This is a genomic window from Companilactobacillus nantensis DSM 16982, from assembly GCF_001435815.1.
GTDB lineage: Bacteria > Bacillota > Bacilli > Lactobacillales > Lactobacillaceae > Companilactobacillus > Companilactobacillus nantensis.
The window spans coordinates 1-57,671 of sequence record NZ_AZFV01000016.1; the positions used below are offsets into that span (position 1 = coordinate 1).

49 protein-coding genes (1 of these 49 running past the window's edge) are annotated in these 57,671 nt (G+C 36.2%); 11 read left to right on the plus strand and 38 right to left on the minus strand.

Translation table 11 applies throughout. The features are described from left to right. Positions 1-439 precede the first annotated feature (439 nt). From FD31_RS07895 to FD31_RS07905, 3 genes are all read left to right on the plus strand, one after another. Positions 440-1,651 carry an MFS transporter gene (locus tag FD31_RS07895; protein WP_057892229.1) on the plus strand — a complete coding sequence of 404 codons (1,212 nt, stop codon included), beginning with the start codon at positions 440-442 and terminating at the stop codon, positions 1,649-1,651. A gap of 173 nt (positions 1,652-1,824) precedes the next feature. Further along, the gene (locus tag FD31_RS07900) at positions 1,825-2,259 is read left to right on the plus strand and encodes a MarR family winged helix-turn-helix transcriptional regulator (protein ID WP_057892230.1); all 435 of its coding nucleotides are present in this window, start codon (positions 1,825-1,827) and stop codon (positions 2,257-2,259) included. Between the two features lie 8 nt (positions 2,260-2,267). Continuing rightward, positions 2,268-2,702 (plus strand): GNAT family N-acetyltransferase, encoded by a 435-nt coding sequence (locus FD31_RS07905; RefSeq protein ID WP_057892231.1) that lies wholly within the window; start codon positions 2,268-2,270, stop codon positions 2,700-2,702. Here the strand turns inward: FD31_RS07905 and FD31_RS07910 are convergent. From FD31_RS07910 to rpsN, 16 genes are all read right to left on the minus strand, one after another. After that, positions 2,699-3,187, minus strand: coding sequence for an NUDIX hydrolase (locus FD31_RS07910; protein WP_057892232.1), 489 nt, complete (start codon positions 3,185-3,187; stop codon positions 2,699-2,701). The two genes, FD31_RS07905 and FD31_RS07910, sit on opposite strands and share 4 nt — an antisense overlap. Before the next feature lie 115 nt (positions 3,188-3,302). Continuing rightward, on the minus strand, positions 3,303-4,088 hold the full coding sequence (locus FD31_RS07915; protein ID WP_057892290.1) for a hypothetical protein: 786 nt from the start codon (positions 4,086-4,088) through the stop codon (positions 3,303-3,305). A 29-nt stretch (positions 4,089-4,117) separates the two neighbouring features. After that, positions 4,118-5,242: an AI-2E family transporter gene (locus tag FD31_RS07920; RefSeq protein WP_057892233.1), complete on the minus strand. Its 1,125-nt coding sequence runs from the start codon at positions 5,240-5,242 to the stop codon at positions 4,118-4,120. 443 nt (positions 5,243-5,685) lie between these two features. Then, entirely contained in the window at positions 5,686-6,549 is an 864-nt protein-coding gene (locus FD31_RS07925) for a helix-turn-helix domain-containing protein (protein WP_057892234.1), read from the minus strand. Between the two features lie 223 nt (positions 6,550-6,772). After that, positions 6,773-7,678, minus strand: coding sequence for a glycine betaine ABC transporter substrate-binding protein (locus FD31_RS07930; protein ID WP_057892235.1), 906 nt, complete (start codon positions 7,676-7,678; stop codon positions 6,773-6,775). A 10-nt stretch (positions 7,679-7,688) separates the two neighbouring features. Continuing rightward, positions 7,689-8,552, minus strand: coding sequence for an ABC transporter permease (locus tag FD31_RS07935; protein WP_186811247.1), 864 nt, complete (start codon positions 8,550-8,552; stop codon positions 7,689-7,691). Then, complete coding sequence (locus FD31_RS07940) at positions 8,545-9,756, minus strand: quaternary amine ABC transporter ATP-binding protein (protein WP_057892237.1); 1,212 nt, start codon at positions 9,754-9,756, stop codon at positions 8,545-8,547. Before FD31_RS07940 ends, FD31_RS07935 begins: the two co-directional genes overlap by 8 nt. 449 nt (positions 9,757-10,205) lie before the next feature. Further along, positions 10,206-11,174 carry an electron transfer flavoprotein subunit alpha/FixB family protein gene (locus tag FD31_RS07945; protein ID WP_057892238.1) on the minus strand — a complete coding sequence of 323 codons (969 nt, stop codon included), beginning with the start codon at positions 11,172-11,174 and terminating at the stop codon, positions 10,206-10,208. A gap of 1 nt (position 11,175) precedes the next feature. After that, positions 11,176-11,973, minus strand: coding sequence for an electron transfer flavoprotein subunit beta/FixA family protein (locus tag FD31_RS07950; RefSeq protein ID WP_057892239.1), 798 nt, complete (start codon positions 11,971-11,973; stop codon positions 11,176-11,178). 10 nt (positions 11,974-11,983) lie between these two features. Next, positions 11,984-13,108 carry an acyl-CoA dehydrogenase family protein gene (locus tag FD31_RS07955; protein ID WP_057892240.1) on the minus strand — a complete coding sequence of 375 codons (1,125 nt, stop codon included), beginning with the start codon at positions 13,106-13,108 and terminating at the stop codon, positions 11,984-11,986. A 458-nt stretch (positions 13,109-13,566) separates the two neighbouring features. Next, complete coding sequence (gene dltD, locus FD31_RS07960) at positions 13,567-14,835, minus strand: D-alanyl-lipoteichoic acid biosynthesis protein DltD (RefSeq protein WP_057892241.1); 1,269 nt, start codon at positions 14,833-14,835, stop codon at positions 13,567-13,569. Positions 14,836-14,838: 3 nt separating this feature from the next. Then, positions 14,839-15,078 carry a D-alanine--poly(phosphoribitol) ligase subunit DltC gene (dltC, locus tag FD31_RS07965; protein ID WP_057892242.1) on the minus strand — a complete coding sequence of 80 codons (240 nt, stop codon included), beginning with the start codon at positions 15,076-15,078 and terminating at the stop codon, positions 14,839-14,841. An 11-nt stretch (positions 15,079-15,089) separates the two neighbouring features. Then, the gene (dltB, locus tag FD31_RS07970; RefSeq protein WP_057892243.1) at positions 15,090-16,301 is read right to left on the minus strand and encodes a D-alanyl-lipoteichoic acid biosynthesis protein DltB; all 1,212 of its coding nucleotides are present in this window, start codon (positions 16,299-16,301) and stop codon (positions 15,090-15,092) included. After that, the gene (gene dltA, locus FD31_RS07975) at positions 16,294-17,814 is read right to left on the minus strand and encodes a D-alanine--poly(phosphoribitol) ligase subunit DltA (RefSeq protein WP_057892244.1); all 1,521 of its coding nucleotides are present in this window, start codon (positions 17,812-17,814) and stop codon (positions 16,294-16,296) included. Before dltA ends, dltB begins: the two co-directional genes overlap by 8 nt. 20 nt (positions 17,815-17,834) lie before the next feature. Further along, the gene (locus FD31_RS07980; protein ID WP_057892245.1) at positions 17,835-17,984 is read right to left on the minus strand and encodes a teichoic acid D-Ala incorporation-associated protein DltX; all 150 of its coding nucleotides are present in this window, start codon (positions 17,982-17,984) and stop codon (positions 17,835-17,837) included. Between the two features lie 963 nt (positions 17,985-18,947). Beyond that, positions 18,948-19,217, minus strand: coding sequence for a 30S ribosomal protein S14 (gene rpsN, locus FD31_RS07985; RefSeq protein ID WP_057892246.1), 270 nt, complete (start codon positions 19,215-19,217; stop codon positions 18,948-18,950). Between the two features lie 392 nt (positions 19,218-19,609). Here rpsN and FD31_RS07990 point away from each other — a divergent pair, with 392 nt between their 5' ends. From FD31_RS07990 to FD31_RS08000, 3 genes are all read left to right on the plus strand, one after another. After that, positions 19,610-20,467, plus strand: coding sequence for a WxL domain-containing protein (locus FD31_RS07990; protein ID WP_057892247.1), 858 nt, complete (start codon positions 19,610-19,612; stop codon positions 20,465-20,467). A 150-nt stretch (positions 20,468-20,617) separates the two neighbouring features. Further along, positions 20,618-21,694: a GDSL-type esterase/lipase family protein gene (locus tag FD31_RS07995; protein WP_057892248.1), complete on the plus strand. Its 1,077-nt coding sequence runs from the start codon at positions 20,618-20,620 to the stop codon at positions 21,692-21,694. Positions 21,695-21,839: 145 nt separating this feature from the next. Next, the gene (locus FD31_RS08000; RefSeq protein WP_057892249.1) at positions 21,840-22,562 is read left to right on the plus strand and encodes a GntR family transcriptional regulator; all 723 of its coding nucleotides are present in this window, start codon (positions 21,840-21,842) and stop codon (positions 22,560-22,562) included. 374 nt (positions 22,563-22,936) lie between these two features. Here the strand turns inward: FD31_RS08000 and FD31_RS08005 are convergent, their stop codons facing one another. The 5 genes from FD31_RS08005 to FD31_RS08025 form a co-directional block, all read right to left on the minus strand. Then, the gene (locus tag FD31_RS08005) at positions 22,937-23,668 is read right to left on the minus strand and encodes a GntR family transcriptional regulator (RefSeq protein ID WP_057892250.1); all 732 of its coding nucleotides are present in this window, start codon (positions 23,666-23,668) and stop codon (positions 22,937-22,939) included. Between the two features lie 73 nt (positions 23,669-23,741). Further along, positions 23,742-25,391: an alpha,alpha-phosphotrehalase gene (locus tag FD31_RS08010; RefSeq protein ID WP_057892251.1), complete on the minus strand. Its 1,650-nt coding sequence runs from the start codon at positions 25,389-25,391 to the stop codon at positions 23,742-23,744. A gap of 588 nt (positions 25,392-25,979) precedes the next feature. Beyond that, positions 25,980-27,713 (minus strand): ABC transporter ATP-binding protein, encoded by a 1,734-nt coding sequence (locus FD31_RS08015; protein WP_057892252.1) that lies wholly within the window; start codon positions 27,711-27,713, stop codon positions 25,980-25,982. After that, positions 27,710-29,476 (minus strand): ABC transporter ATP-binding protein, encoded by a 1,767-nt coding sequence (locus FD31_RS08020; protein ID WP_057892253.1) that lies wholly within the window; start codon positions 29,474-29,476, stop codon positions 27,710-27,712. The genes FD31_RS08015 and FD31_RS08020 overlap by 4 nt, the downstream gene beginning before the upstream one ends. A gap of 242 nt (positions 29,477-29,718) precedes the next feature. Then, entirely contained in the window at positions 29,719-30,180 is a 462-nt protein-coding gene (locus FD31_RS08025; protein ID WP_057892254.1) for a MarR family winged helix-turn-helix transcriptional regulator, read from the minus strand. A 144-nt stretch (positions 30,181-30,324) separates the two neighbouring features. Between FD31_RS08025 and FD31_RS08030 the strand changes: the two genes are divergently transcribed. Continuing rightward, positions 30,325-30,867: a GNAT family N-acetyltransferase gene (locus FD31_RS08030; protein WP_057892255.1), complete on the plus strand. Its 543-nt coding sequence runs from the start codon at positions 30,325-30,327 to the stop codon at positions 30,865-30,867. Positions 30,868-31,156: 289 nt separating this feature from the next. Here the strand turns inward: FD31_RS08030 and FD31_RS08035 are convergent, their stop codons facing one another. Beyond that, complete coding sequence (locus FD31_RS08035) at positions 31,157-31,840, minus strand: GTP pyrophosphokinase (RefSeq protein ID WP_057892256.1); 684 nt, start codon at positions 31,838-31,840, stop codon at positions 31,157-31,159. An 84-nt stretch (positions 31,841-31,924) separates the two neighbouring features. Next, positions 31,925-33,157: a cytosine deaminase gene (gene codA, locus FD31_RS08040; RefSeq protein WP_057892257.1), complete on the minus strand. Its 1,233-nt coding sequence runs from the start codon at positions 33,155-33,157 to the stop codon at positions 31,925-31,927. A gap of 209 nt (positions 33,158-33,366) precedes the next feature. Here codA and FD31_RS08045 point away from each other — a divergent pair, with 209 nt between their 5' ends. After that, the gene (locus tag FD31_RS08045; RefSeq protein ID WP_057892258.1) at positions 33,367-34,716 is read left to right on the plus strand and encodes a cytosine permease; all 1,350 of its coding nucleotides are present in this window, start codon (positions 33,367-33,369) and stop codon (positions 34,714-34,716) included. Positions 34,717-35,028: 312 nt separating this feature from the next. Here the strand turns inward: FD31_RS08045 and FD31_RS08050 are convergent, their stop codons facing one another. Next, the gene (locus FD31_RS08050; RefSeq protein WP_057892259.1) at positions 35,029-36,453 is read right to left on the minus strand and encodes an MFS transporter; all 1,425 of its coding nucleotides are present in this window, start codon (positions 36,451-36,453) and stop codon (positions 35,029-35,031) included. A 70-nt stretch (positions 36,454-36,523) separates the two neighbouring features. Between FD31_RS08050 and FD31_RS08055 the strand changes: the two genes are divergently transcribed. Next, positions 36,524-37,060, plus strand: coding sequence for a PadR family transcriptional regulator (locus tag FD31_RS08055; protein ID WP_057892260.1), 537 nt, complete (start codon positions 36,524-36,526; stop codon positions 37,058-37,060). Between the two features lie 94 nt (positions 37,061-37,154). Here FD31_RS08055 and FD31_RS08060 read toward each other — a convergent pair whose 3' ends face one another. From FD31_RS08060 to FD31_RS08070, 3 genes are all read right to left on the minus strand, one after another. After that, positions 37,155-38,003, minus strand: coding sequence for a DegV family protein (locus FD31_RS08060; RefSeq protein ID WP_057892261.1), 849 nt, complete (start codon positions 38,001-38,003; stop codon positions 37,155-37,157). Between the two features lie 5 nt (positions 38,004-38,008). Then, on the minus strand, positions 38,009-38,542 hold the full coding sequence (locus FD31_RS08065; protein ID WP_057892262.1) for a DUF1836 domain-containing protein: 534 nt from the start codon (positions 38,540-38,542) through the stop codon (positions 38,009-38,011). A 122-nt stretch (positions 38,543-38,664) separates the two neighbouring features. Continuing rightward, a complete protein-coding gene (locus FD31_RS08070; protein ID WP_057892263.1) occupies positions 38,665-40,293 on the minus strand; it encodes an APC family permease in 1,629 nt (542 codons plus the stop codon). Between the two features lie 748 nt (positions 40,294-41,041). On the opposite strand from FD31_RS08070, the gene FD31_RS08075 reads away from it, so the two are divergent. Beyond that, entirely contained in the window at positions 41,042-41,602 is a 561-nt protein-coding gene (locus tag FD31_RS08075) for a M15 family metallopeptidase (protein ID WP_057892264.1), read from the plus strand. 287 nt (positions 41,603-41,889) lie between these two features. On the opposite strand, the gene FD31_RS08080 is transcribed toward FD31_RS08075, so the two are convergent. The 8 genes from FD31_RS08080 to FD31_RS08115 form a co-directional block, all read right to left on the minus strand. Next, a complete protein-coding gene (locus tag FD31_RS08080) occupies positions 41,890-43,512 on the minus strand; it encodes an APC family permease (protein ID WP_057892265.1) in 1,623 nt (540 codons plus the stop codon). Positions 43,513-43,949: 437 nt separating this feature from the next. Next, positions 43,950-44,558: an NAD(P)H-binding protein gene (locus tag FD31_RS08085; protein ID WP_057892266.1), complete on the minus strand. Its 609-nt coding sequence runs from the start codon at positions 44,556-44,558 to the stop codon at positions 43,950-43,952. 31 nt (positions 44,559-44,589) lie between these two features. Further along, on the minus strand, positions 44,590-45,510 hold the full coding sequence (locus FD31_RS08090) for an aldo/keto reductase (protein ID WP_057892267.1): 921 nt from the start codon (positions 45,508-45,510) through the stop codon (positions 44,590-44,592). Positions 45,511-45,627: 117 nt separating this feature from the next. Beyond that, positions 45,628-46,737 (minus strand): DMT family transporter, encoded by a 1,110-nt coding sequence (locus tag FD31_RS08095; RefSeq protein ID WP_057892268.1) that lies wholly within the window; start codon positions 46,735-46,737, stop codon positions 45,628-45,630. 571 nt (positions 46,738-47,308) lie between these two features. Next, positions 47,309-49,195 carry an LTA synthase family protein gene (locus FD31_RS08100; protein WP_057892269.1) on the minus strand — a complete coding sequence of 629 codons (1,887 nt, stop codon included), beginning with the start codon at positions 49,193-49,195 and terminating at the stop codon, positions 47,309-47,311. 137 nt (positions 49,196-49,332) lie between these two features. Then, positions 49,333-51,216: an LTA synthase family protein gene (locus tag FD31_RS08105; protein WP_162258544.1), complete on the minus strand. Its 1,884-nt coding sequence runs from the start codon at positions 51,214-51,216 to the stop codon at positions 49,333-49,335. A 119-nt stretch (positions 51,217-51,335) separates the two neighbouring features. Beyond that, the gene (locus tag FD31_RS08110) at positions 51,336-51,917 is read right to left on the minus strand and encodes an NAD(P)H-dependent oxidoreductase (RefSeq protein WP_057892271.1); all 582 of its coding nucleotides are present in this window, start codon (positions 51,915-51,917) and stop codon (positions 51,336-51,338) included. A gap of 316 nt (positions 51,918-52,233) precedes the next feature. Then, complete coding sequence (locus FD31_RS08115) at positions 52,234-53,085, minus strand: YitT family protein (protein WP_057892272.1); 852 nt, start codon at positions 53,083-53,085, stop codon at positions 52,234-52,236. Positions 53,086-53,471: 386 nt separating this feature from the next. On the opposite strand from FD31_RS08115, the gene FD31_RS08120 reads away from it, so the two are divergent. Then, positions 53,472-54,335 (plus strand): NAD(P)-dependent oxidoreductase, encoded by an 864-nt coding sequence (locus tag FD31_RS08120; protein WP_057892273.1) that lies wholly within the window; start codon positions 53,472-53,474, stop codon positions 54,333-54,335. 134 nt (positions 54,336-54,469) lie between these two features. Here FD31_RS08120 and FD31_RS08125 read toward each other — a convergent pair whose 3' ends face one another. The 3 genes in view from FD31_RS08125 to FD31_RS08135 are tightly spaced (each overlapping or abutting the next) and all read right to left on the minus strand, a layout consistent with a single transcriptional unit that may run on beyond the window. Continuing rightward, the gene (locus FD31_RS08125) at positions 54,470-55,390 is read right to left on the minus strand and encodes a sce7725 family protein (RefSeq protein ID WP_147007323.1); all 921 of its coding nucleotides are present in this window, start codon (positions 55,388-55,390) and stop codon (positions 54,470-54,472) included. Beyond that, positions 55,387-56,103, minus strand: coding sequence for a hypothetical protein (locus tag FD31_RS08130; RefSeq protein WP_057892274.1), 717 nt, complete (start codon positions 56,101-56,103; stop codon positions 55,387-55,389). The genes FD31_RS08125 and FD31_RS08130 overlap by 4 nt, the downstream gene beginning before the upstream one ends. After that, positions 56,100-57,671, minus strand: the 3' portion of a protein-coding gene (locus FD31_RS08135) for an ATP-dependent DNA helicase (RefSeq protein WP_057892275.1). The gene runs 798 nt beyond the window's last position; the window shows 1,572 of its 2,370 coding nt (coding positions 799-2,370); its start codon lies off the right edge, out of view; it ends in the stop codon at positions 56,100-56,102. Before FD31_RS08135 ends, FD31_RS08130 begins: the two co-directional genes overlap by 4 nt.

Below are 57,671 nucleotides of genomic sequence, written 5' to 3' on the forward strand. Positions count from 1 at the left end.
CCTTCCGGCTAGTTTATTAGTTTCTTTTTATATTTTGAATTGTAAGAGTAACACTATACAATGCAGTCTTTTTGCTGGAATTTTTCGGTTGGAATATTATAGTTTATCCGTAGTGCTAGTTGATTTGTTAACAACAATTTTAAATAACATTCTTGGCATAACTTAATATATATCATTCATTTCGCAGAATTTGAATTTATAAAAAGACTTTAGTCGGAAGAATCGAGAAATAGTTACTGTAGACGGCAGTTCCCATTACCGCAACATAATAAATAAAAATAAACACAGCTACTCCAAATCCATGCCAGTAGCTGTGTTTTGCTGTTTTACAATTACTTTTTCCTAATAGTCATCCTTGTGGGAACAAATTTCCTGTGCTATTATACACACAAGCAAAATTAAATGACGTCAGTGAGCGTCTATTTTGGAGGGAATAGAAATGAAAATAGTATCAAAACCGAACCAGCTCGATAGCTACCAAGCTAAAGTGGTTGTTTCCACAGCTTCAGGATTTGGATTGGAAAACATGGACGTAATGTTTTTGTCTTTCGCACTTTCATCCATCATCGCTGATTTTCATCTTAGTGGAACACAGGCGGGACTTATCTCGACCATCACAAATATTGGTATGTTATTAGGTGGTATTTTTTTTGGAATTTTAGCCGATAAAATCGGTCGTGTTAAAACTTTTAGTCACACAATCTTTATCTTTGCTTTCGCAACCGCAGCTATGTACTTCGCCAATAACCTAACAATGGTTTATCTCTTCCGTTTCATCGCAGGTATCGGAGCTGGTGGTGAGTATGGAATCGGTATGACTGTCCTAGCTGAAAGTTTTTCAAAGAAAAAGCTAGGTCGCGTTTCATCTTGGGTCGGTATGGCTGGTCAAATTGGTGCCATCTTCGCTGCCCTTTTAGCCGCTTTGATTTTACCAAAGCTCGGTTGGCACGCACTGTTCTTATTCGGTGTCATCCCCGTAGTTATTACATTCTTTGCCAGAAGACATCTGCGTGAAAGTACTACATTTACTAATTCCTCCAAAGAAACTAAAGGTAACGTTAAACAACTTTTCGCAACACCTAAAATTGCTTATCAAACAATTGCTTTAATGATTATGGCTATCGTACAAATCGCCGGTTACTTCGGTCTAATGAACTGGCTTCCAACTATCATGCAAAAACAACTCAACTTAACTGTCGGTTCATCAACTTGGATGATTGCAACAATTCTTGGAATGTGTGCCGGTATGTTAACCTTCGGCTGGATTCTCGATACATTGGGACCTCGCTTAGCATTCGGTATCTTCTTAACTGCTTCAGCCATTGGAGTTTACGTCTTAACACTACCAAGTAATGTCTGGTCATTAATTGTTGTCGGTGCTATCGTTGGTTACTTCTCAAACGGTATGTTTGCTGGTTATGGTGCTATCGTCAGTCGCCTTTATCCAACCGAAGTCAGAGCCACAGCTAACAACGTCATTATGAATGTTGGTCGCTGTGTCGGCGGATTCTCAAGTTTGGTTATTGGCTACCTGCTTGATAACTACAACATTATGACAGTGATGGTTTTCATCTCAACACTTTACATCATCAGCTTGATCGTCATGCTAACAATTACTAATCTAAAAGCTTCAAATTATAAAAATATTTAGATTCTAAACAAATAGAGCAAGTAATCCCGATGGGATTACTTGCTCTATTTGTTTTTAGTAGAAAAGATATGTTTTATTCCATACCTTCCAAAGTATTATTTTTTAAAAGTAGTGGACAAAGTCCACTATAATGCTATAATAATTTTCATCAACTCATTAGGAGGTTACTCACATTGCTCAATCAATCCGAAATATCCGCTATTAGAAACTTTAACCGTGATTACACCAAACTACTGGGAATTATGAATAAAAAGGTCCTCAATACACCTTTGAGTTGGACTGAAGGACGCGTTTTATTAGAAATATCATTCAATAACGACAAGACTCCCATCGAAGTGGCGACTAATTTGGAACTTGATAAAAGTTATACCAGTCGCATTCTTAAACGTTTCGAAAAAAATGACTTAATCAGCAAGTCCCCGTCAGATACCGATTCACGGTCAGTTGAATTAAGTCTAACTGCCGATGGTCAAAAGCTTGTTAAAGAATTAGATGATCGTTCCAACCAGCAAATTAAAGACTTATTAACTGATTTATCAACAGCCGAGCAAAAACAGTTCTACCAAGCAATGGCGACACTCGACAATTTACTATTTACTAGAAAGTAGGCACCAATATGTGGGAAACAAAAATTTTTTCAGAATTATCTACTAAAGAACTTTATGAAATTCTTTATCTTAGAACCAAAATTTTCGTTGTAGACCAAGAACGAGTTTATCAAGAAGTTGATCAAAACGACTTGGATGCCATTCATGTTTTTAATATGGTTGATGGCAAAGTTGCCGCCTATGCTCGAATTTTTCCTCAGGGCAACAACGTCACCTTTGGACGTGTCGTCACCGATCCAAAATACCGTGGTCAAGGTTTCGGCAAGCAATTGATGGAACACATTATGCAAGTCATTCATCAAAATTTTGCTCAAAAAGAAATTGAGATTGAAGCTCAAGTTCAAGTTCAGGGCTTTTATCAAAAATTTGCCTTCGAAAGTCAAGGTCAACCATTCCTATTCAACCACACACCGCATATAAAAATGACCCATCCAGCAGTCTAGATGAGTACATTCCAGTGGGAATACTTCGAATCAGCAGTGATAAATTTCTTCATCAAAACGTATTCCTTAGCTTTCAAAACTAAAGGTGAACTATTTTCTAAATTCAAATCTTCTACATCGATCCATTGCGAACCGGTGGAATCTTGTCCGACAAACTGTGATACTTTAATTTTAGGAGTTCCCGAGTAATCATCGATTGAATAAAAAACGCAGACATGATTATTCCACGTAAAATGTTGGTAATTCCATGGATATGAAAAACTAATCGTTCCTAGTTGCTTAGCATCCAGAACTTTTAAACCAGTCTCCTCCCGAACTTCACGTGCGACCGCCTGATGTAACGACTCGCCCTCATCCAAACTACCGCCAGGTAAATCATAACGATTAATATATGGACCACCATTTTTATTAATTACTAGCAATTTATTATTGGCAGCAATTACACCATAAACTCCAAAAGCAAAATGAACTTTTTTCTGACTCATAATAAACACCTCGTACACAATTTTAGACTACAACAAAAGCCCTTGGGAATGCAATCCCAAAGGCTTTTTCTATCGAAAATGTGCCAAAAATAGCTCTGGTCAAATTTATCTATTATTAAATCAATCCTAAAATTTTAATTACACCCATCGACAAGACAATGCTGATAATGGCATGGAACATGAACAAGACCGAAAAGGCAATAAAGTAAACTGAGCCACTGATTATGGCTGTTCTTAAATTGAAAACGTAAAAAATTGAGCCTAAAACTAACAACGTCACGACCCAAGGCAATATCCCTTTATTAACCGTCATAAAATCGTTACGACTCAAATCATAACCTGTACTAGCAATCATAATCGTCAACACGATATAGAGTGCAATCATCCCGAATGAAGCATTAGCAAAACTTGATTTCAAATTATCTAACACCGAATCAAATATCATACTGGCCGATAGTGTCGTATTTACATTCAAACTTTGCGTCAATGAAGTGATACTAAACTGAGCATTCAGTAAAAACTTTTGCAGTAAAAACAATGCCAACGAACACATATAGTATGGTGCCAAGCCGATGAAAAAATTTCCTAGCATCTGATAAACATTGCGGTCATTCCAACGATGATCGACCGACCCTAAGGCTCCTGATTGCCGATAATTTAAGTTTAGTAATTGTACATTAGTCACTTTATGACCAAATAAATAAGCAAAAATAGCGTGACCTAATTCATGAATGATTACGCCTAAGCCACCAACGACCAACTGACTGTTATTACCCAAATTGTTAACTAACGTGACTTTTGACAAATGCCCGAGCCATGATGTTATTAATGACGTCAAATAAGGCACTAATGTAAAAATTGCCACGAACGTTATCACAAATCCAAAATAATTATTCCACACACTCATCGCTCCTCGTGTAATTTCGTCAATTATACCGTAGGTTGATTTTCCAAACGTCGATTTGCTTCATTCTTAAACAATTGATAAATTGTTGCAGCAACTGGTACACCTAAAAGCATACCAACAATACCGCCTAAGCCCCCGCCAACAGTGATAGCAGCTAGTACCCAAATACCTGGCAGACCAATTGATGTTCCAACAACACGTGGGTAAATCAAGTTACTTTCCAATTGTTGCAAAACTATGATGAAGATAACGAATAACACAGCTTGGAGTGGTGAATCGACTGCAATCAACAGGAACCCAACAGCACCACCTGCCCAAGCACCAAAAATTGGTACTAAGGACGTAATACCTACAAAAGCTCCGACTGGCAAAGCATATGGAAATCTGAAGAGCAACATCCCTAAAGCACAAAGAGTTCCTAAGATAATTGCTTCAGTAACTTGTCCGACGATGAAACTACTAAACATTTTATTGGTAATATCAAAAACATATTGAATTTTCTTCCGATGATTTTCTTTAATAAAAGCTCGTCCGGCTTTTTTAACTTGAGCAGTCAATTTCTCTTTAGTTGCCAAAATATAGATGGCAAATGTGAAAGCCAAAATTAAATTAAACAAACCTTTAGCCACACCTGTCACGATTTTAAAAGTAGAACCAAACAAACCACTGACACCGGATGTGAGAAACTTCATTACTTTAGCTTGAACTGACGTCCAATTGATATCAATGGCCTTTAATTGATCAGGTACAGCCGAATGACTATTAACTTTTTCCGCAAAATTAGAAATATCAGTCACAAACGCTGGAATTGACTTGAAGAAATCAGTTAACGCACTAATAAATTGTGGCAAGACAAGTCGAAAAACACCTGTCATTGCTAAAATAACCAGTACTAACGTAATTAAAATAACAATGCCACGCCGACTATTTTGAAGCCATTTCTTTTTAGTATTTGGAAAGAAATGTTTTTCAAGTCGAATCACTAAAATATTCAAAGCATATGCTAAAACTCCACCCAAAATTAGTGGCATTACAATGCTAAATAGATTTAAGAAAATACTGTATATTTGGGCTGGATAGATTAATAACGCGATTATTAATACAGTAATTGAACCATATTTAAAAATATTTTTCCGTGTCAGTTCCATAGTTGTCCCCCTCAAATTCTTTCTAAATAATATATCATAATACTGCCGTCTCCGGAGATGAGAGTATTCACCTGCTATGTGGACCGACATGAGCCAAGGTCTTCAAACACGCCCGGTGCTGTAAGGACTAAATATTACAAATACAAAAAAATCCAGACATTTCTTCAACGAAATTTATCTGGATTTCTTATTCAAATTATTTTTCTATAATAACATGTTGCTCTGGTTAATTTATAGCCACGAATTTCCATGAATAAACTAGCCGGAAGAAACAAGAAATTAGGTCACTGTGCAGGTGGCGTTAGGTATTTATCCCTTACACCACGGGACGAGTTTTGAAACTCGCGTATTTTACGAGGTTCAAAATCGAGATTCGCGACCGCTCTCTGGCTCGAATCGGTTCCCATAGCGACCTAATTTTCTTGTTTCTGGAGGCGGACCCACTACATCTTGTTGCTGGCCACCCACCGCTTTATAACCTCAATCTCTTTTTCATTCTGATTAAATTCAGAAAAGACCAAAGCCTTGTTCATTAAACCGCGAACTTTTTTATTGTTGCCATTTACGCGACTCTCATTCATTGCTAATTGTGCATAAATTCGCGCAATATAATACGTCACGTGGTTTTCGGCACAAATTTTGACACCATAATTTAACAGTGCATTAGCGGTCTCTAAATCATTGCGTTCTGAGTAATATAAAGCACAGTAGAAAATAATATTGATATAACGCCAAATTTTTGAAACATCATCAATCGACATCGTATAAATATCATTAAAGACTTTGCTGAAATAATATTCACTCTTACTGTCATCACCTTGCTTGGCATAAACCATTCCCATACCAACAAAGGATAAGAAACTAAAAATGGTTTCCCCATGAGCATCTAATTCTGACAAAATCCGATTGAAATCAAACACAGCATCAAACAAATCACCATCGTCTAAAACGTTCAGATAACCCTTCAAATAGTAATACTGCATCAAGGCATCCTTATCTTGCTCTAAGTCACTTGGATCAATTGCTTTAATGATTTTCCATGAGTCCTCATACTCCTGAATAATTAGATTGAATTCCGCTTTATTCATTTGTTTGATGACTTTTTGACTCTTACTATCGGTCACACCAATAATACTGTCTAATGACAGACCTAGTCGATTACATAACTGAATTAAGATTTTTAGTGATGGTATCTTACCGTTATTTTCAAATTTACTCAAAGTTGCTTGTGTACAAATTCCATTACTCAACTCTTTTTGAGATAGTCCTAACTCTTTTCTTTTATCAATAAACGTCTGTATATCCACGCCATCGCCCCTATATAAAAATTTTATATATTGTTTGAATTTAATTATATACCCTACCTTATGTCATGTCATTGTTCTCAAAGAGCCTGAGGACAATTCGTATTATATATAAATACGATTCTATATGATATATAAAATAGAAAGCTTTCGAAATATTCCAAATATACATAAAATGGAATATTTTAACAAAAAAAACCGGAATTTCTTCCGATTTTTAATCATGTTACTTATTTTTTAAATCTTCAATAGAATTAATATTCGTCATGTACTTGGGCACTGCGAGTCCCACCTTGGCACCCTCTAAGTTTGGTCCCAAATCATCAAATCTGCCCTTATAATCCTTATAGAACAGTCCTGATGTCTTTGGCAACCATGCACTAACTTGAGCGTCAGCGGCACCAGTAGCAATCGAAGCCCAAACTGGTTGAATCTCCATAGCTTGGATAGTTACTTTATAACCTTGATTTCTCAAAACTTGAGCAATCACGTTCGTTGAAGCAATTTCGGAATCCCAAGATACATAAGTCATCTTTAAGGATTGACCGTGGACCTTCTTAACACCTTTAGTCCATTCATTGACCAATTTAGGATTAGCCTTGATCCACTGCTTAGCAGCCTTCTCAGGGTCCATCCCTTCATTGACATTCAACATAACTTTTGACATTTGTGCTGGCGTCCAGTGGAAACGGTCCAAAATCGTATAAGCTTCTGGCTTATCGGTTTTTAAACCTTTACGAACAACGGTATTGATATGTTCTGCCTTACCAAAGACATTTTTCGGATCTTTCAAAAACTTAATTGGATATTTAGTAAACATCCAATGTGGTTGCCAACCAGTAACAACAATTGGACGTTTATCTTGAATTGCCTTGTCCAAAGTACTTGTCATGGCAGCAGTTGAACTGGTTTGTAATTGCCAGTTATCTTTTTCCAACCCATAAGACTTCAAAGCCGTTTGAGTTGATGACATGATTCCGGCACCAGCGTCGATACCAGTAATCGTGTAGTTGATCTGTGGTCCCAATTTTTCTTTACTGTTGTAAGAAGCAGTTTGGGAGCTGCAGGCAGAAATAATTGGGATAATTAGTAAAGCTAGTAAGAAAAGTTTAATAAACTTTTGTTTCTTCAAATAATCCCTCCTAATGTTTTCTGTGTGATCTAGTTAATGATTGTGTTAAACGATCCAAAATGATAGCTAAGATAACGATAGCTAAACCAGCAGCAAATCCATTACCGGCATCATTTCGACCAACGGCAAAGTAAACTTTTGTTCCCAAGCCCATAGCACCAATCATTGAGGCGATAACAACCATTGATAATGAAAGCATCATACTTTGATTGACACCGGCCATCAAACTAGTTTTAGCAATTGGTAGTTCAACCTTGAATAACTTTTGCCATTCAGTTGAACCAAACGAATCAGCTGCTTCAATCAATTCATTAGGTACTTCACGAATACCCATATTAGTCATTCGAACTGTTGGAGGCATTGCAAAAATAACTGACGCAACGATACCAGGAACCATTCCGATACCAAACAAGGCAACGGCTGGAATCAAATAAACGAACGCTGGCATTGTCTGCATGAAGTCCAAAATCGGTTTCAAGATAACTTCGGCGGTATGACTCTTAGCCATCAAAATTCCCAATGGAATACCGATAACTAAAGCAATCAAACTAGCTGTTAAAACTAAGGTTAATGTCTGCGTCATATCACGCCAAAAATCTAAGTTCCAAATCATTAATAATCCAAGGAATTCAAAAATCAATAATCCCCAGTTTTGTTGATCACGATTGACATAATAAGTTAAAGCTAAAACTAACACGATAAATAACCAAATCGGAATTAAATCAAAGACCCATTGAAAGGCATTGTTGATTGAGCCAATAAAATTAGTTATAGCATTGAAAAAGCCTGTAAATTGAACTAACCAGTCGACAAAGTTGTCGATCCAGTGAGCTAATGGAAGTTGTGGAATACTACTAAAAATTAAACTATTCAAAATTGCTCACCTCATTTCCGGCTAAAGCACCAAGTACGGCACCACGCACGATAATTCCCAATAATTGCTTCTTATCATTGATAACGGCAAATGGAATCCCTGTTTGTGAAATATCATCCATCAAGTCAGAGATTGGTGTATCTTCTGAAGTCGTCGGAACTTTCGTTTGGACGATTGATGTTAAATCGCCATTCTTTTCCCGAACTAATTTAATCACATCGTTAGCATCGACGATTCCGAGTAAGTTACGACGGCTATCAACTACATAAGCAGTTGAAACTTCAGTATCCTTCATCATCTTCAAGGCTAAACGTGGACCAGCTTTTTCAATATTAACGATAGTTGGACGAATCATAACGTTACCCGCAGTAAGAACCTTACTACGATCAACATTTTCAATAAATTCTTCAACGTATTCGTTAGCTGGGTGAGTCAAAATATCTTCTGGAGTACCAGTTTGAATTACCTTGGCATCCTTCATAATCATAATACGATCACCAATTTTTAAGGCTTCGTTCAAATCATGACTAATAAAGACGATGGTCTTGTGTAATCTTTCTTGAATATCCAATAACTGATCTTGCATATCAGTTCTGTTCAATGGATCAAGAGCTGAGAAAGCCTCATCCATTAGTAAAATCTCAGGATCATTGGCTAAAGCACGAGCTAATCCAACACGTTGTTGCATACCACCTGATAATTGATCAGGATACTCGTCGTTATAACCAGTAATACCAACTGTTTCGAGTGCTTCTTTGGCTTTTTGTTCACGAGTGGCTTTATCGACACCTTGAATTTCCAAACCATATTCAGTATTTTCCAAAACCGTTCGATTAGGTAATAAACCGAAATTTTGGAAAACCATACTCATTTTCTTACGGCGAACTTCACGAAGCTCTTTTTTGTCGATTTTCATTAAGTTCTCACCGTCGATTAAGACCTCACCATCAGTGGGCTCAATCAAACGATTGATCATTCTTACTAAAGTTGATTTACCACTACCGGATAGACCCATGATAACGAAAATTTCACCATCATATATCTTGAAATTAGCATTATCAACACCTAAAGTGGCACCCGTCTCTTTTAGTATTTCTGCTTTATCTTTTCCTTGACGGCTTAACTCTTTGGCCTTATTAAGATGCTTACCAAATATTTTAGTTAAGTTTTTGACTTCTAGTTTTGTACTTTTTTGAGTACTCATTAAATCCCCCATTCTTGGAATTGAAAATGCATACTTGCTATGAAGTATGCATTATTTGGAAATAAAAAAGCTATTATTTAAACAATGTAAATAACAGCGACCTATATAACCCTAACAAATATAATTTTCTTATGCAAATTATCAGTTTTCGTGTAAGCATTTTAGTTGACAAAATTGACTTATTTTTTAATTCAAAACTTATCGTTCAATGATAGTTGTAGTATACGATTGCGAGTTTTATCTGCCTGGGGATAAATATATTAAAAAAATTTTTAGATTTTTTTATTTTCTGCCGTAGATTATTGCTTTTTCTACCTAAAACAAATAGGGCAATCAATCTCAAAAATCAGATTGCTTGCCCTATTGCCTTAATGCTCGAAAGCTGACCACGTTTTGTCACACTCTTTATATGAACTAATTTTCTATTTTTATATCAGAAAACGACACTTCTATAAAATTGCCTCAAGTGCACGTGAAAATTCTAGCGCATTTCCGACAAAATAATAATCTGAGTATTTAAAAATTTGCGCATGCTCATCGGTATTGACCGAAACCACTACTTTGGCATTGGCAATTCCTGCTGTATATTGAACAGCTCCAGAAACTCCCAGGTTAACCAATAAATCTGGAGCCACTGTTTGACCACTTTGACCTATTTGTTCATTAACTGTGTATTGATCTAAATCGGTTAATGGACGAGTTACGCCGACTGTTGCATGTAATTTCTTAGCTAGGTTGTTAGCGACGGTAATGCCAGCATCTGTCTTATCACCACGTCCCAAGGCAACAATGCGTTCTGCTTGGGTGATATCGTCAGTTGTTTTAGGTGGCAAAAGCTGACTCTTAATTACTAGTTTACTGTCTTTTTCCCAATCCAAATTTTCAATTTCTTCTACTTTAAGGTTGGAATTGGTTTGTTTTTCGGCAGCGAAAACATTTGGTCTGGCTGTCGCCATTTGTGGATGATTATTAGGAATCGTAATTTCACACATGATGTTATCACCATATGATGGTTTTGTCTGAATCAACAAGTCTCCTTCAAACTTCAAGTCCAAACAATCAGCTGTTAATCCCGTCCTTAGCCAAGCTTGGAGTCTTGGAGCAACAGAACGTCCAACAACAGTCGCTGGAAAGATAAAGGTATTTGGCGTGCCCTGCTTTTGAATCAATTTATTTAAAGCATCAGTTAATTCAAGATCATCCCCATCAACTAACTCGTCATCTTTAATGAGAAGAATTTTATCAGGTCCATATTCAGCAAGTTCTGTTTCTAAACTAGCGTCAGATTTTTCAATCAAAACAGCCACAACAGGATCATGACTGATTTGTTTCATTTTGGTAAGCAATTGATATGTAACAGGATTGATCTTTTGTAAATCTGTTTCTACGAAAACCCAATTTTCATTAATCACTGCCATCTTAATCATCCTCCGCTAATATATTTTGTTTCTTCAACGCTGTTACTAATTCTTTAGCTGCATCCACCGGATTATCGGCCAATTTATGACCCACCTTGACAGTTTTTTCTGGTGATGAAATAGAACGAACAATTGTTGGTGAACCAGCCTGTCCGACACGATCATCATCAAGTTGTAAATCACTAGCATGCCAAGTTGTGATTGTTTTAGCAAAGCTCTTTGCTATTTCAACAACGTTTGTATACTCCGGCTGGTTGATCGTATCAGTGACAGTCAAAAGAAGTGGCAATTGTGCCGTAATTTCTTGTGCGACGTTATCCAAGTTACGTTTAATCACCAAGTGGTCATTTTTAACAGTTACTTCGTTAGCATATGTAACTTGTGGCACTTGCAACAGCTCAGCCATAATTGGTCCCACTTGTCCTGTGTCAGCATCAACGGATTGTTGACCTAGAATAACTAGATCAACATCAGCAATTTTTTTAATTGCTTTTCCAAGAACATATCCAGTTGCTAAGGTATCGGCACCAGCAAAGGCACGATCAGATAAGAGCACTGAACTATCAGCACCCAAAGCCAAAGTCTCCCGTAAGGAAACCGCAAAATCGTCAGGTCCCATTGTTAAAGTAATTACTTCGCCACCGACAGCTTGTTTAATTTCTAGAGCTGTTTTAAGCGCATGTAAGTCATAAGAATTAATTACACCGCCTAGACCACGACGATCAATATTTTTGGTTTTCTCATCAATTTTGACATTCGTAGTTTCTGGTACTTGTTTAATACAAACGACTATTTTCATAACTTTCCTCCTAGGCCCGATTCCTTGCTTCAATTAAAGCAATTGCTGTCCGCATCTTTTCTACGGTTCCTTCAGCGATTTCCATAGCTCTGGCGTCTCTAATCAAATGTTCAACCGGATAATCCAAACTATAACCATACCCACCTAAAATTTGTAGAGCATCGTCACCCGATTTAACGGCACTTCTACTGCCATAAGCCTTTGCCATAGCAGCTTCTTCTTCATAATCTTGACCGTGATCCTTTAACCAGGTTGCTTTCTGATAAAGCAATTTAGTGGTTTCTTTAGCAACTGCAATATCAGCCACTTTTCTTTGAATACCTTGCATCTGAATAATCGGTGTATCCATCGCCTTACGGTGTGTAGCATAATCAGTCACGATATCAAGCTCATGCTCCATAATTCCCGTTAAAACGGCTCCCATGAGCACACGAGCATCATTATGGGCACTGTCTCCAATTTCTTTACCCATACCGACTTTACCCAAAAGATGATTTTCATCGACTTCAATATTGTTCATGACGATTTCACCGACCGGAACACCCGTCAAGCCGAGGAAGTTTTCTTGCTTACCATATTCAAAACCTTCCATATTATTATCAACAACAAAGAATGATAACTCCTTGGGGGCAGTCTTGACCATGACACAGTAGATTTCAGCCAAACCACCATTGGTAATCATGATTTTGTCACCATTAATAATCCACTTGTCACCCTTCTTTTCAGCATGTGAGGTTATTCCTAAAGGATTAGAGCCACCACTTGGTTCAGTCATTGAGAAAGCAATAATACGTGATTTAGCCTGTGGTAAATACTCATCTTTCAAAGCTTGGTTCCCATATTTCACAATTTGATCAATCGATTTGAAATGCCCCTCCAAAGTAACACCCAAGCTGGCATTGCCCTTGGCAATTTCATTAATCACTGCGGCAGTTGTTTCGCCATCAAACCCGGCACCACCATATTCTTCTGGCAACATCGTACTGAGAAAATCGTATTTCTTAATCTTATTCAGAAGGTCATTGACATAAGAACGAGTGTGGTCAATTTCCATATCAAATGGTGCCACTTCATTTTCGGTAAAGGACTTCACCATTCTTAAAAGGATTTCTTTACTAGTTTGTTTTTGATCCATCAGAATTCTCCTCACATGTTAATTTTTTCACATATATATGTAAAAAAATATCCAAACGATATTTTAATAATTTCATCATAAAGCATTTATGTAGGGTTGTCTATATAATTATATTATATAGACCTAGATAACTTTAATATATTGTGACTACGTGTAGTGCTATTTAATTACGCCGCTTCCAAGAGTCAGAAATTTAGGTCGCTATGGGGACCGGTTCGAGCCAAAGGACGGTCTCGGACCTCGATTTTGAACCTCGCAAAAACCGCGAGTTTCAAAACTCGTCCCGTGGTGTAATGGCTAAAGCCATACTTTAAATTTACTAAATCACACAAGAAATCAACTAGCATCACGCGTATTATAACTTTAGAATCTCAATAACGGAAAAAGAAACTTTGGCGCCCAGAGGCGGCATATAACCAAAAAAACTGCCGAATTTGCAACTTCGACAGTTTTTTTAATTACTTATTGTTGGAAAAATCTGTATTGTTAGCCCATGTGTCAGTCAAGAAATAGCTGTCCATCTTATATTGGGTATTCTTAGGATTTGCTTTCTTATCCTTGTAGAAGCCCTTTAGATGATGATCAAGCATTAACCAACCACGCCAACCCATGTGAATGGTATCTTCGGCGATATAGTTAGGGTTCTTAACATGTGACAAGTCAACAATGTTATTGAATCCTTGTGACTTCAATTGATATTTAATCTTAGTATCAAAGTTAGTAATACTGCTCATTGGCATCCCTGTATACTTAACCCAATGTGGATTAACTGGTTGAATAACAAACATTACTTCTGTCTTGTTTTGAGCAAACATGTACAAAACAGCTTGGAAATCGTTGTATTCAGGTGAATGTGTATAAGTTACATGACGGTGAGCATTCTTATATCTAACAATTCTCTTTTTCAATTCTTTCTTATAAAAAGAGTTACCAATTTGCATATCATTGTCACTTGAATGTTTAGCAGCTAACTTAGTAGCCAATTTATTCAAATCTTTGTAATCATACTTATCAGGTAGTTGACTGGCTGCCTTATTAATTTGATTTTCATGATCATTCATTGAGATTGAACCGAACAAATTATCTTGGCTTTGCAAACTAGAACGGGCAAAGTTCTTAATATAGAAACGTTGGAAATCGGTAATTTGTTTACCTTCGGAAATACGTTTCAAAGCATCATTTTCGATAGGTCCTTTATCAACACCTAAATCGAGCATTCGGTTAGCAATGTATTTGTTCATTGCTTTATCGCCGGTACTTGAATTTAAGATAAAACCAGTCAATTGTAATGGTGATAAGAAATATTTAAATGCATCAGATGGTACACCGGATTTAGTAAACCATTGTGGAGAAATAATGAAGACAGCCTTATTTCCCTTTAAGTTAGTCATCCCACCAACGTTCATAGCTTGTGTTAATGAAGCTGTCCCGGGATTACCTTGCAAAAATGGCTTATTCTTCCAATGATATTTTTGTGCCATGGAAGATGGATGGAACGGATCCATTCTAGAAAGTTCCGATGAACCAATAATAGGAATGTAGTTTTCCTTCTCAGCGGCATTCTTCACACTTTCGCCTTTTAAGACACGTACGTCCAATGAAGTAGCAGCTTGTTGTACCTTTTGTGGAGTAACGGTTTTAAAGTTGATTGGAGCCCAGAGAAGGATCAACAAAGCGGCAATAGCAACTATAACAGGTCCAAAAATCATCCATAACTTTTTTTTCATAATCTATTCCAATTCTTGTACTTGTTGAGCAATTTTGTTAACTGTTGACCATTGTGAACGGTCGAATTCTGAAACTGGGACCGTAATATCAAATTCGTCTTGTAAGTTAACTAGAACTTCTACAGTTGCCATTGAATCAAGAACACCGTCTTTGAATAAATCTTGATCTGCATTTTGACCAGCGTCGTCCAAACCTGTTACATCTTTTAGAATATCAACAATCTTTGTTTTAATTTCATCCATAATAATTTCTCCTAACTAAACCATAGTGTATTTAAAAATCCTGAGAAGATTAAGAAACTGAAACATACAATATTAAACGTCAAGAAAACGGCGAATGCATGTGTAAATTTGTTGCTTGGAATACTCTCGCGGTGTTTCTTCTTATACCGCAACCAAGCATCGTTTGTGATCATTGCAATGGCGTGGAAAATACCATAAACAATGTAATACCAAGTTTCACCGTGCCAGAATCCCATGATGAGGAACAATGCAACATAACCAACATTGGCAATCGTTACACGATTCTTGATCCACTTGTGTTTAATAATAGTAAACATCAAACGCATGTAGATGAAATCACGGAACCAGAATGAAAGTGTTTTGTGCCATCTGTTCCAGAAATCTTTAATATTCTTGGCTTTGAATGGCGCATCGAAGTTCATTGGTGTCTTGATACCCATGAAATTACTGATTGCGACTGCAAAGAGTGAGTAACCAGCAAAGTCAAAGAACAAGTACATACTATATACATACATATAAGCTAAAACCCACCAAGATAAGCCTAGCGGAGCTTGATATCTGTATGACATGGCTAAAATTTGAACTTTTGGTAATAATAATGTTCCAAAGAAGTAACCGATAATAAATTTATAAAGGAGTCCCTTCATTAACTTATTAACACCACTGTGTAAAAGTTCAACATATTCATCACGGCTAGGAACTTTATCCACATCTTTTTGGAAACGTTTGAAACGGTCAATTGGTCCGGAAGTAATGGTTGGGAAGAATAGTAAGAACCGTCCAAATTCATACGGTGTAATCTTCTTAATAACACCATCACGAATTTCCATGATAATTTCAACTGACTTGAAAGTTAAATAACTGATACCCATGAAACCAAAGAGCGAAATCGTTTGATTCTTAAGCAATGGATCCAGCTTGACGAAAACTAGTGGCACAATGGCCAATAAGACGAACATTGTAAAGACCCAGAAGTTGTTATGTTTTTTGCGATACGACAAGAAGATGAAAACTAGTAACATCTCGTACAGAACGTAACACAATAGCGAAATCCCCTGTGTCATATTGCCACCAAAGAAAGCGGTGATCAAGATAACAACTGTTGCGAAGAAGTCATAAGCTCTAAATCTTTTACCAAACCATAATCCAATGATTATTGGTAATAAAAGTAGGAGTAAATAGATAAAGTAATGCGGACTACTGTAAGGTGTAATGTTAGCCATTAATTTCGCCTATTAAAGTCTTTCTATCAATTTTCCCATTTTTACTAATTGGTAGTTGCTTTACAAACTTCAACACATTTGGAATCATATATTCCATTGTTGTCTCTTTAAGTGAGTCTTTAATATCTGCTGTTAAATCATTTTCGTCGTCTTCGTTAAATTCATTCTCAAGTACGATGCAGGCAATCATCTTGCTGACTTGTTTCTTGTTGTTATACAAAGGAACGGTACATGATTGCTTGATCTGCTTAAGATTTCCAAGCATTGAATCCACTTCTTCTAGCTCGATTCGGTAACCGTGCATCTTGATTTGGAAATCAGTTCTACCGTGATAGAACAATAATCCGTCTGCACCTTCACTGATCATGTCACCAGTGTGATAGAAAATCTTTCCATCAATTTCTTCAAAAGCTTTAGCTGTTTGCGTAGGATTATTCAAATAACCCCTGGAAACATCTGGACCACTAACTAAGAGTTCGCCAGTCAAGCGACCAGTAGTTTCATCGATTGAACCAATAATTTTGTGATCCATATTAGCTTTCAAATAACCAATTGGTAAACGGTCGAATTCATCCAAAGCTGCTTGATCAATTTTAATTGATGTAATAGCGACAGTATTTTCAGTTGGACCATATGTATTGTAAAGCTCAGCATCTGGGAATTTTTTCAATAATTTCTTAGCAGTTGCGTGAGTTAATTCTTCACCACAGAAGATGAATTTATTTAATTGTGGCATGTGTTCAGCATCGAAACCTCTGAACAAAAGACACATTTCAAAGAATGATGGTGTTGAGACCCATGTATTAAAATCAGAATTAATGATGGCCTCTTGCAACATACCAAAATTCTTAGTTGTATCTTTATCAACAACATTAAGTGTTGCGCCATTCATCAAACCTGGGTAGATATCGAAAACGGATAGATCAAATGAGAATGGCGCTTGCAATAGCATGTTCATCTCACTTGAATAGTTGAATTCATTTTTAGCCCAGTCTGAGAAATCTAAAATATTATTTGTACTAATTTGAACACCCTTTGGTGTTCCAGTTGTACCTGATGTAAAAATGATGTAGAAATTGTCATCAGGACCAACACTACGATTGCTATCATAAATGTTGTTATCTGAAGCTAAAACTTGCTCCAATTCAGCTTTAGTAACTTGTGGAGTTTCAACACCAAAATCTTTAATGTCACTCCAATTTAAAATCAAAGCTGGTTCAGCAACGGTATTGATTTGGATAACACGTGATGGATCAGAACCATCATCAACTGGGATATAAGCGTGTCCAGCCTTAATGGCACCTAAGAACATCACTAACATTTCGAATTGTTGTCCACCAAAGATAATTACAGGACTTTTAGCAGGTAAAAATTGGTCTTGTAGAAAACTAGCTACGCGATCAGATTTTTGCAGCAATTCTTGGTATGTATGTGTCTCTTCACCGTTCTTGTAGCAAATTTTTTCGGGTGATTGCAATGCAGTAGTGGTAATTTTTTCAATGATTGTATTCATATATTTTTCCCTTCTTCCTGCTAAAATTCGTTATAAATAAATTTGGCACTTCCAACACCGTTATATCCATAGATATATAGGAGCACTAAGAAAATAGCGAAAAATACGACAGTTTTAAGAATAAAAACCGTGATTGGTTTTTTTAAAAAAGTCAGCAAATTATTTTTCATAATTTACACCTCACTGAAAGAGTTTACTTATGCGAAAACTAATATAACCATTCTCAATAAATGGTGTCAAACCGAAAAACAGATCAAAATAATCAAATATAGTTATATCTATATCACCTGTATAAACATTATAATAAAAAATTGTGTCATACTCATTGGCATTATTTGTAAAAATATTTTATCTTTTTTAAATAAGTTCAGGAATAACACAGGTTTTACAGATATATGTTTAAACAAATACATTATAAAAATTTATTCGCGATTTTTCAAAATATACGCATTGTAACTGTTCTATTTAACAATTGACTATTTGCCAATGTGATAATATTGGTCAATTTTGACCCTTTTCCTATTACCGTGTTTTATTATTGAACGATAGAAAATAAAAGTAAATAACTCTTCATTACAATGACCAAAGTGTTAGTCTCATGTGACAGTTTTGTAAGATGAGGCGCTTACATCAACCGATAATTACTCACTAATTTTTTAATAACAATATTTCACATAACTAATATAATGAAAGAATATAAAATGTTTGGAACTAAGATTTAATTATCGTGTTGTGCTAGTTAGATATGCCACCTCCAGAAACAAGAAATTTAGGTCGCTATGGGGACCGATTCGAGCCAAGGAGCGGTCTCGAATCTCGATTTTGAACCTCGCAAAATACGCGAGTTTCAAAACTCGTCCCGTGGCGTAAGGACTAAAGTCCTAACGCCACCTGCACAGCGACCTAAATTCTTGTTTCTTCCGTCTAGTTTATTAGTTTCTTTTATATTTCAAATTGTAAGAGTAACAAAGCTTACAGTCTATTTCCAGATTCCGTTGACGATATAACTAGCACAACGCGTTAATTAAAAAACAATTCGTGTAAAAAAATGGCACCTGTGGGAAACTAACTTTTCTCATAGGTGCCATTTTTTAAATTCTTATATTCTTAGTGGATCTCTCCCACTATCTTTATTACCAACTGGCTTTTCTAACACCAGGAATCTTACCTGCGTGTGCCAATTGACGGAAGTTCAAACGTGACATACCAAATTTTCTTAAATATGCGTGTGGACGTCCATCCAAGGAATCTCGTGAGTGCAATCTGACTGGAGATGCATCCCGAGGTAATGTACTCAAACCTGCATAATCATGATTAACTTTCATTTCATGACGCAACTTTGCGTAACGATCTACTGTTTCCTGTAATCTTTTTTCACGTTCAATTTTAGCTTTACGAGCCATATCTTTCCTAACCTCTTTTTTTAAAATGACGAGCCAGGAAGTCAATTACTAGTATTAATTTTTATCTACATCTCAAACTTATCAGCAATTTAGAACGATATCAAACAATCAATCTTTTTACAAAATATTTGCTCAAAATCTACTTATTAGAGTTAATTTGATATGCTTTTTAATTTTATCCACAAAACATTGCGAAAAGATGAAAGCAGTTAAAAAAATATATTTTTAAATATCAGCCAAATCTTTTATGAACAACGATACGTCAGACTTATTTCAGTTTAGATAAAAAACATTTATAAATTACGATACAATCTGTAAAGATTATTTTGCTAAACTTTAACCATGGAGCAGGTCCGTACGGGCCTAATTAATTTAAGTTAGGGGGACAGCTGATGAAAATCTTTAAAAATATCGTTCGTTTATTAGTACTAACAAGCCTTAGTCTGTCCTTCACACCCTTAACTACAGCTAAAGCTGTTACTTCTTCTCCTATTCAAGTAAAAAACTCAACTACTGCAACTGCTTCTAAATCACTTGCAGTTACTTACTCTGCATTAGATACTTCTAACACATTACCTGCTGCTGCAAGTGACACGACTACTACAGCAGCTTCTGATTCAACCAATCCAACATCTACTGTTAGCGTTACAGTTCTATCAGGTATTCTAACTTTGGAAGCAGTTCCTGATTTCAACTTCGGAACAATGACTGTTGGATCAATCGGTAAATTGAAGAGCAACACAGTCGATACAACTGGTTTTACAGTTGATGATGGTACAAATACTGCTAGTGCCACAGCTGGACGTGATGGTAATACCACTGGTTTACTATCAGTGATTGATTCACGTAACAGTCTCAAGGATATGCCCGGATTTACTCTTTCAGCTAAAATGGGACAGTTAAAGCCTACTAATACTAATGCAGCTAATGGTGATGCATCATTAAACGCTATTTTGCATTTAAATCCAATGCCTCTTTTGGACGAAAATAATAACAACGTTTCAGTTACTGGAACGGATTTGAAAACTGACAAAGCTTCTGTAAACAGTGAAACTGGCAATTCCGCAGCAGTCATGAACTTAACCGCTGGTTCATATAAGGGTGGTCTTATCAAAGCCAATTTCAACACTGCCGATTCAGCCAGTCTTGAAATTCCTGGTAACGGTGATAATATTAAGACTTCAGCTAAAAATATGAATGCTGTTGTTACATGGACTTTGAACGCCGCACCTGCAGTAACTACAAACTAATTAATGACTTCCCATAAAATTCAATAATGAATTTTATGGGATTTTTTTTATAAAAAAATTTCAATAAAATAACTATTAACGCCTTTTAGAAATGTTTAAACATGTTATTATAGTTATGAAGACGTTTTCTAAAAAAAAGAAGGGTTGATTATGATTGCAACCTCAACATGGCAACACACATTCACCAATTACCAAAACATCGATAATATAAACCTTTCGGGACAACAACATCTCGAGATTATCCAGCCACTAGCAACTAACCGCATTCGGTTGCAATTGAATAATCTGTATGATGAGACTCCACTAGAAATTTCCAAGCTAGAAATTTATGCTCATCCCGATACTAAAAAGGTCGTTACTTTGCATGGGCTAAAACACTTTAGCATTGAACCACGTTTAGTCGAATGGTCTGATTGGATCGACATATCGCTGCCCGCCCAAGGAAAATTAATCATTGATCTCTTTTCTCCAAATAAGACTGTTCATACAGCCGGATTAACTATCTCAAATGATTTAATTCAAACAACTCAAACTTATCCTAATATTCCTAAATACTTCTTTGGCATTTCCGGGATTCAAGTCATGGCTGATCAAGTCTATAAAAAGATTGCTTTCTTCGGTGATTCATTAACTAATCAAGGCAATTTCTCAGCACCATTAGCTGTCGACTTAGAAAATAACTATAACATTATGACAGCAAATTATGGTATCTCTGGCAATCGTTTACTGCGCCCTGGCCACAGTACTTCTCAATGGTCAGAAAGTTTTGGCGAAGCAGGCTTTACGCGTTTTGATCACATGCTAGCTGATTATCAACCCAATCTAGTTATTTTTATGGAAGGTATCAATGATTTATTACATCCCGGAACTGGCAGTCCAATGGATGAATTACCTTCTGCTGCAGCGATTGTCAATGCTGTTCGGATTTTAAAAGCTAAATGTCGGGAACACGAAATTAAATTTGTTCCAATGACAATTACACCCGCTGAAGGCAGCATTGATGGTGATATTGCTGGCTGGAATCCTAAAAAAGAAGCCTTACGTCAAGAAATCAATCAGGAATTATTAAAACTACCACACGTTATTGATTTGGATGACCTAGTGAGCCATAACGTCCGTTTAAAACCACAATTTGATTGTGGCGACCACGTTCACTTTTCAGCTAATGGTGGAAAAATCATTGCAAAATATATCAAAGATCAATTACTACGAAAGAAAATGTTGTAAATATTCCTAGCTTTTACGTTTTATTTATGAGAATGGAATATATTTTTATTAATTTAATTAAAAACTTCTGATTATTTATGTTTAAATCATTTTCAATATAATATATTATTAAATAGTATATATAAACTTTATTGGAGCGCTAAATATGGCTGAAACTACTAACAAGAATATTTATCAAGAACTTAAATCACGTGTCATTAATGGAAAATATAACATCAAGATGCGCTTACCCACAGAAGAATCATTAATTGACGAATTTAATGTTAGTCGCTACGCTATCCGCAAGGCTATCAAGCAATTATCGGATGAAGGGTTAGTCTACAGCGTCAAGGGTAAAGGTGTTGTTGTCCTCGAGCACACTCCTCAAACACAGGAGATCAATTTGAGTCTTAAAGAAATTGATAGTTTACATGTACTCAACAACTCTGACGATGTTCACAGGACAACAATTATCGCTGATTTTCAACAAGTAATCGTTGATGAAAAACTCAGCCATAAGACATCTTTTGCTGTTGGTATTCCTGTTTACGCAATTAAACGTGTCCGCCGCATCAACAATAAGAATGCGGTCCTTGATATCAACTACTTCAATGCCCAAATTGTTCCCAATATCACACCCGATATTGCTAAATCATCAATTTACACATACATCAAAGGTACTCTGGAAATGAAAATTGCCGTAGTAAAACGTCAATTAAGAATTGAACATGCTGAACAAGTCGATTATGAAAACTTAAATCTCGGTATCAACAATTGTGTAGGCAATATGATCAGTTTTGCATTCAATGACGACGGCAAGCAATTTGAATACACTGAGTCACACTTTATTCCTGACAACTTTATTTTTAATCAAATTATTAAATTTTAGGATGCTATCTTCCGAGTCGAGAAATTTATCTGCTTTTATATGCAAAACAATTGTGAATTCATAAATTATATAACGCATTATTTTAAACAAACAAAAATACCAAGTATCCTTCAAATCAGAGGAATACTTGGTATTTATTTTGTTTTATTTAACTAAAAGACTGAAAAATTCAAAACAAAGAATAAACTAGCCGGAAGAAACAAGAATTTAGGACGCTGTGCAGGTGGCGTTAGGGATTTATCCCTTACACCACGGGACGAGTTTTGAAATTCGCGTACTTTGTGAAGTTCAAAATCGAGATTGGAGACCGCTTTTTGGCTCCAATCGGTCCCCATAGCGACCTAAATTTCTTGTTTCTGGAGGCGGACAAAATCCTAATACGATTCAAATCCAACTAATGAATAATGATTAGGAATATATTTTGTTTCTGTACATTCAAAGAGATTACCTAAATCAGTATAGACATACTTTTTCAATACACCCACACAATTAGCATCTTCCAAATCCAAATTCTTAAATTCCTTTTCGGTTGCTGTTTCTACAGAAGCAATTGAACGAGCTGCGGCAATCTTGAAGAGATTTTCATCACGAATATATTGATAGATTGAACCTTCAGCATCAATTGCTGACAAATTAGGTACACTATCTTTTCTAAAATAACTTGTATCAATAGCCATTGCTTTTCCATTAACCATTCGTAAACGCTCAACGTAATAAGCTTTGTCACCAACTGTAAATGATGTATGACTTGAAAGTGAATCATCGATTTCGACTTCTTTAAATTCCAGAACTTTCGTTGTTAACTGTTTAATGAATTTATTTTGTGGAAAACTCATTAAATCTTGGAACCCAAAATGATTGGCAGCTGAGAAAATAACTCGGTTGTCAACAATTGGCTCCAAAACAACTACGCCACGGCCTTTTACGGTATAAACTAGTCCGTCTGCTTGTAATTTTTTTAGAGCGCGACGAATGGTATTTCTGGTCACGCTAAAACGAGCTGATAGATCTTCCTCGCCTGGCAAAATTGATTTTGGTGGATAAACGTTACTATCAATTTCACCTTTTAGTATATGGTATATATCTGAATATAAGTTCTTTGGCATGTTGTCTCCTCAATTGGTCCTGCAATTTATTAAAATACCCTCTGATGAAAATAATGTAACACCCCTCACAGTGTTACTTATCTTGTAGCATTACAGATTCATATGGTCGTAAAGTTACTGTTCCCTTGCTCATTTCAACGTCCTCATAGTTCCCCAACAACAAGTCGAAGTTATCAGCAATTGTTCTCTTTTGAGTTTCAGCAGTAAAATTAGCCATTATTAAAATTTTACCTTTATCATCATATCTTTCATAGCTATAAACGCTATTATCATGGGCATCTAACAATTTATACGCCCCATCTGTTAATAATACCTTATTTTTACGCAAGAAAATCAATGCACGATAGAAATTAAAGACATTATTTTTCATTTTGAGGACTTTTTCTACAGAATAATCGTCATGATGTAGTGGTTTTAACCATGGTTGGCCAGTTGTAAAGCCATGATACTTACTTGAATCCCATTGCATTGGTAGACGAGAATTCTCACGGGACTTTTGTTGCAAAATCTTAATTGCTAATTTTTCGTCAACACCTTCATTAATTAATTCATGATAAGCATTAATTGATTCATGATCCTGATACTGACTAATATCAGTAAAATAGGCATTCTTCATCGCAATCTCATCACCTTGATAAATATAAGGTGTTCCTTGCAAGCCAAATTCGACCATTGCCAACAATTTAGCTGACTGGTCACGATATTTATCATCATCAGTAAAACGTGAAATGGCACGCGGTTGGTCGTGATTATTCCAGAACAAGGCATTCCAACCACCTTGGCGATTCATCTTAACTTGCCAATCACTCAAGATTTTTGTCAAATCAGTTAATTTATAATGTCCCAACGTCCACTTGCTACCACCAGTATAATCAACTTTCACATGGTGGAAGGTAAAAGCCATTGAAAGTTCTTGACGTTTAGGATTGGTATACTTAACTGCTTCTGAAATAGGTGTTGATGATAATTCACCAACAGTAACAAACTTATTTGGTCCAAAGACTTTCTCATACATTTCATGAATGTACTCGTGCACGTGTGGACCATTGGTATAGAAGTTACGACCATCATCTAATGGTGTTTTGAAAGTATCATTTGGTAAATTCTTGTCCTTGGAAATATTGTTAATAACATCCAAACGGAAACCGTCGATACCCTTGGTTGCCCAATATGTTAGCATTTTAAAAATTTCAGCACGTAATTTTTCATTACGCCAATTTAAATCAGGCATCGTAACATCATAGAGATGCAAATAATACTGATCTAATTCAGGAACATATTCCCACGCACTGCCACTGAATTTGGAAACCCAATTATTAGGTTCGTGTCCATCAACAGGGTCACGCCAAATATAGAAGTCATGATAAGGATTATCCTTTGACTTCAACGCTTCTTGGAACCAACGGTTCTCATTTGAAGTATGGTTCAATACCATATCCATGATAATCTTGATACCACGTTTATGTGCTTCGTTTAGCATCCTCTCGAAGTCATCCATCGAACCAAAAACTGGATCAATTTGATAATAATCGGCGATATCATAACCATTATCGTTGCCTGGTGAACGATACATCGGTGTTAGCCAAATCAAACCAATACCTAGTTCCTTTAAATAATCTAAGCGGGAAATAATCCCGTTGATATCACCAATTCCATCTCCATTTGAATCTTGGAAACTGCGTGGATAGATTTGATAAACAGTTTCTTTTTTCCATTCCTTCATTTAGTCAGAACTCCTCAATATTAATTTAAGCCTACTTGACGCGGTCAAGTTTATAATATGTTTAGACACCTGTCAACAATTTGATTTTTTGAAATTTTTAAAAATATTGCTCTTAATGGTGGCCTGATAGCTATTATTTCGTAATTTGTTGATTTTAATTTTTTTTAATTTTGCCGTCTCCAGAGCTGAGAAATAGCAACTGGCTGTGCGGACCGACATGAGCCAAGGTCTCATGTCTCGGTTTGAAGCCTCGCAAAAAACGCGAGTCTCCAAACACGCCCGGTGCTGTAAGCACAGGAAAACCACCTGTACTAACACCACTTTCACTGCCAGCTGCTATTTCTCAGCTCTTCCGACTATTTTGTTGCTTTTTAGGCCAAACTATCCATTGTAATTGAAACTAATATTTTAGTAATGAATTAACCTGCACAATATGTTGTATAACTTACTGACTATCTTCAGTTCTAAAACTTGGTTAGCGAAACAACAGTAAAAGACTAGCAATCCCCCAAATTGGATTACTAGTCTTTTTTGTCTTAATGTTCGAAAGCTGACCACATTGGGACACGCTTTCGTTCCTTTTAAATTCTATTCTTTAGTAAATTGACTGTTGTACATATTGGCATAGAAGCCTTTTTCAGACATTAGTTCTTCATGTGTTCCTCGTTCGATAATTTCACCATCTTTAACTACTACGATTAAATCAGCATTTTTAATAGTTGAAAGTCGGTGAGCAATGACAAATGATGTCCGATTCTTCATTAATATATCCATCGCTTGCTGGATTTGTTCTTCTGTTCTTGTATCAACCGAACTAGTTGCTTCATCTAAGATTAACATTGGGGCATTTCTGATTAATGCTCGGGCGATGGTCAACAATTGTTTTTGTCCGACTGATAAACTGACCGCATCGTTCAAAACTGTGTCATAACCATTAGGCAATGTTTCAATAAAGTGATCCAATCCAACTGCCTTTGTTGCAGCCTTAATTTGTTCATCTGTAACGCCTGTTTGATTATAAACTAAGTTATTGCGGACAGTATCTTCGAATAACCACGCATCTTGCAAGACCATATCGAATTGTTTTCTGACTTCTGAGCGTTTCATCTTCGTTATATCGACGCCATCAATTTTGATTTTTCCACTATTCATATCATAAAAACGCATCAATAAATTAACGGTCGTTGTTTTACCAGAGCCAGTTGGTCCTACGATAGCAATCTTTTGGCCAGCTTTAGCTTGAAGTGAAAAATCTTTGATAATTTTTTGATCTGGTAAGTAACCGAATTCGACATCATCAAATTCGACGTTACCTTTGGTGCCTGACAAAGCTTGTTTTTCATTATCTTCATCAACTACTTCTGTTTCATTCAAAAATCCAAATACTCGATTCATTGCTGCTTGAGCTGACTGTAAACTTGAAAATGCTTGAGTAATTTGTGATAACGGTTGGGTAAAGAGTCGTACATAAATCATGAATGCCACAATTACACCAATGGTTATGTGACCGTTCAATACTAAAATGGCACCGACGACACTGACCATTACGTAACCAAAATTTCCAATAAAGTTCATTAATGGTTGCATAATACCTGATAAAAATTGTGACTTCCAAACATTATCTTGTAAATCATCGTTCAATTGATTAAATTCTGCTTTAGCTTGATTAGTGTAATTGTAAGTTTTAACAACGGCGTGTCCTGTATAAATCTCTTCCAAATAACTTGATACATCAGCTAGTTTATTTTGTTGATTGTAGAAGTATTTTTGTGAACGGGTAATCAAAACTAATGTCAAAACAAAACCCAGTAAAACTGATAACACTGCTGTCAATCCCAAAGTAGCGTTAGTCGTAAACATCATTACAATACTACCAATCAACAACGTAACGGCAGAAACTAAGATTCCCAAACTTTGGTTTAGAGATTGACCGACTGTATCTAAGTCATTGGTAACTCGACTGAGGGTATCACCTTCGTTATGAGTATCAAAATATTGTAATGGTAAGTTATTAATTTTTTCAGTAATTTTCGTACGTAATTTTTGAGTAAACTTTTGAGTGATTGTCGCCATAATAAAACCTTGGCCATAAGAGAGAATCGCTGCTGCAACGTAAATGAGTGCTAGCATCACAACAATGTGCATCACTTTAGTCAAGTTGATATTACCAACCAAACCTTTAGTAATTAAATCAGTGATTTTACTCAACTGATCTGGACCAATAATTGTTAAAATACTACCTGCCATTGCAAAAACAATCGCAATGATAAGTGGAACTAAATATTCTGAACCATATTTTTTAATACCATTGATTACTTTCATTCAGCTAGTTCCTCCTTTGATAGTTGTGAGTAAGCAATTTCTTGATAAACTTCATTATTCTTCAATAATTCTTCGTGTGTACCCATGCCAGCAACTTTGCCATCATCTAAAACTACGATTAAATCAGCGTCCATAATCGTACTGATTCGTTGAGCAATAATAACTTTCGTCGTCTGAGCTGCTTGTTCTTTCAATGCTGTTCGTAACTTTTGATCAGTTTCATAATCAAGTGCTGAGAAGGAATCATCAAAAAGTAAAATTTCAGGTTTTCTAGCGATGGCACGAGCGATTGCCAAACGTTGTTTTTGACCGCCAGAGAAATTATCACCATGTTGAGCTACTTTAGCATCCAATTTTTTATTTTTTTCTTCAACAAAGTCTCTTGATTGAGCCACATCTAAGGCGTTATAAAGGTCATCATCCGACTTCTGACCATTTGTACCAGATGTTCCGAAATCAATGTTAGAACGAATGGAGCCGCTGAATAAGACAGCTTTTTGCGGAATGTAACCAATCCGTTTGTTCAAATCCTCTGTGGCGTAATTTTTTACATCAACACCATCGACTAGAACTTGCCCAGCAGTCACATCATAAAGGCGTGGAATTAAATTCATGGCAGTTGATTTACCACTACCAGTGGAACCGATGAAGGCAATAGTCTGACCAGCTGTGGCTTTGAAATTAAGGTTCTGAATTGCATCTGCTTCAGCTTCTGGGTAACGGAAACTGACATTTTTGAATTCTAAAGTACCCTTTTGAGTTGGCTCTTGTGCTGTTTCTTTTGGTTGTTCGATTGATGGTTTAACATCCAAAACTTGATTAATTCTGGCTACTGAAACAGTAACACGTGGCAAGAGGATGAAAATAATCGACAATAGTAAGAATCCTAAGATAACTTGCATCGCATAAGATGAGAAAACAATCATATTACTAAACAAAGTCAAACGGGCACTGCCCATAGTTGCTTGATTAATAATAATGGCACCAATGCCGTAAACAGCTAACGTTAAGGTACTTGAGATAAAACTCATACCTGGATTCATTAGTGCCAAGACACGATTGGCAAATAAATTAGTATCAGTTAAATCTTTATTAGCTTTATTAAATTTTTGATTTTGATAATCTTCAGCATTATAGGCGTGAACCACACGAATACCTGACAAGTTCTCACGCGTAACCAAGTTCAAACGATCAGTTAAACTCTGAACTTTTTTAAACTTTGGTTGAACCATTAATAAAATAAACGTCAACATGACAATTAAAACTACAACGGCAACGGCTGTGGCAGTCGTCCATTGCCAGCCTTTGTTGGCTATTTTAGTAATTGCCCAAATGGCTGTAATTGGCGCTTTAATAATAACTTGTAGACCCATTGCGATAAATTGTTGTAACTGGGTCAAGTCATTCGTTGAACGTGTTAACAAACTTGAAACAGAAAACTTCTTAATATCTTGTGTGGAATAATCCATAACTTGATTAAAAACATCTTTTCGCAATCGAGCCGTAAAACCAGCAGCAACGTGTGCCGCGAAGTACCCGACGATGATTGATGCCACAGCACTCAAAACTGAAAATAGGATCATCATCATCCCTGGTTGTAAAATTTGGTTAACCGTTGTACCCGATTGTTCCAATTTTTCGGTAATTGTAGACATGTAACTAGGAATTGCTAATTCCAACCAAACTTGTAAAATGATAAAAATTAAACTAATACCAATCATTGAATATTCTTTTTTATTCAATCGTTTAAATAATTTGATCATTAATTTTCCTCCTCTAGTTCGCATACGAACTATTACATTAAAAAAACGCTTTTGATAGTTAAATATGCCGCTTCCAAGAACAAGAAATTTAGGTCGCTGTGGGGACCTAAATTCTTGTTCTTTCCAGCTAGTTTCTTATTAATGAATAACAATTTGTCGTAGTTTTTCCATAATCACTTGGAAAAATAGGATATACTCATACAAAATCACTAAACTAAACAATAAACTACTATCACTACACGTTACTTAGTATTCTCTTTTATCTGATTAAGCACTTTAAAAAACGTGGCTAGATCTTCATTTGAAATGCCTTGACGCAATTTAATCTCTGTTGCGGTAACTGACTTATCAATTTCTTGCATAATATCCTCTGCATAGCTTGTCAGATGCAGACACTTTACTCGAGCATCATTTTCATCAGGTGTCGTATATAACAAACCATTTTTGACCATGCGTTGAACTAATCCACTGGCTGTAGATTTGCTAATCCGCATACCTTCTTCCAAGTCCTTTTGAATGACCTGGTCTCGATGACTATGTACAAAACCCACTGCCATCCCTTGCAAACGTGAGATTCGATCACTGGCATGATTATCTACGAAGGGATTATCACCATGTTTACTTCTTTCATCATGAATATAATGAAAAATATGTTGTGACACATCTCTAATATTAAAAGCAATCATATCTTTGGGATCAAACATTTTATTCACCTCGTTTGTTCGTATGCGAACTATATTAATCTCTTTAAATTTCAAAGTCAACGTTTTTTTCGAAATAAAATTGTTTACAGCGACGGAATAATAGTTTATATTCAAATTCTAATTTAAGATTTGGAGAAAAAAAGGATGCGTCAAATTATAACAGAGAGATTAATCATTCGTCCGATCAAAGTAACGGACCATGATGAATTAGAAGCGATTTTGTTGGACCCAGCAGTCGTTCGATACACACGCTATCGTGACGTCAAAACGCCAACTAATTTCACTGCGATTTTTGAAAGCCATTTTTTGAATACGGCTTATACATTTGGAATCGAAACAAAAGATGAACATAAGTTGATCGGTTTCTATGAATTCCATCCTGAAGAAACGACTGGCATTTTAACATATGCTTTAGCTCAAAGTGCCTGGGGGAAAGGTTATGTCGCTGAAGTTGGCAGCGGTATGATGGCTTACGGCTTCAATGTGCTCAACTTTGACCGTATCGAAGCACATTACGCTAGCCTCAATCCCCGTTCTGGCAAAGTTATGAAGAAAATGGGCATGAACGACCTTGGTTCTATCGGAACATTCCCATCTCCACACACCGGTGAGGTTCGCCAAGTTATGGCTTATGAATTAACTAAAGCAGATTGGCTATTGAACAATAATCAAGAACAAGCTGTTTAAATTTTTTTATATCAAGATACAAATATTTCGAACTTATCCACGTAAAAAAGGTTCTAATCATCCTTAACTAGAGGATGGTCAGAACCTTCTTTTATTTAATAGCTAAAGATTGAAAGAATTAAAACGTACTTGAAGTCTTGCTATTCTAGTCATCATTTACTAAAAATAATCAAATTTATTTACATTTAATCAAAAACAAAACATAAACTAGCCGGAAGAAGCAAGAAATTTAGGTCGCTGTGGGGACCTATTACCTTCTCCACAGCATATTCAACCTTCAGTTAATAGCCTAAATCAATTCTTTATGAATGCCTTGCATGCCACGTTCAATTTGTTCCAATTCTTCAGCGTAACCTTTCAAACGGTCACCATATTTATCAACTAATTCCGGTTTAGCATCTGTTTTGTAACGCAATTTATGTTCTAAACTAGCCCACATATCCATGCCGACAGTTCTGATTTGAATCTCAACTGGAACATCAACTGCACCACTCGCTTGAAAAACTGGTACTTTAACAACAATATGTAAACTACGATAACCACTCTCTTTAGGATGTTCAACATAATCCTTTCGTTTCAAGAGTGTCACATCGGTTTGATCAATCAATAACTTTTCCACATTATAAATATCATCAATGTAATTAGTAATTACTCGAATCCCAGCAATATCATAAATATTAGCTTCAATACTTTTGGCAGTTAAATCATAATCTTTCCTTTCAGCCTTTTGTAATAAGCTCTGCATATCCTTCATGCGTGATTCTATGTGGTGGATTGGATTGTAGTCATAATTAACTTGAAATTCAGAATCTAGGTTTTCTAATTTGGTACTGATTTCTTTTTGGCCTGCTTGGTAAAGCTGATACATTTTAATTAGGTCGGCAAGTTCTTCCATATCTGGTCGATTTACAATGCCATCTAATTCAGCTTGAAGTTTCTTTAAATTGATAACACTCGGTCTATCTAATATCATACATTCATCCTTTTACTACTTAAATTTATTGTTTTCCAAATAAACAATAATAAAATCCCCTAAGATTTCCTTATTTGTGAAAAGTTAAATATATAATTCAGTTTCAGCAGGTTTAGTCTTACCGATAACTTTTCCATTGTGAACTGACAATAAGACTTCGGCACGTTTGTTCAAAGCATCATAGAAATTATGAGCATTAATCAAGACAAAGTTGGCCGGTTTACCGACTTCAATACCGTATTGGTCTTGAACGTGCATAACTTTTGCACTATTAGTTGTAATAAACTGATATGAATCCATAATTTGTTGGTGTCCCATCATTTGTGTAGCATGTAGACCTTCTGCTAAAACATCGTACATATTACCATTACCCATTGGATACCATGGATCTTTAATATCATCTTCACCGAATGCAACGTTGATACCATTTTCATTTAATTCTTTTACTCTTGTTAAACCACGACGTTTTGGATAAGTATCAAATCGGCCGCCCAAATACATATTAACTAGTGGATTGGAAATAAAGTTCATATTAGACATCTTTAACAAACGCATCAATTTATACATATAAGCATCGTTATATGATCCCATTGCGGTTGTATGTGACGCCGTTACACGATCACCTAGACCACTTTCATATGCTAGTGTGGCAATCGTCTCTAAGCTACGAGAACTAGGATCATCAATTTCATCACAGTGTGCATCGAACAACAAGTCATTTTTTTGTGCTAAATCAAAAGCAAAGTGGAGCGATTCCACAGAATATTCACGATTAAATTCGAAATGTGGAATAGCACCGACAACATCGACACCTAAATCAACAGCTTTTTCCATTAATTCTTTCCCATGTGGATATGACAGAATCCCTTCTTGTGGAAAGGCAACAATTTGCAATGTCATCCAGTCTTTGACAGTCTCACGAACGTCAATTAGGGCCTTCAAAGCTTTCAAACTTGGATCAGTCACATCAACGTGTGAACGTACAAATTGAATACCATGACTTGCTTGCATCTTTAAAGCTAAGATAGCTCGCTTTTTCACGTCTTGATACGTTAAATCTTTTTTACGTTCTGACCAGATACGAATACCATCGAACAAAGTTCCATTTTCATTCCATTCTGGTTGACCGGCTGTCAAAGTACTATCCAAGTGTACATGGGGATCAACGAATGGTGGCAAAAGTAATTTCTCATGACCAGCAATAACTTCTTCACCATCTTTAGGTGTTAGATGTTCGGCAATCTCAGTAAATTTACCATCTTCGATTCTGATATCTTGAGCAGGTTGATTCTCAATTCTGACTTGTTGTAATAACATCGCGATACACTCCTTCGAATTTTTGATATAGTATACAATTTCTGTGTTGACAATGCCAAATTTCTCAATTAGACTTACAGCAATATAGATCTTTTTAAGGGCGGTCCAGCGAGGCTGACAAGGGAGCGGTAAATTTTGAAAATTGAGGGGCCTGCTCATTTAAGCAGTCCCCTTTTTTACTGCTCACAAGATATTATGGGGGTAAAAATATGGCACAAAAAGAACATATTCAAGCAACTACATCCGACCAAAGAGCAATGTCCAAATGGGACATGTTTGCTACATGGATCGGGGCTAATGCTAATAACGGGACGTGGTATATCGGTGGTGTTATCGCCGCTGTTGGTTTAATCAAAGCATCCACGCTACTAGTTGTTGTCGGTTCACTTTCTTATATTCTATTGGGTTTAGCATCATATATGGGTTATAAAACGGGGCTTCCCGCTATGGTACTAACCCGACCATCCTTTGGCGTTAAAGGTTCGATCATCCCTTCAATCGTCAACGTTGTTCAGTTTATCGGTTGGGCGGCTATCAATACATTTATCGCTGCAACGTCAATTAGTTTCATTCTGAAAGATATTCTCGGTTGGGACAATTCTTCCTTCCACAATCAATTCAGTATTATCATCGGCATTGTCGTTATGTCCATTCTACATCTAATCTCGATTTCATTAGGGGAAAAATCAGTTAAATGGATCGAACGTATCGGAATTATTTTAGTTATTATTTTGGTTACATGGGAATCAGTTGTTGTTTTAAAGACAGTACCTTTCCATGACATCGTTAAATATCAACCAGCCGCTAAGTTCCAACTTCCTAGTGGAAAAATCGTTGATATTCTGGCTGCTTTTAACTTGGCATGGGTCACAGCAGCTGCTGACTTTAGTCGTTTCACCAAAGACAAACACGCCGCTACAACAGCTTCATTCTTGGGCGCAAATATCGGTTTGTTCTGGTTCGCTTTTATCGGTTTAATTGCAACAATTGCTACAGCCATTACCATTAACAAATTCGACCCTAACAATGCTGATCCAAGTACAATTGCGGCTAAACTTGGCTTAGGTATTTTGGCAATGTTAGTTATAGTTATTACTAGTACAACAGCCAATGCCGTTAACTTAATGGCTGCAGGGTCTGCTTTAACAAACATTTTTCACCGACTAAAACTAACACCAGCATTGTGGATTGTTACATTAGTCGCCACAGTTATGACATTTATTCCCGTTTATATCGCAAGTTTTTTAACAACCTTCGAGACTTTCCTTGATGGGATTGGAATGTTCTTGGGACCAGAAATTGCGATTTTCTTAATTGATTTCTTCTTCATCAAACAAAAGAAATACGACGTCTCCCAATTTTCAGCACCTAACGGTAGCTATTGGTATACAAAGGGCGTTAATCTCGTAGCCATCGCTACTTGGGCTATCGGTGTAATTAGTTATCTCGTATTAAACAAGCTTGACTTCATCGTTAACACAGTTGGAGCAACCTTCCCAGCCATGTTAATTACCGCAATCTTGTACTTAGTGGTTGCTAAAACAAAAACTAATAAATAAGAATAGAATACAAAAATAGACTAGATAAATTTCATTTAATATCTAGTCTATTTTTTCATAGTTAGTTCTATATTTTTAAACCAATTAATCATAATCATTTTATTAAACTTAGCTAACATATCAATACACTAGCCGAATGACGAAATGAAAAAGTCAGCAGTGGTAGTGGTGTTAGCGATTTATCGCTTACTCCACTGGACGTATTTTGAAATTTGCGGTCTGTGCAAAGTTCAAAATCGAGGGTCGAGACCGCACTTTGGCTCGGGCCGGTCCTCACAGCGACTTTTTCATTTCGTCATTCGGCAGAATTTTTTAACTATTTTCCCGACTGGCACTCCGATGCCAAAGAAAAATTCCAATCAACAAAATTACACTGATCACACATGATAAGCCAAAAGTTATATGCATGCCATCAATAAATAATTGTGGATTGTTTGATGTATATGATTTAACACGACTACCATTTAACATCGACATTGAACCAAATAATAACGTTGTCGACATGGCTGACCCTACAACCATACCTACCGTTCTAGCTAAACTATAAACACTACCGGCTGAACCGTAATCTTTTTCATCCACATTGCTCATGACTAAAACATTGTTTGGAGAATGGAATAATCCATTTCCTAATCCGGCTAATGCTGCTCCAACCGCAAAAATCAAAATTGGATTGTGTAATCCACTTACTACATAAAAAATTTGACCGAAACTAATAATACTCAATCCAACTAACGTAATTTTAAATGGATCATGTCGATCGGCTAATGAACCTGACATTGGTGCAATGAATAACTGAACAACTGGAAAAATCAGTAAGAAGAAGCCACTAAATAGCGGACTAAACCCTCGAGCGTTTTGTAAATAAAATGGTGCTAAAACATCAAAGAAGAAATCAACGATAAAGACCATGAAACAGGCCAATAATTGCATCGTAAACCATTTATTTTTGAATAATGATACGGGTAAAATTGGTTCAGATTGTTTCGATTCATAACGGTAGAGAATCACTAACAAAATCAAACCGGCAATTGTCAGACTGAGAATACGCCAATCGGCCCACCCCCATTGTTGACTCAAAAGAATGCCGATGAACATACTTGTAAAACCGACTAGTAATAACAGCGAACCAGTTAAATCAAAGCCATCATTAGCAAAAGTTTTATCCAAATTACTTGGTAAATATTTAATCAAAATATACGTGGCAATCACACCAACTGGCACGTTGAGCCAAAAGATAATATGCCACGGGAAGAAATTCAAAAGTATCCCGCCTAAACTCGGACCGATGATCCCACCTAAAGACACGAATGAACCCATCCAGCCTAAAGCTTGTCCGCGACGATTATCTGGAAAGACTTCCACAATAATTCCGTTAGATGTCGCCATTGTCATTGCTGCTCCAATTGCTTGCAAACTACGCGCTAAAATCAACGACAACCAATTAATTGATAAAGCACAGAGCATTGAACTGACCACAAAGATAATTGTGCCCCATTTAAAAAATTTAATTTTGCCATACTTGTCGCCTAATTTACCAAAGATCATCAATGTACTACTCATCACAATCAAATACATTGTCACAACCCAGTTAACTAAACTCATATTAGTATGCAGCGCCTTACTCAAGACTGGTAGCGCTACGGTGACAATGCTACTATCTAAAGTAGACATGAATATTACGATACCAATTCCCAAAAGAATCATCGTAAGATTTTTATTCTTAACTTGTTCCATAATTTCCCTCAATACTATATATTAATATATATAGTTTAATACATAGTGAGAAATTGTAAAGGAGACTTTTATGGCACGTTCTAACACATTGCAATATATGATTCTTGGACTCTTAACTCGCCAACCAATGACCGGTTACGACATCAAACAAACTTTTGATAAAGAAAAAGCTGAATTTTGGACAGCTCCTTTTAGTCAAATTTATCCCGAATTGAATCGGATGCTTAAAGACGGTTTGATTAGTCTCTTAAAAACGGACACGACTAACTCACGAAAAAAAACTTATCAATTAACTAAGGATGGTCGTAATCTTTTTGAACAATGGCTTACTACCCCACTTTCACCTGAAACAACAATGCTAGATAACGACAATTTTATCCTACGTCTACATTTTCTAGGGCATGAACATCCCACGATTCTACGACAGTTGCTGACTTTAAGAGTACGAACTTTAAATTTGGAAATCGCTCAGTTGGAATTGGAACTAACCGAAGTAGTCAATCACCCAGAACAATTGGGACGTGAATTGATTATAAAAAAGGAATTAGCAAATAAAAAGTCTGATATTCAGCTTTGGAAAAAAGAACTAAAAATCCAATCAAAATAATCGAAGTATATCTCAATACGAAAACAGACCTAGTAATCAACGATAAAATTGATTACTAGGTCTGTTTGTATAACCGGGTAATTACACCCTGATTTTAAATTTTAACAATTCCAATGCCAACTAATCCTGGTCCAGTGTGAACCCCCAATGCAGGTCCAACTTGGCCAAGAAATTCTTGTTGTCCATGAATATTATTGTCATGCAATAAATCAAGCATCTTTTGACCACCGGCCTCATCAGCTCCGTGTCCAACTGCCAAGAGATAATCCTTACCATCGTCCAAGAAATCTTGAGCAAATCCTAACATCATCTTTTGACCTTTTTTCATTCCACGCGCCTTAGCAGCAATTGTATATGATCCATCGGTCTTACATGTGATGATTGGTGCTAATTTCAACATTCCACCTACTGCAGCGGCAGCAGCACTAATACGACCACCGGCCTTCAAATAAGTTAATGTGGGAATACAGAAGTAAACGACAGTATTCGTAATCATCTCAGCAACTTTAGCTGTAACATCGGCAAATGAACTGCCAGAATCGATCATATCTTTAGCACCAACGGCAATTAATCCCGCTGCAACAGCGACTTGTTTCGTGTCAAAATAAGCTGATGTGAATCGGTCATCCTCGTCTAGGAAAACTTTCAAGAAATTAAACGTACCACTCAAACTTGATGAAACTGAAATTGAAACTATGTGATCATAGCCGTCAGCGGCAATTTGATCAAGTGTTGTTTGAATCGAATCACCTGATGGCAAAGAAGTCTTAGGAATTTCAACAGGTAAATTTTGGTAAACTTCTTCAGCTGAAATTTCAACTCGATCACGATAAGTTTTTTCATGGTAAGCAATTTGCATTGGTAATTCATAGATACCAGGTTTTTCTAGATATTCTTTCGGTAAATCACAGCAGGAATCTACCAATACAGCAATCTTTTCCATTTTAATTAGCTCTTTTCGTCTAAATTATGCGTTTCTATCATTAATATTTTTTTAGTAATTAATTTCGTGGCAAAAGCCATTGTCACCATTTCAACCAACAAATAAGCTGCGGACTGATCTTTTTCAGAGATTATTTGCCCCTCTTCACGGTGATTCAGCATCTTCAAAGCTAGCTCCTGCTTTTCACAGAAGAAATCATATGCTTTAGCGATTCCACCATTTAGTCGTGTTTGAACTTCCAAACCTTCTTGAATTTCGTTAATGGAAACGACTTGCTTCAAAAAAGTAATGGAAATCAAATAAGCTAAATGTTCGCGAGTGTAACGTTTCTTTTCTGGATGAGGCAATAGACCGTTCTTAACATAATTATTGACCATTGATGTCGTGACAACAGGACTATCTTCTAACCAAACTGGACCGATATATTTATCAACCAATGTTAATAGTTGATCACGATATAAATCTAGCTCTGGTAGTTCATTAAATCTTGGTAAACGATAGGCCTCCATCTTATCAAGCCATGTTTGCAATTCATCCATACGTACGCACTCCTTTTGTAATTACTGTTATAATTTATCATAGTTATATTAACTATTCAATCTAGTTTTGATAACCAGATGTAAAAATATTCAAAATTGTACAAAAAAAGCCCTGAATATACTTATTCAAGACTCTCCTTTAAATCATGCTCGCGCCAACCCATAGCTATTGTTAGTATGAGGCCTGCGGATGTTAATAAAATTATATAACCAATGTTGCGATTAAAGTTGGCATCACCCAAGTATAAATCGCCTAATAACGTGGCCATAACTGCTATACCAATTCCAAGACGTTGAATTCTCGTAAAGGCAGTTCCAGTTTGACTGCGTCTTTCTCTCTTTGTTATGTATGGTAATACAAAACCTAATCCAATTAAAACAATAATGGCTACAAAATTAATTACTAATTCATACCACCACATCGATGAACCAAAGGCAACGTCTTGTGGACCAATCGCAGCAATCGTCGCAACGCCTGTCACGATCAAACACCACCAACCAACTGCCAAGGACATCGTTTTATTTTTTATATAAACATATCCAGAACTAAACTTGTCATCATTCATTCTGACCTTAATAAAGGACCAGAAAATCCAACAAGTAACACCGGGTGAAATGATTCCATTTAAATTCAGTAACCAATTAAAGATATCTTTCATATTAGGTAACAAAATACCTAGGAACATAATGAACGCACTCAAGCCAACCGTTAATAAATACCCATTGATTGGCAATCCCGCAGAGTTAGTTTTCCGCAAGAATTTTGGCATGTAACGATTACCAGTATCAGAAATCAACATTCTCGTCATCGCATTCAGCAACACAGCTAACAAAGCAGCTAGATAGAAAATTTCTGTAAAGGCAAAGAGATACATCAACGTATTACCCATGTGGAATCGTTCGCCCAAAGCTTGGAATGCATAGTAGGAACCATTGATTTTCAAATCATCTGGCAAGTGGTAAGCATTGAAAAAGACTCCCAATGAGAATGACCCAAAAATCGTCAAGAACCCAGTCATGATCGATAACATAATCATAGCTTTAGGAAAATCACGATTAGGATTGCGCATTTTCGTTACAAATGGAGCAATTCTTTCAGCACCATTAATAGCAAAAATCAAAAATCCTAATGTCGTCAAATAATGTAGATTAAATGTCGGCACAATCGTATGAACAGTCAAAGGTTTCGTAGCGATATGTCCACCCATTGACAGAGCAGCTACCGTCATAAATACAAATAAGACTGTCATCCCGAACATGGCAATTCCACCAATTGTACTCAGTATTTCAAGCGAACGCTCGAAACGGGATTGAATAATTATGAAGAAGATAAAAATCAATAGCGTGAACAATGCAAAGTGACTGTTAGACATTTGTGTCTGGAGCCTGGCATCGCCATTAACGACCCAGCCCATCGCTACAGCAATCGTATTCGCGGTATCTACAACGTAAGGAATTGAAGCAGCCCAATATGTCCAAGCCGCAAAGTAACCTAAAAACTCCCCACTAGTTTCTCTTACCCATGATGTCAATCCACCACCATCGTCGTCGAACGTAGAACCAAGTTGGCCCACCATTAACGAATATGGAATAACATATAGGAGAATCATAATGATCCAGGACGTTATAACGCCCATTCCTTGGTTTTGGAAATTGTAAGTCAGGTCATCAAACCCAACAACTGTCACAAAATCCATCAGGGCCAACACTGGCCAGCTGATATACTTCTTTTTAGTATCTAGTTCTGTCATGGCGTTTTCCTCAAGTGAAAATAAATCAACTTTCCAATTTACTCACCTAACGGTTACTTCAAATATACAATATTTAAAAATAAATAGAAGGAAAATGATTTAAAAATATCAAAAAATTTAAGCGCTTACTTACCCGACATGACCGCAATCCTAGGATTGACCTTTTAGTGTACATTATGGAAAGTTAAGCAACTCGAAATATTTTACCATAAAAGAAGTGGCTATGATATAGAAAGATGTGGCCGCCTCCGGTAAGAAGCAGGGAAACCTGCTGTGGGACCGCTTCGAGCCAAGGTCTCGAAGCCCGGTTTTGAACTTCGCCAAGTACGCGAATTTCAAAACACGTCCTGTGCTGTAAGGACTAAAGTCCTAACACCACTACCACTGCTGGTTTCCCTGCTTCTTACCTCCGGCTAATTGATTGGATGCTTTGTTAATACTCGTATATTTGGATTATTAAATACAAAATGTTCATAGCTATTTTAGAATATACAAAGCGTCTATCATTTCTGAATATCTTTGTCATTGTAATATAAACCTCAATGGAATCTTTTAATAACCCTTTCAAGTTAAAATAGTCATTGATAAAACACATTGTCCTAATTACTCCTTTTCTATTAAAATAAAATCAGTATGTTTTAACAAATAAATCCATAAAAATTTTTCGATTCTAGAGATGGCATAGACATTAACAGCTTATCCATCTTATATTCGATATAATGATATTAATATCAAATGGAGGTGTCACATGCCACAATTAAGAACTGGTTTTACTAATATTCAAAAGTTAGACCCCAGCATTATTGTCGACTTGCGTTATGCCACTACTAACAATTTTACTAAGCAAGTGATCTATGATTTTACTACAGCTATTGCTCGAACCGGTACTGCCGAAAAGTTGGCTCTTGCTAGTAAAGAACTAAAGGATCAAGGTTATCGAATTAAAGTTTGGGATGCTTACCGACCAATTAAGGCTCAAGAAAAACTATTTGAAGTTTATCCAGATCCAACCTTTGTCGCCAAGCCTAACCCTAATTTTTCCCATCAAAAAGGTGTCACTTTTGATTTAACGTTATGTGATTTAAACGGCAACGAACTAACGATGCCAACACCATTCGACGATTTCAGTGAAAAAGCCTACCGCTCTTCACATCGTTCACCAGAAGTAGAAATTAATTATCAAATCCTCCATACTGCCATGCAAAATGCTGGATTCATCGGTTATGAAAATGAATGGTGGGATTATCGAGATTCAGATATGGACAACTACGAACCAGCTGCAGCTGATCCAAATGATTACAAAATATAATATCAAGATTACTGTATTCAAAAAAGCACGTGATAAATGTTAATTTATCACGTGCTTTTTAAATTTCAGATTAAAGATTAGTAAAGGTCAAATATATAACCAATACACTAGCCTTCGAGTGCGAGAAATATTGGCAGCAGTGCAGGTGGCGTTAGGGATTTATCCCTTACACCACGGGACGAGTTTTGAAATTCGCGTACTTTGCGAAGTTCAAAATCGAGGTCGGAGACCTTGGCTCCGACCGGTCCCCACAGCAGCCTATATTTCTCGCACCCGGAGGCGGCATCCTATTCTTCAATCAAATTATATTCTTTCCAACCAAAAGCAATTACAAGAATAATTCCTAAAATACTAATTCCCACGATTGAAATAATATTATGTTGATAATTTGAACCACCTAAATACAAATCACCAACGATTGTTAAGAACAAGGCTGCCAAAATCCCACTCCATTGAAGACGAGTAAAGGCTGAACCTGTTGTACTACGTCCTTCACGACGAGTAACGTATGGCAATAGTGCACCCAAACCGATTAGAACAATGATTGCGACAAAGTTGATAACTAATTCATACCACCAAGTTGGTCCACCGACTTTAACATCTTGTGGTCCAATTCCAAAAATAGTTGCCAAAGCTGTAACAATCAAGCACCACCAACCAACTGACAATGCTAATTTATCATTTTTGATATAAACGTAATCTGATGGGTACTTCTTGCTATCTTGACGAATCTTAATGAAAGCAAAGAAAATCCAGCAAGTAACACCTGGTGAAATGATTCCGTTCAAGTTTAAGAGCCAGTTGAAAATATCATTCATACTTGGCAAGAAAATACCTAGTAACATAATAAAAGCACTCAAACCACAAGTTAATAAGTAACCATTAACTGGTAATCCATTACCATTAGTTTTACGTAAAACTTTTGGCATGTACTTGGCACCAGTATCTGAAATCAACATTCTTGTCATTGCGTCCAACAAGACTGCTAATAAAGCTGCCAAATAGAAAACTTCTGTCCAGGCAAAGATATACATCAACAAATTACCCATATGATATTGTTCACCTAGTGCTTGGAAGGCATAGTATGAACCGTTCATCTTCAAATCATTTGGTAAATGATAAGCATTAAAGAAAACACCCAATGAGAATGATCCGAAAATTGTTAAAAAGGCCGTCATAACGGCTAACATAATCATTGCCTTAGGAAATTCACGTTTAGGATGACGCATTTTAGTAACAAACGGTGCAATTAATTCCGCACCATTCACTGCATAGATCAACAATCCAATAGTTGTTAAGTAATGCAGATCAAACTTAGGAATAATCGTATGAATATTCATTGGTTGTGTTGCGATATGACCACCACGTGCCAAAGCTGTAAATGTCATCAGAACGAATAAAACGGTCATTCCAAACATTGCAATTCCACCGATTGTACTCAATACTTCCAATGAACGTTTGAAACGTGATTGAACAAAAATAAAGACTAGGAAAGTTATCAAAGTCCAAAAGGCAAACCAGCCATTTGACATATGACTTTGTAAACTAGCATTTCCAGAGTAAGCCCAGCCTAACCCAACAACGATTGAGTTTGCTGTATCAACTACGTAAGGAATTGATGCTGCCCAGTAAGTCCAAGCTGTAAAGTAACCCAAGAACTCCCCGCTTGTTCCTCGAACCCATGAAGTTAAACCACCACCTTCATGGTTAAAAACTGATCCTAATTGACCAACCATTAATGAATAAGGAATAACATATAAAAATAGCATGATAATCCATGAAGTAATAACACCCATACCTTGGTTTTGAAAGTTATAAGTTAAATCATCAAAACCAATTACAGTAACAAAATCCATTAAGGCAAGAATTGGCCAGCTAATGTAGCTCTTTTTTGGTTCCAAATCTTCCATAATAAGCTCCCCGATAAAAAAAGTTATAAAACACAAGGATATATTTTACAACTTATTAAATTCTATACATAGAGCTTAAAAACGTTTTCTTGAAATAATGTCAGTTTTTTTGGGGATGCCGCCTCCAGGAGAGAGAACTACCGGCTGCTGTGGGGACCGACGAAAGCCAAGGTCTTTCGTCTCGATTTTGAACCTCGCATAACCCTCGAGTTTCAAAACTCGTCCCGTGGTGTAAGCGCTAAAGCGCCAACGCCACCTGCACTGCTGCCGGTAGTTCTCTCTCCTGAAGGCTAGGGTTATGATTATATATATAAATTATGATGTATTCATTATATATAACCAAAAACTATACTGATTTCCAAAAATACTCAGATTCAGAGATGGTCTTATTTAAACAGAAAAAGAACCCTTACACAAAGGTTCTTTTTCAGTTTAAATTATTCATTTACTTCATCATTATCAATTTCATCAATGCCTAATGTAACGTTTTCTTTAGAATTTTCCACAGCATCAATTCCGACTAAAGCTACCATATCAACGCCAATACTGTGATACTTTTCGCTTGTATCAACTTTATCATCGCTAGTTACCATGGTTGTTGGACGCATAATAACTGTTCTGAAACTACGTTTGTTCAAGTTATCTTCGGCATCACGTTTTGTTTGAATATAACGTTTGTTAGCACCAGGAATATCGTCGGCTGAAATATAAACGAAGACTGGAACCTTGTTCTCTTCCGCTGCATCAGCAATATTCAAGGCACTTTGATAGTTAACTTTTTCAAATGTTAGATTCTCGTTAGGTTGTTCTTTGTATTCACCAATCGTATCAACAACAACGTCAGCACCCTTTAAATTTTCACTCCAAAAGCCCTTTGATAAAGCATTACCGATTTTCCAATCAACTTGTTTGTGCCAAGCCTCATTACCTAGTGGTTCACCCGTTCTGGAAACACTTGTTACTGAATCACCGTTTTCAATAAAAGCTTTGGCAAACTCGCTGCCCAAAAATCCGTTTGCTCCAAAAATTACTACTTTTTTTGCCATAATACTATTTCTCCCTTATTCTAAATACTCTCTATTCGAAATCGGAAAATGCTTCGTCAATTGCATGATAATCGGTATTTCCTAAATCTACGTTTAATGCTTTAACGTTTTGTTCAACTTGTGCTGGTTTTCTAGCTCCTGGAATGACGATTGAAATGTCGGGATTCTTCATATACCAAGCTAAAATAACTTGTGCCACAGTGGCATCATATTTCTTAGCCAACTTCCGAACTTGGTCGATTGCTGCCAAAACTTGGTCAAATTGAGCTGGTGTATATTGACTGAATTTCTTAGCATCAGCTGCACTATACTTACCAGTTAACAAACCTGATGCCAATGGGAAATATGGTACAAATGAAATATTGTTCTTCCGTAAATATGGGAATAACTCTTTTTCTGCATTACGATGCAACAAACTATAATTATCCTCAACAATATCAACTAAGCCATCTTTGTTAGCTTCTTTAATTTGAGCTAATGAAAAGTTAGACACACCAATGGCTCTAATCTTGCCAGCTTGTTTGAGTTCATTTAAAGCTGCTACTGCTTCGTTCTTTGGTGTACTTTCATCTGGAAAATGGATATAGAAAATATCAATATAGTCTGTTTTGAGACGTTTCAATGCCTCATCCACAGCCTTTTTCAAAAATTCTGGATCATTATTATTCTTTAAATCATTATCAGGGTCTTGCGCTGCCTTAGTCGCAATGACTAATTTACTCCGGTCATAATTTTGGATCACGTCGCCAATGATTTCCTCAGAACGTCCGACACCATACATATAAGCGGTATCTAACGTTGTAATTCCACTGTCGATAGCTTCCTTTACGACGGCATAACCATCTTCATCCTTGAGATTCTTAAAAAGATTATGTCCACCGACCTTATTAGTTCCCAAACCAATTTTCTTGCTTGTCACGTCTGTGTTACCAATTTTAATTAATTCATCCATTAACATCAGACCTCCTCATTACAAACGGGTTGTTTTGAAACCGTTACCTTTATAATAGCTCAATGAAACCAAAAAAAATAAGATTATGCATATTTCGCATAATCTTATCTTAATAGTCTAATCTTCAGAAGATAATTCGCGACTTTCACGTTTTTCTTCTAAGGAGTTACGAACAGCTTCTTCCGTTGCTTTACGACGTTTAGCTAATTCGCTATTTTCAATTTTATCTTTAACAACTTCTAATTCATCAACTTGTGGATGTGCTTCAGGGTTATTACGTCTGAAGATAGCCATCACACCATAAGCAATCTTTTCGCCCATAAGTGTAATCAATGAACCGAATAGAATTACGACAATACCGACAATGGTATTAACGTTCATAGCCTCGCCCAAGACGAAGAGTGCTAGGACAGGAGCTAAAGCTGGCTTTACAAGGAAAATCAATGATGCTTGTAAGATACCAACTTTTTCCATTGAAACAAAGTACAATCCAAAAGCCACACCAGTGACAAGGACTGAAATGTAAAGAATCAATGGCAATGTTTGAAGACTGATACCTTGGAAATATGGGATTCTGCTGAATTCAGAGAAGCCACTAGGAATAGCGTTGGCAACTGCTGGAATATGAGTGATTGCCATCAAAATTCCTAATTCAGTTGCACCAAACAAGAATGCTAAACAAGTCATTGAAAGACCGTTTAAACCAATCTTGCCACCATACACACGTGACATAACGCCATAAATACCAAAGATAATTGAGGACAAAAGTCCTAAGATGATGCCCATAGCCCCGGATAGATGGAATGGGTTGATAATAATCAAGAGACCCACCAGTGTCAAAATCAATGCTAAAACATTAGTTCTGGATAATTTTTCTTTGAGAAATACGAAGCCAATGATCAAACCGAAGATTGGATTGGCACTCAACATGATAGCAATAACGGAAGCTTTTGTCATCCCGATTGATAGTTGATAAAGTGTCATACTCAAAACTACGATTACAAAACCAGTCAAGGCAATTCTAACCCAACCTGATTTATCTATTTGAACATTGTTCTTCTTTAGGTAAAGAATTGTAAATGGTAATAAAGCCAATCCACCAATCAAGAATCGAATAAAATTCAATTCAATTGGATTAAACTGTCCTCCAGCAATCTTCAACGCAATTTCCATCGAGCTGAATAAGAATGTTGGTATCAATATATAAAGAAAACCCTTTAAATTCAAAACTTAATGTCATCCCCAATTTTTTTGTAAGTGAATATATTCAGTGTACTCTCATTTTTGGGGTCTAAAAAATGAAAGTGTTTTCAAGTGACAAAATTATAATTATTTTTTTAGTGACCGTCTCCGGGAACCAGCACAGATGGAGGTCTGCTGTGGGACCGGTTCGAGCCAAGGTCTATCACCTCGGTTTTGAACTTCGCAAAAAACGCGAATTTCAAAACACGTCCGTTATGTAATAGCTAAAGCTATAACATAACTATCACTGCTGACCCCCATCTGTGCTGGTTCCCTCCGACTAGTGTATTTGTTTCATGCACTTATCTTAATTACCTTCGTTTTTATATCACAAATAAAAAACAAATCCTCTCGTTATTTACGATTGAATTTGTTCCAAATAATGCGTGTGGTGCTAGTTGACTTTTTTACCAACAATTTCAATAACAAACTTTCCATAACTGAATATACCTCAATCACTTCAAAAAAATTAGATTTATAAAAAGACTTCAGTCGGAAGAATCGAGAATAGTTACTGGAGACGACATATTTAACTAGCACCATACGTCAAATAATATTATTTTTTATTGATTGCAGATTTACTATAACTTTTTCCGACTGTCAGATCATACTGAACTAACTTGTAATCATGGAGCAATCTCTTTTGGCTCTTCGTTAAATCTTTCGTTGAAACTTGCTTGCCTTTATCATTTACATATAGATTCTCATTTTTGCCAACGCTGTTTTTTGCCATCGCCGGGATCTCTTCTTGAACCTTTGTTAATAAGGCATAGTAAGGTGTTACTTGTTGCTGCATTTGTTTCAACGCTAGTGGGATAAAACCATTAGGATCGGTTACTTCAGTCGAATCAGTTAACTTCTTAGTTCCATAACCATGGTCAATGGCATATTTATTACTGTAAACAAAGTAGTCGGTCTCATGTTGCACAACGTTGTATTTTTGCATTGAATTCTTCGCATACAAGCCTGGCAAATGGTCGCCATACCAAACAACGGTAATTGGTTTGTTGATTGTATCTAATTTATCCAAAAATTCTTGGGTTGAGTTGTCGGTAAAATTGATACTTTTGGCATAATTACCTACTTGTAAAGGAATCTCAGCTGCTTTTCCGTTAGTAACAGTAAATTGATTATCATCATACATGACGTTATATGGCATATGATTTTGCATCGTGACTAAACTGATGAATTGTCCACCTTTTGTCTGATTAACTTGCCACAAGGTATTTTTATAGGACGCTTCATCGCTGACATAAGGATTGTTGCCGATCGTATCCGTATATTTCAAAGCTAAATCGCCTGTTGTATCAATATTACGGAACGTTTGGAATCCAAATTTAGGATAAACCGCTTGTCGATCGTAAAAGTTTCCGTGATAAGGGTGAATTGCGGCTGACTTATTGAAACTATTAACGATGTTAACTGGTTTGTCTTGTTTCGTGACTAATTGTGTATATGGCGATTGCAATGATTTAGAAAATTGATTGTACGCTAAGCCAGTGAATGTCATATATTCCATATTAGCTGTGCCACCACCATAGCCAGAGCTAAGCATCAGACCAGATGTATTCTCCTGCTTAATATTCATAATTTTAGGTGCAGCTTCTTGGCTAATCTTGATATTGGGTTCACGACTAGGATCTGCGAAACTTTCACTCAAAACGAAGATCAAAGTTTGTTTGCTTAAATTATCATTGGGACGATCTTCATTGATATTGTCCGCCACATTACGATACTTTGTCACCAAATTATCCATCGTAGTTTTACTATAACCACTTGGTTGATCCATGATGTCGATATGCATATTACCTAAGAAAGTTAACAATGGACCATTCGTCGTTGCAGTCATACTAATATTGGGCGTGAAATTAGAATAACCAGCTTTGGTCATTACTTTATTAATCACTGAACCTTCTTTATTAACGTTATAAAATCCAGCAATACTAAAAATCGCTAATCCAACGAGGATCACTCGTGTAACGATATTAAAACGCAGCAATTCTTTAGAGAAAATCTTTTCCAAAATTACACAAGCTGTGACGACCAATAAAATAACAACAACGACTAGTAAAATTATTTTTCCACTAATCATGGAAAGCATTGCTTTAGCATTCGATAAGAAACTTAAATCGCTTGGTAGAACTGGTTCCGAACGATAAATAACTTTCAACTTATTAGCAACGACGTAAATTGCAAAGAATATGTAAAAGACAGCCGTTGCATAAAAGAAACGATTGAATAATCCGTATACCCCTAAATAAAGCAACGTTAATATCAGTGCGGTAATTAAATACGGTACAACATTTGTCTTGAACAAAATACCATTTGTTGTTTGGAAAGAACCAGTTTGCGAATAGTTCAACAAATAACCGACAAGAAATGCCGATAAAACAATGAAAACTAATTCTAAAATATATAAAACAGTTGATCTTTTTTTATGCATTATTAAAAACACCCTTATTTGATAATTCAATAACTTATATACTAACCCATTTTTAGTAATACTCGAATATTAACATAATAAAAAAGCATGATTTTTCTAAAAAGAAAATCATGCTTTACTACTGGAGGCAGACATCACTATTTGTTTATTAACTTCTTTGTATAATTCTTTCCAACCGTTAAGTCATATTGAACTAATTTATAATCATCAATTAATTTCTTTTGCTTAGCAGTTAAGTCCTTCTCAGCTACTTCTTTACTGTCTTGGCCGACATATAAGGAATTTGTATTATCCGAGATATTCTTAGCCATTGCTGGAACATCCTCTTGAATCTTTGTTAATAACGCATAGTATGGTGTAACTTTTTGATTCATTTGCTTTAATGCTAGCGGAATAAATCCGTTTGGATCAGTTACTTGGGTTGCGTCATCTAATTTCGTTGTTCCGTAATTGTGATCACGAGCGTACTTATTACTGTAGATGAAATAGTCTGTCTCATGTTCCTGAACATTGTATGTGTACATGTCATTATTATCGTAAATCCCTGGCAAATGGTCACCATACCAAACAATCGTGATTGGCTTTTCAATTGCATCCAATTTGTTTAAGAAATCCTTTGTTGCAGTATCAGTAATACTTATACCCTTGGCATAATTGCTAACTTGACTACGACTCTTTTCGGTAACACCAGCGCCAGTATTGGTAAATTGATTGCTAGAATAGTCGTTTGAATATGGCATGTGATTTTGCATGGTAACTAAATTAATAAATTGACCGCCACTAGTTTGATTAATTTGCCAAAGCGCATCGTTATAAGCCGAATCATCACTGATGTACTCCATGCCTGGCAAAGTATTATCATATTTGAGTGCTAATTTACCTTTCGTATCAAGATTTCTAAAAGATTGAATCCCGAAGTTTCGGTAAACAGAATTACGGTTATAAAAATTCCCGTGATAAGGATGAATTGCAGCAGAAGTTTTGAAGTTATTAGAAATATTGATAGGGTCTTCTTGTTTATTAACGACTTGGGTATATGGTGATTGCAATGTATCGGAAAATTGATTCATTGCTAAGCCAGTTAAAGCCATATATTCCATATTGGCAGTACCGCCACCATAACCTGAACTCATCATTAGACCAGATGTCGTAGAGTCTTTAATGCCACGAATATTGGGCATTGGATCCTGGTTCAATTTAATATTGGGCACACGTGTTGGATCTGAAAAACTTTCACTTAAAACAAAAATCAAAGTTTGTTTACTCAAATCATTGTTATCACGATCACGATTGATTGATTTGGCTTCTTGTTGATATTCCTTAACAATTTCCAACATTTTTTGTTTGCTGTAGCCCGCCGGTTTATCCATGATATCCACATACATATTGCCTAAAAATGTCAGCATTGGCCCATTGCTATTGGCTGAACGATTAATATTGGAATCAGAATTAGTGTACCCAGAAGCCGCTAAAATTTTATACGTGGCTGAATTTGTATCACTAGCCGTATAAAAAATGCCGATACTAAAAGCTGTCAACGCGATAAAAACCAATCTCGTTATTGGATGAAAGTGCATCGTTAACTTGCCAAAACGACGTTCTAAAAAGACGAATAATGCTATAGCGACAATCAAAACTACCACGACAGCCAAAATTAATTGTGTCGTCACCATCGACATTATGCTTTTTAAATTTTTCAATAATAATAGATCACTGGGCAAAATTGGTTCTGAACGATAAGTAACCTTCAAACGATCCGCAACAGCGTAAATTAGAAAGAAAATGAAGTAAAACGCTGATGCATAGAAGAAACGATTAAATATTCCGTAAATGCCAAGATAAATTATGAATAAAATTAATACTGTTAATAAATAGGTATTTAAATTAGTTCCAAAGACAATCTGAAATGTAAAAATCAAATCATTGGTTTGAGCGTAATTTAAAACAATCCCAAGGGCAAAAGACGACGCTATCATAAATAGTATCTGCAAAACTCCTACCACTCTGTTTTTTTTATGCATTAAATAAAACATCCTCATCATATAATCATACTATGTATTCTAAACCAAAATATTTTAATATCTAGGGGAATATTATAACGCCTACCAAATAATAGCAACTTCGGTAGGCGTTATATTAATTACTTATTTGCATAAAGGCAGGGAACACTGTCTAAAAACTTGGCACGTTTCTCATCAGTCGTTACATTCACTTCACCGAAATGAATCCAATTGACCACTTTCGGATCAATTCCCAAATCGGCTAATGTCCGCTTGATAAAGACTTCCCGAATTGGATCACCACACTCTTGTTCCAAATATGACTGTGTAACGGTCGAGGTCGTAATAACAGTTACGTGCTTAATATAAGTTAGTAGTCCCTTCCAACCGTTATCTTCGTTATAAGCAAAACCATTTAACATTGTTTTATCTAAAAATCCCTTTAACATTCCTGGCATCGTTTGCCACCAAATCGGAAAAATGAAAATCAATTCATCAGATGCCGCAATCTTACGCTGGTATCGTCTCACCAACTCATCATCTGTTTTTCCCTTACTATGAAGTTTCAATTCAGCTTCTGTCAAAGTAGGATTGAAGTTATCGGCATATGGATTGATTATTTCAAACTCTTGATCATTTTTTGAAAAAGAATTCGTCAATCGATTTAAAATCTCATGATTAAAACTCCCTGCATATGGATGAGTATAAATAATTGTTTTCATATTCAAAATCTCCTTGTCACTTCATACCCACAGTATATTATGTTTTCAAGGATTTCCAGACCCAATTACCAGTGATAATTATGGTCTAATTTGAACCAGTCGCTGATTCCACAAAGCGCGTAGCATCAAGGATTTTTGCTTATTTACTCGTTTCTGAAATATTCTTATTTAGTATTAGAATAAATACCTTTTGTATATATATAAAGACGTCGTTATGCCATAACCAAATTTATTTTTTATTATGTAGCAAAAAAAGACTAGCAATCCAAAATCAGATTACTAGCCTTTGGATACTTACTAACAAAACCACAACCGCCTAATTATCACTGAACTTCCCAGAAATTGACATTGTTGGTTGAATATTAATAAATGCTTCAGGATCAACATTCATAATAATTTTCTTAGCAAAGAATAATTGATACTTTGTTAAAACTGTTGTAATAGAACCGATTTCTTCGCCTGAATAAGCACCACGTAAATGGTAATCCAAAGTCAAACCACGATTAAGTGATTTCAACAGCTCTTTAGATATTTCATCAATCTTGTGTGAGTAAATCGTCACGGTAATCTTTTGTTGCTGGATATACATTTTATCAATCACAACATTAGTAATGTAAATTGAAATAATTGTATACAAAGCTAGTTCCCAACCAAACGTAAATCCTGCAATCGTAATGATTACAGCATTGATGGCAAAACTAACTTGTCCAACTGAACGACCTGTACTCTTTTGAACAATCAAAGCAATAATATCGGTTCCCCCAGTTGAGAATCCATAACGGAAACATAAACCAATACCAGCTCCTGATAAAATCCCACCAAAAACGGCTGATAATAGTGGATCTTTAGTAATTGGATATAGTGGCACTATCAAAATACAAAGTGAAGCTGAAACAACGGAAATAATAGATAAGATTGTAAACTTTTTACCTAATTTGAACCAAGCCAAAATCACTAATGGCAAGTTCAACAACGCAAACCACAAATACACTGGCGTACTCGTATGTGCAAACTCATTTAGTAAGTTAACAATCAATTGTGAAGCACCAGTAACACCACTGGTATAAAGCTTTGCCGGCTGTAGAAGTAATTGAATACCCAAAGCCGAGGTTATTCCATAAAATAAAGCTGCTAAAATGCTTTTATAATAGTCCTTTATGAATGTCATGAAATCCCCTCCCGTGTCCATTTAAATTTGATTTCGCATCACCTGAATTATAGCAAACAAGGCGCATTAAAAAATAGCTTAAACGGATTATTTTATTGTTAGCGTCTCTAGGTTCGAGAAAGTAAATCAATAAACATTAAAACAGATTCTAATAACAGCTGAAATTGTCACAAATCGCCTAATTGAAATATACTTAACTCGTTGTAATCTTTATTAAATCAAACGTGTTGTGCTGGTTGATTTATAACCAGCAATTTAAATTATGTCTATGATGTATTTTTAGATATCGATACTTTAACAAGTCAGAATCAAAAAAACATAAACTAGCCGGAAGGAACAAGAATTTAACTAACACAATACGTTAACTAATAATTGGAGGAAATATAATGCAAAAAATTGGTTTTATTGGTACTGGCGTTATGGGCAGTGGCATTATTAATAACTTGCTCAAAGCTAACTACGACGTAGATATTTATACACGAACTAAATCAAAGGCTGAACCTTTAATTGCTAAAGGTGCCAAGTGGTTTGCCAATCCTAAAGACGTTGCGGCAGATGCTGAAATTATTTTTTCTATGGTCGGTTTCCCTCAAGATGTTGACGACGTTTATTTCAAAGATAACGGTATTTTTGCTGGAATTAGTAATGGCAAAATCATCGTTGATATGACGACTAGCACGCCTACACTTGCCAAAAAGATTGGTGAACACGCTACAGAAATGGGTGTTGAATGTCTTGATGCTCCAGTTTCTGGTGGAGATGTTGGGGCCCGTGACGGTAAATTAACGATTATGGTCGGTGGCGATAAATCAGCTTATGAAACACTGCAACCTATTTTTGACATTATCGGTAAAACTTATCATTACTTTGGTACTTACGGCGCCGGTCAACATGCTAAAATGGCTAATCAAATTATGATTGCTGGCACGATGACTGGTTTAACTGAGATGTTTGTTTATGCCAAAGCCGCTGGCTTGGATCTTCAAGCTGTTTTAGAAACTGTTACTGGTGGTGGCGGTGATAATTGGAGTTTGGAAAATTATGGACCACGTATTCTTAATAGCGATTTTAAACCCGGCTTTTATTCCAAGCATTTCTTAAAGGATTTACGAATTGCGCTTGATGAGAGTGAGAAAATGGGCATAGATTTACCTGCCACTAAACAAGCTAAAAAGCTTTATGAAACGTTAGTGGATGAAAAACAGCTTGGCAACGATGGTACTCAAGCTTTAATTAAACTATGGTGGTAGCTTTCGAGTATTAAGGCAAATTAGCTCCGTAATCCGATTTTGGATTGCGGAGCTAATTTATTTTAAGCGGAAAAAACATGGTTTTCTTGCACGTTTATGCTGCATATTTAAGACAAAAATAGTTATATCCCAGCTCAGTTTTCTTTTAAATTTAGTAAGCGATTCATCAATTCAAAATGATGCATCAGTGATAATTTTTTAATCATACCCAGTCCCGGAAATTTAGCTTGTTGATTGTATGAAAGTAGTTCTTCTAACGCAGGTGTTGCATTTAATCCATGGATATTTTCAGTACACCACGTAACCATTTTTTGTAACGCTTCAAAGAATTTATCCTTTTGCCCACTCATATGTTCATTGCTATCAGAGACAAAATGATGAATTCGTAAAGTGCCATCTTCGGTCACATAAATCAGATGTAACGCAATAGCACGCGAAGGCATCCCCTTATCAAAATAAACATGTCCCACCATCGAATAATCACCAAAACCATCATAGTTACCCACCTGATGATACCAATCAGCTGGTTCAAAAAACTCATCATCTAAATCAGCATAATCTTCTACATGGCGTACAAAAGTTAATGGATCAGTTAATAACGCCGCTTTGGTTTTAACTAACCGATGGATCCTTGCCACATCAGGAATTAACACCTTATCCACAGTTTGTAAAACTTTCGTATTTTGATAAGCCTTTAATAACTCATAATTTTTAACTATTAACAATGATTGCTGGTTATCCACTGTTTTTAAAAAATCACTACTAAAATCAGCAGCCAAGATTGCACTTGGATAATAAAATTTCAAGTTATCAACATCTGGCAGTGGATAAAGTTTCGTATCATTCAAGCCGTACACACTAACTTGAGGATTAGCAATGACGCTGAATGGTTGCTGATGGTCAATCAACGTTTGGACTGTTTGTTGTAATTCCTTCGAATCGAGGACTGGCTCAATAATTGGCACAATCTTAGGACTGAGTTGTCCTTGTTCAACCAGCTCTTTTATTGCCAGCAAGTCATACATCCGCCCACGTAAATAAGGATAATAAATCATATCTTATCCTCCAAATTGGGCTTTTGTAGTTGTTGAACTTGTAATTTCAATTCTTGATACTCTGCGTTTCGTGCATCCAATTCATCTTGTAACGCCGTTATGGCATCATTTTGCAAATCATCAACAAATCGGTCATATAAATTATGATCTGGGCTGTAAACGTCGTAACCTGCTTTAGCCCGTTTTTGTAATTCCTTAAATAATTTATCATCTGAATACAGTTGCAATCCCTTTTCAACACGTTTGGCCTTGTCCACTTCACGTGACAATGACGCCACAAAATGGCTCGTCAATTGCTTTTCATCAACTTGTAGATCTTGATATTGAGCTTTTTTGGCCACCGTCAAAAATCCGGGTGCTCGCAACGTTTGAGGTGATGCCTCGATTGCCTTTTTATCAAAAGCACGATAAATCAAAACACCAATATGAGTGGGAATTTCAGCGGCTACTTCGTCATATAGCTTTTGTGGCAAGACAAAGTAATTATAATTTCCGATAAATGACAGTTTAGCTTTCGAATGAAAATCAGATTTAGTTACCTTTAATTCATAACAACGCCATTCAATCTTGTCATCGGCTAATTGTTGATAACTTAAAGTATCAACGATTCCTTTTTTGTCAGGCATGGAAACTTCTTCAACAACGTAAGAACCTTGCTCGAAACAATATTGATAGAGCGTACTTTCTAATTCCTTAGTTAATTTAGTTTTCATTGCTCTCTTCCCTTCCAAAAGTTATGCACAGCTGTGTCTAATTGTGGTAACGAACTAATCCGACGATACTTTTGCCAATGTTGTGGAAAAAGGCGTGTATATCTGGCACTGGCGAATCTTTGATCCAATAATAAAATTATTCCAGCATCATGACTACTACGAATCAAACGACCAGCCGCTTGTAAAACATTGTTCAAACCAGGCATTTGATAAGCATATTCAAAACCATGCCCATTATCAGCGTCATAATAATCTCGAATCAAATTATTTTCAGCACTCAATCCTGGTAGGCCAACGCTGACGATTGCCACGCCAATTAATTTATCGCCACGTAAATCAATTCCCTCAGAGAAAATACCGCCGAGAACACAAAAGGCAACCATCGTTTCATCTGGCTTTTCCACAAATTGATTCAGAAATTCTTGCCGTGCTGAGGCATCCATTTCACCTTCTTGTGCAATTACCTTAATATCAGGATATGTTGCTTCAAAGGCGTCTTTAACTTGACTCAAATAGCTATACGATGGGAAAAAGACTAAATAATTTCCAGTCTTACTCGTTACCAGAGTATGCAAACTTTCCACAATACTTCCTTGACTGTATTGTCGTTGACGATAAGTGGTTTGAATATATTGTGTAATCAATATTTCTTGATTTTCCACTGGAAAAGGCGATGGCAGTTGATAAGCCAAACTATTATCAATACCACCGAGAACACTTTGATAGTAATCCATTGGTGATAACGTAGCTGAGAATAAAACAGCCCCTAGTCCTAAGTTAAGTGACTCATCAATAAAATGACTTGGATCTAGGCAAAGTTGTTTAACGACTAAATTTTTGCCATCTAAGACTAACCGTGTTTTATAGCTGTCATCGAATAGGGCACCGATTTTAACAAACGTTAATGAATCGAAGAAGTAATCCTTGGCACTTTCTAAGAAATCAGATGGTTGTTGCTCTTGCATCCAATCACCCATAAAGTCATTGAATTTACCCAAGGTGTTAATCAATTTATCAGGAGCATCACTGGTAATTTTCTCATCTTGATTATCTTCATCAAGAACTTTTTTCATTTGCCTGAAAACCCGGCGGACCTTTTTTAATTGTTTTTGAAAATCTTCACTCGATTTCGTATCAATTGACTTGGCAGTTCTTAATAATTTAGCAATCGGCATGTCCGTAATAGTTGCCGAATACATGTCACGTGAACGACTAACCAAATTATGGACTTCATCAATTAAGAAGAAATTATCGGTATCCTTCTCAACAAAGAAACGTTGTAAATAAACTAATGGATCGAATAAATAATTGTAATCACAAATAATCAAATCACAAAATAATGACGTATCAAGCGAAAACTCGAAGGGATCAACGGTATGTTTCTTAGCATATTTCTCAATCACATCGCGCGTAATCGCATCTTCATTCGTCAACAAGTCCGCTAAGGCCGGTTTCAGACGGTCATAATAGCCCACCATATATGGATTTTCCTCTGGCGGCACATCTTGTTCTTCCGGAAATCTGATCTTGTCCTTGGCAGTCAAAGTAATACTTTTCAGTTTCAATCC

Excerpts from the sequence above, each read along its gene's own strand:
- FD31_RS07895 (WP_057892229.1), top strand. The coding sequence starts at position 440 with ATGAAAATAGTATCAAAACCGAACCAGCTCGATAGCTACCAAGCTAAA.
- FD31_RS07905 (WP_057892231.1), top strand. The coding sequence starts at position 2,268 with ATGTGGGAAACAAAAATTTTTTCAGAATTATCTACTAAAGAACTTTAT.
- FD31_RS07910 (WP_057892232.1), bottom strand. The coding sequence starts at position 3,187 with ATGAGTCAGAAAAAAGTTCATTTTGCTTTTGGAGTTTATGGTGTAATT.
- FD31_RS07920 (WP_057892233.1), bottom strand. The coding sequence starts at position 5,242 with ATGGAACTGACACGGAAAAATATTTTTAAATATGGTTCAATTACTGTA.
- FD31_RS07940 (WP_057892237.1), bottom strand. The coding sequence starts at position 9,756 with ATGAGTACTCAAAAAAGTACAAAACTAGAAGTCAAAAACTTAACTAAA.
- FD31_RS07945 (WP_057892238.1), bottom strand. The coding sequence starts at position 11,174 with ATGGCAGTGATTAATGAAAATTGGGTTTTCGTAGAAACAGATTTACAA.
- FD31_RS07950 (WP_057892239.1), bottom strand. The coding sequence starts at position 11,973 with ATGAAAATAGTCGTTTGTATTAAACAAGTACCAGAAACTACGAATGTC.
- FD31_RS07955 (WP_057892240.1), bottom strand. The coding sequence starts at position 13,108 with ATGGATCAAAAACAAACTAGTAAAGAAATCCTTTTAAGAATGGTGAAG.
- dltD (WP_057892241.1), bottom strand. The coding sequence starts at position 14,835 with ATGAAAAAAAAGTTATGGATGATTTTTGGACCTGTTATAGTTGCTATT.
- dltC (WP_057892242.1), bottom strand. The coding sequence starts at position 15,078 with ATGGATGAAATTAAAACAAAGATTGTTGATATTCTAAAAGATGTAACA.
- dltB (WP_057892243.1), bottom strand. The coding sequence starts at position 16,301 with ATGGCTAACATTACACCTTACAGTAGTCCGCATTACTTTATCTATTTA.
- dltA (WP_057892244.1), bottom strand. The coding sequence starts at position 17,814 with ATGAATACAATCATTGAAAAAATTACCACTACTGCATTGCAATCACCC.
- FD31_RS07980 (WP_057892245.1), bottom strand. The coding sequence starts at position 17,984 with ATGAAAAATAATTTGCTGACTTTTTTAAAAAAACCAATCACGGTTTTT.
- rpsN (WP_057892246.1), bottom strand. The coding sequence starts at position 19,217 with ATGGCTCGTAAAGCTAAAATTGAACGTGAAAAAAGATTACAGGAAACA.
- FD31_RS07990 (WP_057892247.1), top strand. The coding sequence starts at position 19,610 with ATGAAAATCTTTAAAAATATCGTTCGTTTATTAGTACTAACAAGCCTT.
- FD31_RS07995 (WP_057892248.1), top strand. The coding sequence starts at position 20,618 with ATGATTGCAACCTCAACATGGCAACACACATTCACCAATTACCAAAAC.
- FD31_RS08000 (WP_057892249.1), top strand. The coding sequence starts at position 21,840 with ATGGCTGAAACTACTAACAAGAATATTTATCAAGAACTTAAATCACGT.
- FD31_RS08005 (WP_057892250.1), bottom strand. The coding sequence starts at position 23,668 with ATGCCAAAGAACTTATATTCAGATATATACCATATACTAAAAGGTGAA.
- FD31_RS08010 (WP_057892251.1), bottom strand. The coding sequence starts at position 25,391 with ATGAAGGAATGGAAAAAAGAAACTGTTTATCAAATCTATCCACGCAGT.
- FD31_RS08015 (WP_057892252.1), bottom strand. The coding sequence starts at position 27,713 with ATGAAAGTAATCAATGGTATTAAAAAATATGGTTCAGAATATTTAGTT.
- FD31_RS08020 (WP_057892253.1), bottom strand. The coding sequence starts at position 29,476 with ATGATCAAATTATTTAAACGATTGAATAAAAAAGAATATTCAATGATT.
- FD31_RS08025 (WP_057892254.1), bottom strand. The coding sequence starts at position 30,180 with ATGTTTGATCCCAAAGATATGATTGCTTTTAATATTAGAGATGTGTCA.
- FD31_RS08030 (WP_057892255.1), top strand. The coding sequence starts at position 30,325 with ATGCGTCAAATTATAACAGAGAGATTAATCATTCGTCCGATCAAAGTA.
- FD31_RS08035 (WP_057892256.1), bottom strand. The coding sequence starts at position 31,840 with ATGATATTAGATAGACCGAGTGTTATCAATTTAAAGAAACTTCAAGCT.
- codA (WP_057892257.1), bottom strand. The coding sequence starts at position 33,157 with ATGTTATTACAACAAGTCAGAATTGAGAATCAACCTGCTCAAGATATC.
- FD31_RS08045 (WP_057892258.1), top strand. The coding sequence starts at position 33,367 with ATGGCACAAAAAGAACATATTCAAGCAACTACATCCGACCAAAGAGCA.
- FD31_RS08050 (WP_057892259.1), bottom strand. The coding sequence starts at position 36,453 with ATGGAACAAGTTAAGAATAAAAATCTTACGATGATTCTTTTGGGAATT.
- FD31_RS08055 (WP_057892260.1), top strand. The coding sequence starts at position 36,524 with ATGGCACGTTCTAACACATTGCAATATATGATTCTTGGACTCTTAACT.
- FD31_RS08060 (WP_057892261.1), bottom strand. The coding sequence starts at position 38,003 with ATGGAAAAGATTGCTGTATTGGTAGATTCCTGCTGTGATTTACCGAAA.
- FD31_RS08065 (WP_057892262.1), bottom strand. The coding sequence starts at position 38,542 with ATGGATGAATTGCAAACATGGCTTGATAAGATGGAGGCCTATCGTTTA.
- FD31_RS08070 (WP_057892263.1), bottom strand. The coding sequence starts at position 40,293 with ATGACAGAACTAGATACTAAAAAGAAGTATATCAGCTGGCCAGTGTTG.
- FD31_RS08075 (WP_057892264.1), top strand. The coding sequence starts at position 41,042 with ATGCCACAATTAAGAACTGGTTTTACTAATATTCAAAAGTTAGACCCC.
- FD31_RS08080 (WP_057892265.1), bottom strand. The coding sequence starts at position 43,512 with ATGGAAGATTTGGAACCAAAAAAGAGCTACATTAGCTGGCCAATTCTT.
- FD31_RS08085 (WP_057892266.1), bottom strand. The coding sequence starts at position 44,558 with ATGGCAAAAAAAGTAGTAATTTTTGGAGCAAACGGATTTTTGGGCAGC.
- FD31_RS08090 (WP_057892267.1), bottom strand. The coding sequence starts at position 45,510 with ATGGATGAATTAATTAAAATTGGTAACACAGACGTGACAAGCAAGAAA.
- FD31_RS08100 (WP_057892269.1), bottom strand. The coding sequence starts at position 49,195 with ATGCATAAAAAAAGATCAACTGTTTTATATATTTTAGAATTAGTTTTC.
- FD31_RS08105 (WP_162258544.1), bottom strand. The coding sequence starts at position 51,216 with ATGCATAAAAAAAACAGAGTGGTAGGAGTTTTGCAGATACTATTTATG.
- FD31_RS08110 (WP_057892271.1), bottom strand. The coding sequence starts at position 51,917 with ATGAAAACAATTATTTATACTCATCCATATGCAGGGAGTTTTAATCAT.
- FD31_RS08115 (WP_057892272.1), bottom strand. The coding sequence starts at position 53,085 with ATGACATTCATAAAGGACTATTATAAAAGCATTTTAGCAGCTTTATTT.
- FD31_RS08120 (WP_057892273.1), top strand. The coding sequence starts at position 53,472 with ATGCAAAAAATTGGTTTTATTGGTACTGGCGTTATGGGCAGTGGCATT.
- FD31_RS08125 (WP_147007323.1), bottom strand. The coding sequence starts at position 55,390 with ATGATTTATTATCCTTATTTACGTGGGCGGATGTATGACTTGCTGGCA.
- FD31_RS08130 (WP_057892274.1), bottom strand. The coding sequence starts at position 56,103 with ATGAAAACTAAATTAACTAAGGAATTAGAAAGTACGCTCTATCAATAT.